Source organism: Haloferula sp. BvORR071, assembly GCF_000739615.1.
Lineage (GTDB): Bacteria > Verrucomicrobiota > Verrucomicrobiia > Verrucomicrobiales > Akkermansiaceae > Haloferula.
Genome location: NZ_BATP01000004.1, coordinates 113,266 through 170,936 on the forward strand (window position 1 = coordinate 113,266; position 57,671 = coordinate 170,936).

At 62.5% G+C, this 57,671-nt stretch carries 47 protein-coding genes and 1 tRNA gene (2 of these 48 only partly in view); 23 read left to right on the plus strand and 25 right to left on the minus strand.

Annotated elements, in window-relative coordinates; all coding sequences use genetic code 11:
* From BV071_RS03765 to nadC, 3 genes are all read right to left on the minus strand, one after another.
* Window positions 1-398, minus strand: partial view of a penicillin-binding transpeptidase domain-containing protein gene (locus BV071_RS03765; RefSeq protein WP_265594044.1) — the start only. 1,696 nt of this gene lie to the left of the window's left edge; only the first 398 of its 2,094 coding nucleotides appear in the window; its start codon is at window positions 396-398; its stop codon lies off the left edge, out of view.
* Window positions 399-473: 75 nt separating this feature from the next.
* Window positions 474-1,223, minus strand: coding sequence for a biotin--[acetyl-CoA-carboxylase] ligase (locus tag BV071_RS03770; RefSeq protein WP_052572847.1), 750 nt, complete (start codon window positions 1,221-1,223; stop codon window positions 474-476).
* Window positions 1,220-2,071, minus strand: a complete 852-nt coding sequence (nadC, locus tag BV071_RS03775) for a carboxylating nicotinate-nucleotide diphosphorylase (RefSeq protein WP_035602369.1) — start codon at window positions 2,069-2,071, stop codon at window positions 1,220-1,222. The genes BV071_RS03770 and nadC overlap by 4 nt, the downstream gene beginning before the upstream one ends.
* A gap of 89 nt (window positions 2,072-2,160) precedes the next feature.
* Here nadC and BV071_RS03780 point away from each other — a divergent pair, with 89 nt between their 5' ends.
* Complete coding sequence (locus tag BV071_RS03780; protein WP_035602372.1) at window positions 2,161-3,768, plus strand: sulfatase; 1,608 nt, start codon at window positions 2,161-2,163, stop codon at window positions 3,766-3,768.
* A 13-nt stretch (window positions 3,769-3,781) separates the two neighbouring features.
* Here BV071_RS03780 and BV071_RS03785 read toward each other — a convergent pair whose 3' ends face one another.
* Complete coding sequence (locus BV071_RS03785) at window positions 3,782-4,201, minus strand: secondary thiamine-phosphate synthase enzyme YjbQ (RefSeq protein ID WP_035602375.1); 420 nt, start codon at window positions 4,199-4,201, stop codon at window positions 3,782-3,784.
* Between the two features lie 194 nt (window positions 4,202-4,395).
* Here BV071_RS03785 and BV071_RS03790 point away from each other — a divergent pair, with 194 nt between their 5' ends.
* Complete coding sequence (locus BV071_RS03790) at window positions 4,396-7,581, plus strand: hypothetical protein (RefSeq protein WP_265594045.1); 3,186 nt, start codon at window positions 4,396-4,398, stop codon at window positions 7,579-7,581.
* Between the two features lie 65 nt (window positions 7,582-7,646).
* Here the strand turns inward: BV071_RS03790 and BV071_RS03795 are convergent, their stop codons facing one another.
* Entirely contained in the window at window positions 7,647-7,973 is a 327-nt protein-coding gene (locus tag BV071_RS03795) for a hypothetical protein (protein ID WP_035602381.1), read from the minus strand.
* Window positions 7,974-8,131: 158 nt separating this feature from the next.
* On the opposite strand from BV071_RS03795, the gene BV071_RS03800 reads away from it, so the two are divergent.
* The 4 genes from BV071_RS03800 (at window position 8,132) to BV071_RS03815 (ending at window position 11,481) form a co-directional block, all read left to right on the plus strand.
* Window positions 8,132-9,076 (plus strand): sugar phosphate isomerase/epimerase family protein, encoded by a 945-nt coding sequence (locus BV071_RS03800; protein ID WP_035602384.1) that lies wholly within the window; start codon window positions 8,132-8,134, stop codon window positions 9,074-9,076.
* A complete protein-coding gene (locus tag BV071_RS03805; protein WP_265594046.1) occupies window positions 9,069-9,323 on the plus strand; it encodes a DUF2905 domain-containing protein in 255 nt (84 codons plus the stop codon). The genes BV071_RS03800 and BV071_RS03805 overlap by 8 nt, the downstream gene beginning before the upstream one ends.
* Before the next feature lie 88 nt (window positions 9,324-9,411).
* The gene (locus BV071_RS03810) at window positions 9,412-10,581 is read left to right on the plus strand and encodes a DUF1080 domain-containing protein (RefSeq protein ID WP_035602387.1); all 1,170 of its coding nucleotides are present in this window, start codon (window positions 9,412-9,414) and stop codon (window positions 10,579-10,581) included.
* Window positions 10,582-10,599: 18 nt separating this feature from the next.
* Window positions 10,600-11,481, plus strand: coding sequence for a sugar phosphate isomerase/epimerase family protein (locus tag BV071_RS03815; RefSeq protein WP_035602390.1), 882 nt, complete (start codon window positions 10,600-10,602; stop codon window positions 11,479-11,481).
* 118 nt (window positions 11,482-11,599) lie between these two features.
* Here the strand turns inward: BV071_RS03815 and BV071_RS03820 are convergent, their stop codons facing one another.
* Window positions 11,600-13,732, minus strand: coding sequence for a glycoside hydrolase family 32 protein (locus BV071_RS03820; protein ID WP_052572849.1), 2,133 nt, complete (start codon window positions 13,730-13,732; stop codon window positions 11,600-11,602).
* Window positions 13,733-13,894: 162 nt separating this feature from the next.
* Here BV071_RS03820 and BV071_RS03825 point away from each other — a divergent pair, with 162 nt between their 5' ends.
* The 3 genes from BV071_RS03825 to BV071_RS03835 all read left to right on the plus strand — a co-directional run bounded on the left by BV071_RS03825 (window position 13,895) and on the right by BV071_RS03835 (window position 16,706).
* The gene (locus tag BV071_RS03825; RefSeq protein ID WP_035602393.1) at window positions 13,895-14,695 is read left to right on the plus strand and encodes a tRNA threonylcarbamoyladenosine dehydratase; all 801 of its coding nucleotides are present in this window, start codon (window positions 13,895-13,897) and stop codon (window positions 14,693-14,695) included.
* A 7-nt stretch (window positions 14,696-14,702) separates the two neighbouring features.
* Complete coding sequence (locus BV071_RS03830; protein WP_035602396.1) at window positions 14,703-15,401, plus strand: SDR family NAD(P)-dependent oxidoreductase; 699 nt, start codon at window positions 14,703-14,705, stop codon at window positions 15,399-15,401.
* Window positions 15,402-15,506: 105 nt separating this feature from the next.
* Entirely contained in the window at window positions 15,507-16,706 is a 1,200-nt protein-coding gene (locus tag BV071_RS03835; protein ID WP_035602399.1) for a DUF3616 domain-containing protein, read from the plus strand.
* A 73-nt stretch (window positions 16,707-16,779) separates the two neighbouring features.
* On the opposite strand, the gene BV071_RS03840 is transcribed toward BV071_RS03835, so the two are convergent.
* The 4 genes from BV071_RS03840 to BV071_RS03855 form a co-directional block, all read right to left on the minus strand.
* Window positions 16,780-16,856 (minus strand) — tRNA-Asp (locus tag BV071_RS03840).
* A gap of 88 nt (window positions 16,857-16,944) precedes the next feature.
* Entirely contained in the window at window positions 16,945-17,871 is a 927-nt protein-coding gene (gene fabD / locus BV071_RS03845; protein ID WP_035602401.1) for an ACP S-malonyltransferase, read from the minus strand.
* A 13-nt stretch (window positions 17,872-17,884) separates the two neighbouring features.
* A complete protein-coding gene (locus tag BV071_RS03850; RefSeq protein ID WP_265594047.1) occupies window positions 17,885-19,012 on the minus strand; it encodes a glycerate kinase in 1,128 nt (375 codons plus the stop codon).
* Between the two features lie 49 nt (window positions 19,013-19,061).
* Complete coding sequence (locus tag BV071_RS03855) at window positions 19,062-19,559, minus strand: hypothetical protein (RefSeq protein ID WP_035602407.1); 498 nt, start codon at window positions 19,557-19,559, stop codon at window positions 19,062-19,064.
* Between the two features lie 85 nt (window positions 19,560-19,644).
* Between BV071_RS03855 and BV071_RS03860 the strand changes: the two genes are divergently transcribed.
* On the plus strand, window positions 19,645-20,532 hold the full coding sequence (locus BV071_RS03860; protein ID WP_265594048.1) for a hypothetical protein: 888 nt from the start codon (window positions 19,645-19,647) through the stop codon (window positions 20,530-20,532).
* 67 nt (window positions 20,533-20,599) lie between these two features.
* Here the strand turns inward: BV071_RS03860 and BV071_RS03865 are convergent, their stop codons facing one another.
* From BV071_RS03865 to BV071_RS03875, 3 genes are all read right to left on the minus strand, one after another.
* The gene (locus BV071_RS03865) at window positions 20,600-21,952 is read right to left on the minus strand and encodes a basic secretory protein-like protein (protein WP_035602413.1); all 1,353 of its coding nucleotides are present in this window, start codon (window positions 21,950-21,952) and stop codon (window positions 20,600-20,602) included.
* 110 nt (window positions 21,953-22,062) lie between these two features.
* Window positions 22,063-22,662 (minus strand): DUF4291 domain-containing protein, encoded by a 600-nt coding sequence (locus BV071_RS03870; RefSeq protein ID WP_035602416.1) that lies wholly within the window; start codon window positions 22,660-22,662, stop codon window positions 22,063-22,065.
* Window positions 22,659-23,168, minus strand: a complete 510-nt coding sequence (locus tag BV071_RS03875; RefSeq protein WP_035602419.1) for a hypothetical protein — start codon at window positions 23,166-23,168, stop codon at window positions 22,659-22,661. The genes BV071_RS03870 and BV071_RS03875 overlap by 4 nt, the downstream gene beginning before the upstream one ends.
* 141 nt (window positions 23,169-23,309) lie before the next feature.
* Between BV071_RS03875 and BV071_RS03880 the strand changes: the two genes are divergently transcribed.
* The gene (locus BV071_RS03880; RefSeq protein ID WP_035602422.1) at window positions 23,310-24,194 is read left to right on the plus strand and encodes an RNA polymerase sigma factor; all 885 of its coding nucleotides are present in this window, start codon (window positions 23,310-23,312) and stop codon (window positions 24,192-24,194) included.
* 52 nt (window positions 24,195-24,246) lie between these two features.
* Window positions 24,247-25,533, plus strand: coding sequence for a hypothetical protein (locus BV071_RS03885; RefSeq protein ID WP_035602424.1), 1,287 nt, complete (start codon window positions 24,247-24,249; stop codon window positions 25,531-25,533).
* Window positions 25,534-25,546: 13 nt separating this feature from the next.
* Here the strand turns inward: BV071_RS03885 and BV071_RS03890 are convergent, their stop codons facing one another.
* The 4 genes from BV071_RS03890 to BV071_RS35145 form a co-directional block, all read right to left on the minus strand.
* A complete protein-coding gene (locus BV071_RS03890) occupies window positions 25,547-27,001 on the minus strand; it encodes a DUF1501 domain-containing protein (protein WP_035602427.1) in 1,455 nt (484 codons plus the stop codon).
* Window positions 27,002-27,007: 6 nt separating this feature from the next.
* Entirely contained in the window at window positions 27,008-29,968 is a 2,961-nt protein-coding gene (locus BV071_RS03895; RefSeq protein WP_052572851.1) for a PSD1 and planctomycete cytochrome C domain-containing protein, read from the minus strand.
* Window positions 29,965-30,783, minus strand: coding sequence for an IclR family transcriptional regulator (locus tag BV071_RS03900; protein WP_052572853.1), 819 nt, complete (start codon window positions 30,781-30,783; stop codon window positions 29,965-29,967). Before BV071_RS03900 ends, BV071_RS03895 begins: the two co-directional genes overlap by 4 nt.
* Window positions 30,784-31,018: 235 nt before the next feature.
* Window positions 31,019-32,008 carry an AEC family transporter gene (locus BV071_RS35145; protein ID WP_035602429.1) on the minus strand — a complete coding sequence of 330 codons (990 nt, stop codon included), beginning with the start codon at window positions 32,006-32,008 and terminating at the stop codon, window positions 31,019-31,021.
* A gap of 113 nt (window positions 32,009-32,121) precedes the next feature.
* Between BV071_RS35145 and BV071_RS03910 the strand changes: the two genes are divergently transcribed.
* The 6 genes from BV071_RS03910 (at window position 32,122) to BV071_RS03935 (ending at window position 40,509) form a co-directional block, all read left to right on the plus strand.
* Window positions 32,122-33,381 carry an alginate export family protein gene (locus BV071_RS03910; protein ID WP_265594049.1) on the plus strand — a complete coding sequence of 420 codons (1,260 nt, stop codon included), beginning with the start codon at window positions 32,122-32,124 and terminating at the stop codon, window positions 33,379-33,381.
* A 134-nt stretch (window positions 33,382-33,515) separates the two neighbouring features.
* On the plus strand, window positions 33,516-33,881 hold the full coding sequence (locus BV071_RS03915) for a hypothetical protein (protein WP_035602435.1): 366 nt from the start codon (window positions 33,516-33,518) through the stop codon (window positions 33,879-33,881).
* Window positions 33,882-33,949: 68 nt separating this feature from the next.
* On the plus strand, window positions 33,950-35,041 hold the full coding sequence (gene corA, locus BV071_RS03920) for a magnesium/cobalt transporter CorA (protein ID WP_052572855.1): 1,092 nt from the start codon (window positions 33,950-33,952) through the stop codon (window positions 35,039-35,041).
* A gap of 188 nt (window positions 35,042-35,229) precedes the next feature.
* Complete coding sequence (locus BV071_RS03925; protein WP_265594050.1) at window positions 35,230-38,838, plus strand: PQQ-dependent sugar dehydrogenase; 3,609 nt, start codon at window positions 35,230-35,232, stop codon at window positions 38,836-38,838.
* Window positions 38,839-38,944: 106 nt separating this feature from the next.
* Window positions 38,945-39,328, plus strand: coding sequence for a DoxX family protein (locus tag BV071_RS32450; RefSeq protein WP_265594051.1), 384 nt, complete (start codon window positions 38,945-38,947; stop codon window positions 39,326-39,328).
* A complete protein-coding gene (locus BV071_RS03935) occupies window positions 39,325-40,509 on the plus strand; it encodes a low temperature requirement protein A (protein WP_035602441.1) in 1,185 nt (394 codons plus the stop codon). The genes BV071_RS32450 and BV071_RS03935 overlap by 4 nt, the downstream gene beginning before the upstream one ends.
* 6 nt (window positions 40,510-40,515) lie before the next feature.
* On the opposite strand, the gene BV071_RS03940 is transcribed toward BV071_RS03935, so the two are convergent.
* From BV071_RS03940 to BV071_RS03950, 3 genes are all read right to left on the minus strand, one after another.
* Window positions 40,516-41,037, minus strand: a complete 522-nt coding sequence (locus BV071_RS03940; protein ID WP_035602444.1) for a GNAT family N-acetyltransferase — start codon at window positions 41,035-41,037, stop codon at window positions 40,516-40,518.
* A gap of 45 nt (window positions 41,038-41,082) precedes the next feature.
* Window positions 41,083-42,018, minus strand: a complete 936-nt coding sequence (locus BV071_RS32455) for a prolyl oligopeptidase family serine peptidase (RefSeq protein ID WP_052572859.1) — start codon at window positions 42,016-42,018, stop codon at window positions 41,083-41,085.
* A gap of 75 nt (window positions 42,019-42,093) precedes the next feature.
* Window positions 42,094-42,627, minus strand: coding sequence for a hypothetical protein (locus BV071_RS03950; protein ID WP_035602446.1), 534 nt, complete (start codon window positions 42,625-42,627; stop codon window positions 42,094-42,096).
* Window positions 42,628-42,765: 138 nt separating this feature from the next.
* Between BV071_RS03950 and BV071_RS32460 the strand changes: the two genes are divergently transcribed.
* A complete protein-coding gene (locus BV071_RS32460) occupies window positions 42,766-46,740 on the plus strand; it encodes a family 78 glycoside hydrolase catalytic domain (RefSeq protein ID WP_052572861.1) in 3,975 nt (1,324 codons plus the stop codon).
* A 121-nt stretch (window positions 46,741-46,861) separates the two neighbouring features.
* Here the strand turns inward: BV071_RS32460 and BV071_RS03960 are convergent, their stop codons facing one another.
* The 5 genes from BV071_RS03960 to BV071_RS03980 all read right to left on the minus strand — a co-directional run bounded on the left by BV071_RS03960 (window position 46,862) and on the right by BV071_RS03980 (window position 53,898).
* The gene (locus BV071_RS03960) at window positions 46,862-48,412 is read right to left on the minus strand and encodes a glycoside hydrolase family 75 protein (RefSeq protein ID WP_035602448.1); all 1,551 of its coding nucleotides are present in this window, start codon (window positions 48,410-48,412) and stop codon (window positions 46,862-46,864) included.
* Window positions 48,413-48,494: 82 nt separating this feature from the next.
* On the minus strand, window positions 48,495-48,968 hold the full coding sequence (locus BV071_RS03965) for a GAF domain-containing protein (protein ID WP_035602450.1): 474 nt from the start codon (window positions 48,966-48,968) through the stop codon (window positions 48,495-48,497).
* Window positions 48,969-49,015: 47 nt separating this feature from the next.
* Window positions 49,016-52,765 (minus strand): autotransporter-associated beta strand repeat-containing protein, encoded by a 3,750-nt coding sequence (locus BV071_RS03970; RefSeq protein ID WP_081885775.1) that lies wholly within the window; start codon window positions 52,763-52,765, stop codon window positions 49,016-49,018.
* A gap of 310 nt (window positions 52,766-53,075) precedes the next feature.
* On the minus strand, window positions 53,076-53,579 hold the full coding sequence (locus tag BV071_RS03975) for an SRPBCC domain-containing protein (RefSeq protein ID WP_035602453.1): 504 nt from the start codon (window positions 53,577-53,579) through the stop codon (window positions 53,076-53,078).
* Window positions 53,557-53,898 carry a metalloregulator ArsR/SmtB family transcription factor gene (locus tag BV071_RS03980; RefSeq protein ID WP_265594052.1) on the minus strand — a complete coding sequence of 114 codons (342 nt, stop codon included), beginning with the start codon at window positions 53,896-53,898 and terminating at the stop codon, window positions 53,557-53,559. The genes BV071_RS03975 and BV071_RS03980 overlap by 23 nt, the downstream gene beginning before the upstream one ends.
* Before the next feature lie 153 nt (window positions 53,899-54,051).
* Between BV071_RS03980 and dnaX the strand changes: the two genes are divergently transcribed.
* The 4 genes from dnaX to polX form a co-directional block, all read left to right on the plus strand.
* On the plus strand, window positions 54,052-55,638 hold the full coding sequence (dnaX, locus tag BV071_RS03985; RefSeq protein ID WP_035602459.1) for a DNA polymerase III subunit gamma/tau: 1,587 nt from the start codon (window positions 54,052-54,054) through the stop codon (window positions 55,636-55,638).
* 56 nt (window positions 55,639-55,694) lie between these two features.
* On the plus strand, window positions 55,695-55,997 hold the full coding sequence (locus BV071_RS03990; protein WP_035602461.1) for a YbaB/EbfC family nucleoid-associated protein: 303 nt from the start codon (window positions 55,695-55,697) through the stop codon (window positions 55,995-55,997).
* A gap of 33 nt (window positions 55,998-56,030) precedes the next feature.
* Window positions 56,031-57,041, plus strand: a complete 1,011-nt coding sequence (locus BV071_RS03995) for an endonuclease/exonuclease/phosphatase family protein (RefSeq protein ID WP_035602464.1) — start codon at window positions 56,031-56,033, stop codon at window positions 57,039-57,041.
* A gap of 73 nt (window positions 57,042-57,114) precedes the next feature.
* A protein-coding gene (gene polX / locus BV071_RS04000) for a DNA polymerase/3'-5' exonuclease PolX (protein ID WP_035602466.1) crosses the window boundary here: on the plus strand, window positions 57,115-57,671 show its 5' portion. Its footprint extends 1,177 nt past the window's final position; 557 of the gene's 1,734 nt are visible here — the first part of the coding sequence; it begins with the start codon at window positions 57,115-57,117; its stop codon lies off the right edge, out of view.

Below are 57,671 nucleotides of genomic sequence, written 5' to 3' on the forward strand. Positions count from 1 at the left end.
AGCAGCGGCAGCCAGCGGCGGTCGTTGTAGTGATTCCAGAGCTCGTCATCGGTGGGCTCCTTGATGTCTTTCACCAGCAGTTTCGCCTTTGCCAGACGCTGGCGCGCCCAATCGATCACAAAGGGCCGGTCGGCCTTTTCAAACTGCTCGAACTGTAGGCCCAGCTGCCACGCGATCCGGTTGCTCGCGATCACACTGCCGTTGCGGTCAAGGATCGCTCCCCGCGGTGCGGGAATCGACAGCGTGATGGTCCGCGCGTTCTTGCGGTTGGTGATCGCGGAATCACTCGCCAAGCCTCCGTGCGTCAATGGATTGTCCGGCAAGGCGGCAATCTGTTGGGCGGAAGCGGCGGAGGCCAGGATGGCCCCACAGAAAAGGTGGGCGACGGATCTTCTCACTGGGCCGGAATGGCTGAATCTAGGCCGCTTCCTGCCCAAGGGCAACGCCCAAAACGCGGTTGGCCGCATTTTATGCTAGTTTTCCAGCACCCGAACCTCGTCGGCCTGCACCAGCTTGCGTATCCCCTCCGGCGTTTCGAGCAGGAGTTCCCCGCCATCGCCGATCCCAGCGACCCGGCCGCTCAGCGCACCATCTGCCGCCAGCAGCCGCACCTCCTTGCCACTCAGGGCACAACGCACGCGGAAATGCCGCAGCAGTTCACCGAACCCCGCCCCAATCTTGCCCTGCCAGACTTGCAACCGCTCCAGCACTGTCGCCAGCACCGCCGGCAGCGGCGGAGCCTCGCCACATTCCAAGAGCAGGGAGGTCGCGCTATCGCCCAAGGCTGGGGGAAAGCCCCGCACCCCGACATTGATCCCGATTCCCACGGCCACGTGATCGTCTCCGGCCTCGACCAGAATCCCCGCGACCTTTTTGCCGCTGATCCAGACGTCGTTCGGCCACTTCACCTCCGCCAGCATCCCGAAGCGCTCCAGCCCCTCGGCCACCGCGAGGCCCGCGGCCAGGGAGAGCCGCGGCCACAGCGCCTTGGCCTCACCCGGTCGCGACAGGACCGTGAAGGCCAAGCCTTCGCCCGGGGGACAGACCCAAGCGGCCCCTCTACGCCCTCTGCCAGCCTCCTGTTTGCCCGCCACGATCACCAGGCCCGCCGCGGCACCGGCCCGCGCCGCCTCACGGGCGTCGTCATTGGTCGATCCCGTGCTATCGCGGTAATCCAGCCGGAAGCCATCCGGCAGCTCCACCCCCTGCCAAAGCTGACTCATTCGCGTTTGATGAAATCGAGTGCCAGATCCAGCGCCTTCACCGAGTGGGTGATGGCACCGACCGAAATGAAATCCACGCCGCTTTCCGCAATCCCGGCAACCGTCGCCAGGGTCACGCCGCCACTGGCCTCCAGCGTCGGTGTCCTGCGCTCGCCTCGCATTTCCACCGCCTTGGCCATGTCTATCGTGCTCATGTTGTCCAAAAGGATGTAGTCCACCCCTTCCATCGCCAGGAAGCTCTCCACCTGCTCCAGACGGTCGGCCTCAAGCTCCACCTCCACCTCCGGGTGTTCCGCCTTCAGGCTATGAATTGCAGCCTGCAACTCCGCCGGATCACCACTGCTCATCAGGTGATTATCCTTCACCATCACGCGGTCGTAGAGCCCCATGCGGTGATTGGTGCCGCCGCCATCGAGCACCGCCTGTTTGTCCAGCAGGCGCCAGCCCGGGATCGTCTTGCGGGTGTCCAGAATCTCTGCCGCAGTGCCCTTCACCGCATCGACATATTGGCGGGTGGCACTGGCCACGCCGCTCATCCGTTGCATGAAATTCAGCACCGTGCGTTCCGCCGTCAGGATCGAGCGCGCCGGACCCTCCACCTTGATCAGGTAGGCCCCTTCAGCGATCCGGTCACCGTCGGAAACCAGCAGGGCGGCATGGACTGCGGGATCAACCTTGCGGAAGACCTCCACTCCAATTTCTCCTCCTGACAACACCCCTGCTTCCCGTGCCACGATGAAGCCGGTGGCCTGCCGGTCCTCCGGCACGAAGTAGCGGGAGGTGAGGTCCCCTGCCCCGATGTCTTCTTTCAGCGCGGCTTCAATCAGGCGTTCGACGGTCTCGTCCACGGCCGGAGGCTAGGACGCGATCGGCAGAGCAAGCAAGCCCTCCGGAAATCAGCGTGACAGAAGCAGGCACGCCGGGGAGTTATGGCGCGATGAGACTGCTGCTGGCCGGCCTAGCCATCTTTTCCGCTTTTGCTACGCTTTCGCAGGCAGCCGAGAAGCCCAATATTCTCTTCATCTTCGCCGACGATTGGGGGCGCTACGCCAGCATCTATCACCGGAACAGCCAGCCGGGTTCGCCTCTGTCCGCCTTGAACGAATTCGCGAAAACGCCGGTTTTCGACGAGGTGGCGAGCAAGGGCGTGCTGTTCCGGAATGCCCACGTGAACGCCCCCTCCTGCACGCCTTGCCGGAGCTCGCTCCTTTCCGGCCAGTATTTCTGGCGGACAGGCCGGGGCGCGATCCTCTCCGGCGCGCAGTGGGATCCCAGCATTCCCTCCTATCCCTTGCTTCTACGCGACTCCGGCTACAGCATCGGGCAAACTTACAAGGTCTGGAGCCCGGGCACGCCGGTCGATGCACCCTTTGGCGGAAAACGCTACGCCTATGAGAGTGCTGGAGGCCGCTTCAACAACTTCTCCGTCCACGTCACGAAACTCGCGGCGCAAGGACGACCGGTGGAGGAGTCCAAGCAGGAAATCTACGCCGAAGTGAGGGCAAACTTCCACAGCTTCCTAACAGAGCGCGATCCTTCGAAGCCCTTCCACTATTGGTTCGGTCCGACCAACACTCACCGCAAATGGCAGCGGGGCAGCGGCAAGGCGCTCTGGGGGATCGATCCGGAGGCGATGAAGGGGAAGCTTCCACCCTTCCTCCCCGACGAGCCCGAGGTCCGGGAAGATCTCGCGGATTATCTCGGCGAGGTCGCCGCATTGGATGTTTCGATAGGGGTGATCCTGGACGAGCTCAAGAAGAGCGGCCAATACGACAACACCCTGATCGTCATCAGCGGCGATCACGGCGCGCCGGGCTTCCCGAATGGAAAATGCAATCTCTACACCTTCGGCACCGGGGTCAGTCTCGCGATTGCCGGTCCGGGTGTGAAAGGCGGACGTGTGGTCGATGATTTCGTGAACCTTGTCGATCTGGCTCCCACCTTCCTGGAAGCTGCAGAGGTCGCGATTCCCGCGGTGGTCACGGGCAAAAGCCTGTGGGGAATCTTGAAGTCGGAGAAGTCCGGCCAGGTCGATCCCACGCGTACATGGACGGTGACCGGGCGCGAGCGTCATGTGGACCGGGCGAGGAAGGACTTCCTACCCTACCCCCAGCGGGCAATCCACTCCGGAAACTACCTCTACATCATCAACTTCAAGCCGGATCGCGATCCACTTGGAGACTACTCGATCCTCAATGACAAGGAGCACCTACCAAGCAGCGATCAGGTCCGGGAGGAGACCTATGCCGTGCTCCCGGACGTGGATGCGAGCCCGACCAAGGCATGGATGGTCGCGAACCACGACACGGAATTCGGGAAGCCCTTTTTCGACGCGGCCTTCGGCAAGCGCCCGCGCGAAGAACTCTACGATCTGTCCAAGGACCCCTACGAAACGAAGAACGTCGCGCAGGATCCTGCCTACGCAGAACTCCGCTCGGAACTGGAAGCCAAGCTTCTCGCCGAACTGAAACGCACCGGTGATCCCCGCCTCGAAAATGACGGGGCCTACTTCGAGAATCCGCCACTCTCTGGTCCCGCCCGCTGAAGGATATCCTCCTTCACTCCCCCACCACGCTCACCACGATCTCCCGCTGGTGCGGGTCGCGGCGGTGCTCGAAGAGGAAAATTCCCTGCCAGGTTCCGAGGGTCATGCGCCCTCCCATCACCGGGATGACCTCGCTGGTGCGGGTGAGAGCCATGCGGATGTGGCTCGGCATATCGTCCGGCCCTTCGGCGGTATGGATGAAGTAGGGCGTATTCTCCGGCACAAGGTGATCGAAGAAAACCTCAAGGTCGCGGCGGGCGTCCGGATCGGCATTTTCCATGATCACCAGACTGGCCGAGGTGTGACGGACGAAGACGGTCACGGTGCCGGTCTTGATCCCACTGCGCTGGACGATGGCGGCCACTTCCGCGGTGATCTCGAAGGTGCCTTTTCCGCGGGTGCGGACCCGAAAGCTTTCAGCGTGAGCGGCCATGGCGGAGCTAAGCTTAGCGATCACCGGCCGGGCAAGCCCGTCACTCCGCCGGCACATATCTTCTAACCTGAGGAGGAAATGTTACAGTTCGTGGATTTGCGTAGTCTGGACTTGGCTAATATCAGGCTCCCTGCTAGGAAGCCCGCCTTCTCCCACACCCCATGTTCCCCAAGACCTCGTTCTTGGGCAGGCGCGTGACTAGCCCTGTCCAAGCCCTCACCCAAGTCATCCTCCTGCTCTGCCTTTTCGTGGCGGGCAGTCTTCAGGCCCAGAATATCGCCGGCAGCGTTTCCCCGAACTCGGGCGGCAGCGACTATTCCGTGGACATCCAGAACAACAGCGGCGGCAACTGGTATTTCTATTCGAATCCCTCCCCGGCAGCCGCACGCATGTCCAAGGTCGACAGCTCGGGCATCTCCGAGAGTCCGTGGGGCACCGCAGGACAATTCGCAGCGGATCCCGGCAGCCAAGTACAGAGCCGGCTTTACCCAGGCCAGTTCCTGCGCATTTACCCGAAGACTGTGCCGGTCAATTCGACCATCACGGTGGAGTTCGCCTACGGCCCTGCCGGCACGCACTATCAGTTCCAGATCCTCGTGACCAACGGGGTGCCGGTGACCTCGCTGAATATCCTCGATCCGAATCCCACCGGCTCGTCGTCGGTGCGCTGGCGCGCGACCTTCGGCAGCCCGGTGAGCGGTGTGACCGCTGCCAACTTCGCCTTCAACAATCCGGCCAACATCAGCGGCCTTTCGATCGCCAGTGTGACGGCAGATTCCGCACAGCCATCGAGCAACTGGACGATCACCGCAAATACCGGTACCGGCAACGGGATCCTCGGCCTGAAATGGGTGGGCCACGTTTCGGAAGTGCCCACGGTTCCCAACAGCTTCACCGGCCAAAGCTACGACTTCACCTTCGGCCCGGTGGTGAATACCCAGCCGGTGGGTGGCGGCATCAACCGCAATAGCACCAAGACCCTGACCGTAGGAGCGAGCATCCGCGGCGGAGGCACGCCGAGCTACCAATGGTATGCCGGTGCTACCTTCGCCACCGCGACCGCAATCAACGGCGCAACCTCCGCCAGCTACACGCCGCCTAACTTCGCGCAGCTCGGCAGCTTCTCTTATTTCTGCAAGGTCTACAACAGCACGACCTTCACCTGGAGTGATACCGCTACCATCGTGGTCGTGGATCCACCGGCGATCACGGTCCAGCCTGCGAATCTCTTCATCGCTTCCAATAATGTGGCCTCGCCCTCAGTCACCGCGACTGGCACTTCGCTCAACTACCAGTGGTATCGCGGCACTGCTCCGGATACTACCAATCCGGTGGGCATCGGCGGCGCCAGCTATACCAGCAACGCGCTGACGGCGAATACCGCCTACTGGGTGCGGATCAGCAACGCCGGTCCGACGGTGGTGAACAGCAATACCGCCACCGTGACGGTGGTCTCCAGTCTCACCGCCGGAGCCGCCAGCTACAGCAGCACGGTGGGCACCACGCTTGGAACTGCCTTCTCGGTCACCGCCCGCGATTCCGCCAATCAGGTGGTGCCCAACATTTCGATCGTCTTCACCGCCCCCGCTTCGGGAGCCAAGGGCTCCTTCCCAAGCAACGCCGCCACTGCGACGGTGACGACGAATGCCAGCGGTGTGGCCACTGCGCCGACCTTCACCGTCGGTACCGTGGCAGGAAACTATAACGTGGTGGCCAGCTTCGGCACTCTCACGAAGAACCTTCCGATGACCAACGTGCCGGGGGCTCCTACCTCGCTGGCAATGGCCCTGCAGCCGCCAGCCTCGGTCCCAGCCGGCCAAGCCTTCTCGCCTGCGCCGGCGCTGAGCGTGAAGGACACCTACGGCAACATCTGCACCAACAACTCCTCGCTCCAGGTGACGGCCAGTCGCTCCGGTGGCGCGGGCACGCTCAAAGGCACGCTCACCGCAACCGCCTCGGCGGGAGCCGTTGTGTTCAGCGACCTGAAGCATGAGACGGCGGGCACAATGACTGTTGGCTTCGTGGCAGGGGGTATGAACATGACTTCCTCCAATGTGGCGATCACTCCCGGCGCGGCCTCTACCGTGACGGCCAGTGCGGGCTCCAGTCAGACCGTGGCCCCGGGAGCCAGCTTCCCCGTCACGCTGGAAGCCACCGTGCGCGATGTCTTCGACAATCTGGTGCCTTCCACCAACGTGACCTTCACACCGCCCGCAAGCGGAGCCTCCGCCAAGCTGGGAGGCTCGGTGGTAGCGACGGACAGCTCGGGCAAGGCCACCGTGACCGCCCAGGCAAACGGAATCCCCGGTGCTTATAGCGTTACTGCCTCGGTCGCTGGCACGCCGGGCACCTCCTATGCGCTGAAGAACGAGGGTGCGTGGGATGCCTGGCGACTCGCGGGTCTCGGCAGCTATGCCAATAGCGGCAACTCCGGCGACTTCGCCAGCCCTCAGGGTGATGGTGTGAGCAACTTCCAGAAGTATGCTTTCAACCTCAATACTGGAGCGGCAGATGGTGGCCTGATTTCCTTCGGCGGGACCAAGGGCCTGCCTGCGATCATCCGGAATGGCAGCGGCCAATTGTTCTACCAGTTCGTCCGCCGCAAGGCCTCGACCAATCCTGGCTTCGCCTACTGGGTCGAAAGCAGCAGCGAGCTGCCGGTCTTCAGCAGTCAGGATCTCGCAACCGCAACCCTGGAGTCGATCGATGCCACCTGGGAGCGGGTCAGCCTGCCCCTGAACCCAAGCGTGACGGATAAAAACCGCTACCTGCGCACGGACTTGGCCTACTCTGCCGACTTCAACAACGGCCAAGGCGCGAGCACGCTCTTGGGCAACGCGGTGGCGATTGGTCAGGCGATCCGCCTGACGGATTCGGTCAATTCTCAGAGCGGAGCAGTCATCCTGGAGAATGTGACCAACCCCGCCACACCGAAGGGCTTCACCGCCCGCTTCAAGGTCAAGATGGGGCCGACGACCAACAATGCGGCGGACGGGATGTCCTTCGCGGTGGGCGATCTCGGCACCACCTCTTGGGGTGAGGCTGGCCCGCAGACGGCACAGAACCTTGCCGTGGGCTTCGACACCTACGAGAACAACGCGGGGCAGACCAGCGCCACCGGTATCCATCTCTTCGTGAATGGCACCCACCTCCAGTTCAACGCGACGAATCCCTACACCAACGGCAACTTCGTGGATGCCGAAGTGAGCTACGACCTCGCCTCAGGAGTGACCGTCAAGTTCAACGGGGCCACGATCTTCGACAAGGTGGCGGTGCCCACATTCACGCTGACGCAAGGCGCGAAGTATGGCTTCGGCGGCCGCACCGGCGGAGCGAACGAGGTGAACGTGGTGGACGAGGTATTCATCGCGCCACGCTGATCCGCAGCTTCGAGTGCGAATCCTTCCAGCCGCCGTTCCCTCGCGGGACGGCGGCTTTTTCGCGGCTATGGGGAACCACCACTGCGCTTCAAATTCGCCATCCGCAGCGGGATGGTGATAAGCCAGACCAGACAGGCAAAGGCGAGCAATAGCGTGAGCGGTGGAAGCCACTCGAAGAGGACTCGCTCCCAAAGGGCCTTGGGAGGCGGAGGCCATGAGCCCAGCGGTTTCGGGTTATAGATCAGGGAGAAGCAACCGAAGATGCAGGTGCCTGCCGAACTGATGACAAGCTCGGTCAAGAATCCACGAAGGCGCTGGTGATCCTCCGGCGCGATAGGAAGGGTCTCCGCCCGCTGAGGCATGTCCCACTCTTCCGGTTCCTGATCGTTCATCGGCTACCGCCTATCACAAGCGGACCGGTGCCAACAACTTCGATTCACTAAGTTTGCCGGCCACACGAAACCATCCGATCATTTTCTCATTCGATTCATGACCGTTCACGCAGGATTCCTTGCCTCCTGACGGCTTTCATGCTGAGTCAGGCGGAATCATGAAACGCCGTCACTTCCTCGCCACCGGTAGTCTCGCCGCTCTCCCCGTCCCGCTTGCGGCCCAGGATGAAGTGGATCTCGTCGTCCCCCCGGGGACCGGGCGGCCGAACCGAATCGGAGTCTCGTCCTACTCCTTCTGGGGCTTCCAGCGCGAGAACCTGCGCGACATCCCGACTTGCCTCGATCACGCCGCAAGGATGGGCTTCGATGGTTTCGAGGTGCTGCAGCGCCAGTTGGTGGACAAAGACCAGATCCCCGACAACGCCACGCTGCAGAAGATCAAGCGCCATGCGTTTCTGTTAGGCTTGGACCTGATGGGCTACTCGACCCACCAAGGCTTCCTCTCGCCGGACCAAGCGAAGCGTGACGCGCAGATCAAGCATACCATTGACTGCATCGAGCAGGCCTACGCGATGGGCATTCCCACCATGCGGGTAAATTCCGGGACTTGGGGCACATCGAAGGACTTCGACGACCTAATGGCCAAACGCGGGGTCGAGAAGCCGATCGAAGGCTACACCGAGGAGGACGCCTACGGCTGGGTGATCGAGTCCTACCGCAAGATCCTGCCGGTGGCGGAGAAGTGCGGGGTAGTGCTGGGACTGGAGAACCACTGGGGACTCGGTGTGACGCCGGAAGGCGTGAAGCGCGTGGTCGACACGATCAACTCGCCGTGGCTGAAGGTGACGCTGGATACCGGCAACTTCCTGGAAGATCCCTACGACCGACTCGCGAAGCTGGCCAAGGACACAGTGCTCTTGCAGACCAAGACTTACTTTGGCGGCGGTGTGTGGTATACGCTCGAACTCGACTACCCGCGGATCGCGAAGATCATGAAGAACGCCGGCTACACCGGCTACGTCTCGCTGGAATTCGAGGGCAAGGAGGATCCACTCACCGCAATCCCGAAGAGTCTCGACTTGCTGCGGAAGGCATTTGCGTGATCCTTTCCCCATCGCCATGGAGAATGCGGGCAAGCTCCTCGTCTTCGCCGGGATCGGCATCGCGATCCTCGGTGCCGTGCTGTGGTTTGCCGGTGGCAAGGGCTGGCTGTCATGGATCGGGCGGCTGCCGGGAGATATCCGGGTGGAGGGAGACAAGGGCGGGTTCTACTTTCCGGTGGTGACTTGCATCATCGCGAGCGTGGTGCTCAGTGGATTGCTGGCGCTAGTGAGAAAGTTTTTCGGATAAGGGTCCGACCCTCCCACGAGGCATCAAACCATTTTGATCTATTTTCGTGCAATTTCCTGCGGTTTACTCAGGTATTCTGACGACCCGCATGAAACAGTTCCTCCTCCTCGCGCTTCTTCCCTTTGCTCCCGCATCCGCCGCCGAGGAAGGATTCAAGGACCTGTTCAACGGCAAGGACCTCAGTGGTTGGGTGCCCAAGAATGTGGCGGCTGACACTTTCTCGGTGAAGGACGGGATGATCGTCACGACCGGCCTGCCGATCGGCTTCCTCAGCACGGAGCGGATGTATGAGAACTTCATCATGGAGCTGGATTGGCGGCATATGAAGGAGGCGGGCAATAGCGGCGTCTTCATCTGGGGTGAGGGTTTGCCAGCGCCAGGGGTGCCGTATGCGCGCGGGATCGAAGTGCAGATCCTCGACCTCGGCTATGCGAAGAACAAAGGAGCCAACGAGTGGTTCACGACCCATGGCGATATCTTCGCGATCTGGGGTGCGAAGATGACTCCCACCGGCAAGGTCTCGGCTAACGGCGCGCGCTCGTTCCCTATGAAGGAGACAACCCTGCCCTCACCGCAGTGGAACCACTACCGAATTGAGTGCAACAATGGTGAGATCAAGCTCTCGGTGAACGGCGAGCTGACGACCACTGGCAAGGACTGCAATCCGAAGAAGGGCTTCCTCTGCCTGGAGAGCGAGGGCAGCGAGGCGCACTTCAAGAACATCCGCATCAAGGAGCTGCCTTCCACCGGCGCGAGCGAGGCACAGACGGCACGTGGCTACGAAGGCTTCAAGCAGCTCTTCAACGGCAAGGACATGGGCGGCTGGAGCACGGATAAGCCGCAGGCGTGGAGTAGCGATGGAGTGGGCTACACCGCGGCCGCCGGCGAAGAATTCCGCGGCAGCAAGCTTGTCTCCGACGGCGAGTATGGCGATTGCGTGCTCTGCGTGGATTGGCGCAGCCCCGACAAGAAGGCGGGCGGCAAGGCTGCCGTCTCGGTGAGGGGCCTTTCGATTCCCATCGGCGGCGAGGCGGGATCCGGAGCCGCACAGCCAAGTGAAAAAGCCGATCTCAAGCCGGGCGAGTGGAACCGCTTCTTCATTACGGTGCAGGGAAAGTCGGCCACGGTGGAACTGAACGAGAAGATCGTTGCCAAGGACATTCCTCTAACAGACTTGCCTGCGAAGGGGAAGATCGCCTTCGAGCACGCTGGCGATGGCGTTGAATTCACAAATGTCTTCCTGAAGCCCCTGAACTGATTTCTCCCTTTCCAACCCATGCACCGCCGCCATTTCCTCGCCACGCTTGCCGCAGCCTCGGCCCCCCTCTCCCTCCGCGCCCAATCGGCTGAAGCCGTTCTGCCGATCAAGCTCGCGCTGAAATGCGGCATGGCCAGCTTCGGTGCGAACTTGGAAGAGAAATTCCGCGGCCTCAAGGAGATCGGCTACGACGGCGTGGAACTCGACTCTCCCGGGGGCCAGAACAAGGCGGAGGCGCTCGCCGCATCAAAGGCGACCGGCCTGCCGATCCACGGGGTGGTGGACTCGATTCACTGGAAAACCCGCCTTTCCGATCCGGACGTCGCGGTGCGCGAGCAGGCCCTGCTGGGACTGCTCACCGCAATCCGCGAGAGCCATTCGGTGGGAGGTTCGGCGGTGCTGCTGGTGCCGGGCGTAGTCGACGGCAAAACGAATCACGACGAAGCCTGGGCTCGCTCGATTGAGGGCATTCGCAAAGCCCTGCCACTGGCAGCCGAGCTTGGGATCCGCATCCTGATCGAGAACGTCTGGAACCGGATGTTCTACAAGGAGGACGGTGGCAATGCGCAATCCGCGGAGCTGCTCGCGAAGTACATCGACGAGATCAACTCGCCCTGGGTCGGCTCCTACTTCGACATCGGCAATCACCAGCGCTTCGGCAAGCCGGCGGACTGGATCCGCACGCTCGGCAAGCGGATCGTAAAGCTCGATTGCAAAGATTGGAGTGTGAAGGGTGGCTTCGGGAAGATCGGCGAAGGCGAGATCGATTGGCCCGATGTCCGCAAGGCGCTCCGCGAGATCGGCTACACCGGCTGGGCCACCGCCGAGGTGGAAGGCGGGGATCAGGCCAAGTGCGGCGAGATCCTCGGACAGATGCGGAAGTATTTGTTAGGAGCGTGAGTAGCGGAACGGTTGCGCCGTTCCCGCAGGGCGAGTCTTCCCTGAAATCGGCACGGTCTTCTCGAAAGAAGATCCTCCCAGCCGGAATGACGCAGCCATCCCGCTACAGAAATGCTCCCTACTTCCAGACCGACTTCAAGGTGTGGACCTTGAGCGAGTCGAACTTCACCTGTCCACCATTCGCGACCAGGCGCAGCGGCTTGGCGCCCGGGGTCTGGCGCAGATACTTGCTGGTGAAGGTGCCGTTCACGAAAACTTCCATCGAGACGGTGTCCACGAAGATCCGAACCTTGAGCTTGCCATCCACCGCAGCCTGCGGGCCCTCGGTGCCGCTGAAGGTCTTGTCGGAGGGTTTCCAAAGTGCGGCGTGCTCATCGAAGATGCGGAAGCCGAGTTCTGAGGCATTGGAGTTAGCATCGATCACGGCCTCCACTTCGAACTGACCGCCCTTGAAATCATTGAGTGGATCAGTCTGACCGGATTCGAAGACCAAGTCCTTCCACTCCTTGGTGTCGGCGCGCAGGGCCTCCACTTCCTTCACCGGTTCCGCCCAGAGACGGAGTCCGTCGCCTTGGCGGCGCAGGGTGAAGTCCATCGGGATTGTCATCTGCAGATTGAAGGGCGCGCCATTCAGGCCCGGGCCGCCATCACGCATCCAGCCGATGTGGACGCGGCGGTGCTCCGGGGCATTGTCATAGGTCTGCCCGGCATAGGCCGCGCCGAAGTAGTGGTGGTGCGGCCCGCTCTCCGCCTTGAACTGCCGGCCATCGAAGCTGCCCAGCATGTATTTCCCCTGGGCACCCCATGCGATCCAGCGGGTCTCCTTCGGGCTGCCGCCCACTGGCAGCTCGTAGAGATCCGGGCACTCGCCATCGGTCGGGATCTTGTAGTCCCCGGTCTTCTCCCACTTCACCATATCCGGCGAGGAATAGATGCCGTAGTCACTACGGTCATAGTAGAGCGGCATGATCCAGTGCTTGGTCGGAGCGTGCCAGAAGACCTTGGGGTCACGGTTCTCCGCCTCCACGTGAGGCAGCACTGGGTTACCGGCGAACTTGGTCAGAGTCTTGCCACCGTCTTCGCTGTAGGCGACCGACTGCACGACTTTGTGATCCGGCGCGTAGCTGTGGTTGCCGTTCGCGGTGTAAGTGAATACCAGAGCATCTCCCTTCACCGGCAGGCCGGTGCTACCCTTCGGCGCGAAGATCCCGGAACCGGAATACATGTAGCCCTCCGCATCCGGGAAGAGCCCGCTGGGCTGCTCCTTCCAGTGGAACAAATCCGTGCTGGTGGCATGCCCCCAGGTCATGTTGTCCCAATTGTGGTTGTAGGGATTGTGCTGGTAGAAGAGGTGCCAGGTGCCGTCCTTCCACACGAGGCCGTTCGGATCATTGAGCCAGCCACGGCGGCTGGTGAAGTGATACTGCGGGCGTAGTGCCTCCCGGTAGGTCTCCTCTTCGCCGGGGTAGGTGTCACTGATCTTCACCTTGCTCCAGGCATCCGCGAGGCCACCGGGAACGCTACCCGTCACGGTGATTTTTCGGCCCTGGTAGTTCGCCAGGTCGGTGAAGACCCAGAAGTCCGGATTGTTCGTCAGACAGATGTCGGAATAGAGCAGCGGCTGCTCCGCTCCATCCAAGTAAGTGAAGAAGCGGCGCTTCTGGGAGGCATCACGCGTGACCGGCCAGATGAGGTAGCGGCCATTCACCGCGAACTCCTGTTTGATTTCGATCACCTTTGGCGCATCGCTCTGCACGATCTGGTCGAGATTGATGTGCCCCCAAGTTCCCTTGCGTTTGTCGGTCACGCGCAGGGTCGCAGACTTGCCGATCAGCTCGCTGGTGTCCCAGCCCTGCCACTCGAGCCGCTCCGCGCCGCCCGGGCGGTCGTAGAGGCCGCTGGCGGTGCGGACCACCTTGCCATCGACCAGCAGGTCCATGCAGGTCTCGCCGGGGAACTTGCCGCCGCCGATCAAGAAGTTGAGATACTTGCGCTCGATCTTGAAGGCCGGCGACTCCAGTGAGCCAGTGCTGTCATCGCCACCGTGATAGCCATTCAGGAGGCCTTGGCCGACGAAGCCACTCACTGGCATCTGGCCGTCCAAGGTTCCCTTGGCAGGCGCCTTACCGAATGCCTCACCGCTGGCTTTCCAGGCACCGAAGGAATCACCCTCGAAATCCATGACGACCAGATCGGAGGCGGCGGATGCGGCGGCAGGGATCAGCAGGAGTGGAAGCAGACGTGAGAGCATGGGTTGGGATGGGATGGAGTTTCGGTATTGGAACGCGGAACTCCGCTCCGCGCCTATCGCCCACCATTACATCCTGTGAAGTATCTGTCATGACAGGAAAGCCATCCTGCCAAGTTTCCTGCCGGACTTGCGGTAAAGGGCGGCCCGTTTCACCATCGCCGCGTGACCGATCCCTACCTCGACCGCTTTTCGGGCATCGCCCGGCTCTACGGCACGGCTGCGCTGGAGAAATTCCGCGGCGCGCATGTGGCGGTGGTTGGGGTCGGCGGGGTCGGTTGCTGGGCGGCGGAATGCCTCGCCCGCTCCGGGATCGGCAAGGTCACCATGATCGATGCGGACGATCTCTGCGTGACGAATACCAACCGCCAGATCCATGCGCACGACGGCACCTACGGCAAGCCGAAGGTCGGCGTGATGGCCGCGCGACTGCGCTCGATCCAGCCCGAGATCGTGGTAACCGAGCGCCAGGAATTCCTCTCCGACCGCAATGTGGACGACTTTCTCGATGGCGGCTTCGATGCGGTGATCGACGCCATCGATGCAGTGCGCGCGAAGTGCGTGCTGCTCGCCCGCTGCCGTGAACGCAAGGTGCCGGTGATCGCTTGCGGTGGTGCCGGCGGCCGGCGCGATCCCGCCGCGATCCGGGTAACCGATCTGGCGAGAACCCGAGACGACGCCTTACTGATGGCGGTCCGCAAGCGCCTGCGCGACGAGCATGGATTTCCGAAAGCACGCCCTGGCGAAAAGGTGAAGAAGTTCAGAATCGAGGCCGTGTATTCGGAAGAGCCACCGCTCTACCCGACCTGCGAGGGCACGGTGAGTCACGAGCGACCGGAAGACATGCCCGGCGGTCTGAGATGCGATGCGGGATACGGCACCGCCACCCACGTGACCGCAGTCTTCGGGATGATCGCGGCGGGACGCGCCCTCGCTATCCTGAGCGGAACAGGCGAAACCTCCTGAGACTGCCGTGAGCAAAAGCGCGATCATCATCGGAGCCTCCTCGGGGATCGGCTTGGAACTCGCGAAGCTGCTTTCAGAGCGAGGCTACCTCCTCGGCATCGCAGCGCGGCGTGTGGATCTGTTAGAGACGCATGCAAGCGGAGATCCGCGAGTGAAGCTCGTGCGGCAGATGGATCTGACTGAGCCCAAGTCAGCCGGGGTCCTCGAGGAAATGATCGGCAGTCTGGAAAGTGTCGATTTGGTGGTGATCAGTTCCGGAACGGGACATCTCAATCCCGACCTCGCGTGGAAACCCGAAGCGGAGACTATCGAGACAAATGTCACCGGCTTCGCCCGCCTCGCCGTGACCGCGATGCGCGCCTTCGAAAAGCAAGGCCACGGCCACCTGGTTGGAATTTCTTCGGTGGCCGCTTTGCGAGGTGCCGCGGAGGCACCGGCCTATGGCGCATCAAAGGCCTTCATGTCGCGCTACCTGCAGGGATTGCATTTCCGCGCGAAACGCTCGGGCCTGCCAATCCGAGTGACCGACGTACGTCCGGGCTTCGTCGATACCGCGATGATGAAGGCGGACAAACCCTTCTGGGTGGCGACTCCAGCCAAGGCCGCGGCGCAGATCGTGGAAGCCATCGAGAGCGGCCGACGAATCGTTTACGTCAGCCGCCGCTGGGCGCTGATCGACTGGCTGTTGAGGTATTTGCCGGAGTGAGGCTCGCTACCGCACGAGTCTAGCTTGCAGATGGCGGGACCATCCTGATATCTTGTTTGGGATGGTGGTGAGATATGCATCCACCCATCATGCCAATCCCCTCCCATGAACCTTGTCTTGAAAGCAGAAGACGCGCAAATCGCCCAATCTCTGTCTGCCCTCGTGAAGGTCGGCGACGACCTCTGGATCGGCGGCGATGAAGGCGTGAATGTATTCCGCATGGTGAAATCACCGGATGGCGCGGATTTCGTCCATGGCTCCGAGGTGAATCTCGTCGAGACCTTCCAACTCCCCCACCTCAAGGCCAAGGATGCAGCCTCTGAAGTCGACTTGGAAGGAATGGACTGGGACGAGAAGAATAGCTATCTCTGGCTGATCGCCTCCCACAGCCGGAAGCGGAAACAGGCGAAGCCCACCCAGAGCAAGGAGGACAACCTCAGGGACCTCGGCAAGCTGTCCTACGACCCCCATCGTTTTCTGCTCGGGCGACTGGCATTGAAAGTCGACAATGGAGTCTCCTCGGCGCTGGCCCCGGGAAGCTACAGCGGTGGGCATTTTCCCGCCCGGCTCGATTGCAAGGCGGTGGGCAAGGACCAGGAGGAAGAAGACCAAGCCACGAGTGCCGATGGGATCTCCCATAGTGAGCTATCGAAGGCCTTGTGGAATGATCCGCTGCTCGGCCCCTTCATGCAGGCGAAGACTCCAGGCAAGGACAATGGCCTGGACATCGAGGGCTTGGCTTGGGAGGGCCAAGGAGAGCGCTTGCTGGTCGGCCTGCGCGGACCGGTGCTACGCGGCATGGCCGTACTTCTGGAGATGCAATTCGATGAGACCTTCACCGGCAACGCGACGGTGGGGATGCTACGCATGAAGCCAGCGAAGGATGGCTCACTCTACCGCAGGCATTTCCTCGATCTCGGCGGCTTGTCGATTCGTGACCTCTGTTTCCATGGCGACGACCTGCTGATCCTTGCAGGCCCGAACATCCCGGCACCATGGCCCGCGACGATCTACCGATGGAAAGGCGCGAGAGCCGCACTCAACAAAGGCGAGGAAGACTTTCACTGGCGGATGCCGAAGAAGACGGAGGATCAGAAAGAAATGGAAGCTGTGAAGATCTCGCCGGAAATCGAGCCTTACCTGGCGGGAACGCTTCCCCAAGCCATCGACGAAGGAAATCCGGAGGGCCTCACCATCTGGAAGGACCGCTTGCTGCTCCTGCGGGATTCGCCAAGCGGAAGCCACCTTCCCGGTGAATCCACTGTCTTGGTGGATGAGGTGGCGCTCACCCAAGCCATCGTCTGAGCAAGCTGGGCGGCCCTTCATTCTGACCACAAAAAAGCCACCCTTCCGGGTGGCGAGCCACTGGGGTTACCAGTGGCGGAGCGGACGGGACTCGAACCCGCGACCTCCGCCGTGACAGGGCGGCATTCTAACCAACTGAACTACCGCTCCACTGGTAACTTCAGGCGCCTTGCGGCGTGCGCGGAAGCTATGGGGACCTCCCGATCCGCGCAACATCTATTTTCACTTTTTCTTTCGATTATTCGAAGCTCTCCGAGACGGCCTCCAAGGAGGCGAGATCTTCGACGGAATGGACGGTCACGTCCTTGTCGATCTTCGCCACGAGGCCAGCCAGAACCTTGCCTGGGCCAAGCTCGATGAAGGTGCGATGGCCCTTTTCCACCAGCAGCTTGATCGATTCCGTCCAGCGCACGGAGCCAGTGACCTGCTTCTCCAGCATGGTCCGGATCTCCGCAGGCTCTGCCACCACGGAAGCACCGAAATTGCAGACTACGGGAATCCCCGGAGACTGCATCGCCACGCCGGTCAACTCCGCTGCCAGCTTGTCTTGCGCGGATTGCATCAGGCGGCTGTGGTAGGCACCGGCGACGTTCAGCTTGATGGCACGGCGGATGCCGTGGTCGCGGGCCTTTTCCACTGCGGCATCAATGCCTGCGACCGTGCCGGAAAGAACAATCTGACCGGGCGCATTGTAATTCGCCACGTCCACGTCGCATTCCTTCGCCAGCGCACGCACCGCATCCTCTTCGCCGCCGATCAGCGCGGCCATCGCACCTTGGGTGGCTTGGCAGGCTTCTTCCATGAAGAGACCGCGGCGGGCGACAAGCTTGAGGCCATCCTCGAAAGAGAAAGTCCCCGCAGCGGAGTGGGCTGTGAATTCTCCGAGGGAAAGTCCGGCGGCGGCCACCGGGTTCAGTCCCCCTACCCGCTCCTTCAAGAGCGCTAGGGCCACCAATCCATGGAGATACAGGGCGGGCTGGCAGCGTGAGGTGCGGGTCAGTTCATCGTCCGGCCCCTCAAACATCGTTTGGGAAAGGGAAAAACCGAGCACTTCATCGGCCTTGCGGAAGAGGGCCCGCGCCGTCTCCGATGCCTCGTGAAAATCCTTGCCCATGCCCACTTTCTGGGCGCCCTGTCCGGAGAATAGAAGAACGACGTCGCTCATTGCGACGCCTGTCCTAGCGGGCAACAAGCCCGCGGAGCAAGCCCTCATGACCGGACACCAGGCGGGTCAGCAATTCCGGCGCGCGGGCGATCGATTCCGCCAAGGGCAGACCGAGGGATTCCAAGGACAAAGCCGCATCGAAAAGCGCCCCGGCACTCTCTTCCACCCGGCCAGCGACGGCGAGCACAGGCACCCCGGCCGCCTTGGCCATCGCGGCGACTCCGGCAGGGCCCTTGCCGCCCAGAGTCTGGAAATCCAGCGAGCCCTCGCCAGTGATCACCAGATCGGCCGCGGAAATTCGTTCCTTGATGCCAAGAGCATCGGCAACCAAATCGAAGCCCGAAACCAACTTCGCATTCGCGAAGCGCATCAGGCCGAAGCCCAAGCCACCCGCGGCTCCGGCTCCAGGAGTATTTGCCTGAACTTGCCCTGCGGTGATGACGACAAGGCGCTCCAAGGTGGCATCGAGAAAGGCCACGTCTTCCGGCGTAGCGCCCTTCTGAGGACCGAAGACCGCAGAACAGCCGCGCGGCCCCGTCAGCGGGTTATCCACATCGCAGGCCACGATGATTTCCGGCAGGGCAATGCGCTGTGTATCGTCGAGGTAGTGGACGTGGGCCAGGCAGCCCGGAGATCCCTCCATCGGGTAACCGCGTTCATCCAGAAAGCGGACACCCAGCGCAGTCGCCATTCCCGCGCCACCGTCATTCGTCGCACTACCGCCGATGCCAACGAGCAGGCGGATCGCTCCCGAAACCTCAATGGCATGACGCATGAGCTGGCCGGTGCCAAAGGTGCTAGCCCAGCGGGGCTTGCGCTCGTCCGCCGCGATCCGCCACAGACCGCTGGCCGCAGACATCTCGAGAATCGCCACCGGTCCTTCCGGACTACGATAAACACCGTAGCTCGCTTCCACTGGGCGGCCGAGGGCATCGCTCGCCGGAGCAGTGACCAGCTCGCCACCGGTCGCTGCGAGCATGGCATCGATGAAGCCCTCCCCGCCATCGGCAATCGGGCAGAACTCCGCAGTCCAATCCTCGGGCAAGCCCGAGCGAATGGCCTCACAGGCCTCGACCGCACTCAGGGAACCTTTGAACTTATCGCACGCCAGCAGGACCTTCACAGGGCGAGTGTGGAGCAAGGCGGCCTACGGGAAACCTGAAATGCGCGTCACCCTGCACATGCAGATCTCAATTCCGCACACCAAGGCGGCGCACCAGATCCGCGCGACGGGCCGCGTAGCGGTCGCGCACGGAAATGAATGCATTCACCCGCTCCAGCTCCGCCGACCAGAAATGACGGGTGATCCAAATCCCAATGGGAACCGCTATCAGGAAGGACCACGGCGAGGCCATGGCACCCAGCGCCAAACACGCGAGAAGCGTCACGAATCCTCCAAGCACCAGGTAGCCGAAGGCCGTCCCCGCGCTGGGCGAGTGATACGCACCCCTCTGATCCCGCGACGAGACGGAGAGCTTGTACTTCTCCCACGCCGAATCCAGCTCACGCAGATCCTCGCGCAGCTTGAGATTCTCCAACTGACCCGCGAGTCCCGGGTCAGGAGTTTCCGCGATCTGCGCCTGCCGGGCACAGTAGCCGCAGCGCACCAGCCGAGAGCCCTTCCCGATGGAAAGGGGCGCACCACAACCTTGGCAGCAAAGGCTCTGGAGAGTGGTGGTTGCGTTCACGATGGAATTCCTAACATGAGCCGGTCGGGAGTGCGATTGGAAAGGAGGCTTGGGTTTTCCCCGCCAGGAGGTTTAGACTTTGTCCGTGAACCGTCGCCATTGGCTCCTTCTCGCTGGCTCGGCCCTAAGCGGATGCCGGGATGAGCACAAGCCCGCACCCGCCCCTACCCAGACGAGTGAAGCGGATCCGCTGAAAGCCGGCCCCTTCTCCGTGACCCTTCCGCCGGAGTGGAAAGCTACCGCCATCATCGAGAAGGTTCCGCTCCGGCCACTCTACACCGAGGATGAGTGGCAGGCTTTTCAAAAGGACCAGAGCCTTGTCCTGAAGCCGAGTTGGGGATGTCGGCCGGAACACTGGGCCATCCGCCTTCCCGCCGCCCTGCCCAAGGGAATCGACTTCAACACCAAGGATCCGGGCGACGATCCCACCGCACCGCAGATCCTGATCCATCGCTTGGATCAATGGGATGACGCCTTCACCAACGGCAAGCCCCAGGAAGGTAAACTTGCTTTCACGTCAGGGCACCTGCGCGAAAGAATGGATGGCATCCTCAACGGACAAGCCCCCCGCCCCTGCCCCGCTTTCATGGACGCTTCCTTGTCCTACCGCTGCCTGCCACAGCGGATCGATTTCAACGGCGGGCACGGGGTGAGGATGATCGCGGAGTGGGAAATCGAGACGGACCTGATGACCAAGGGCGACCTGCACTACTTGTTCCTCGGCATGTCCGACGACAACAGCTGCCAGATCATCGCCACCTTCCCCATCGATCTGCCCGGCCTGCCGGAGCGGGGTGAGAAAGCAGAGCACCTCGGACGCAGCCTCGCCCGCTACGAAGAATTGGAAAAAGGCTACGATGCCTACGTCACCGATGCCGAAGCTTGGCTCAAGCAGCACCAAGCAGAGATCACTCCAAAGCTTGATACGCTGGACGCCATGCTCCGCAGCCTGGTGGCGAAGAGCTGGGCTTGAGCCAAAAGAAAAACGCGGACCCCGCAAGGGATCCGCGTTCGTGAAAACTCATCAAGCCGTCAGTGGCTCACTCGATCCCGAGGCGCGTCTTGTTCCCCGCCTTCCAAGCCTCGTTGAGTTCGTCCGCGGTCTTGCCGGTCCACTCCTTCCAGAGATCGGCGCTATAGCCGTTGTGGGTAGCGAGGTTGAGCTTCCGCATCAGGTCCTTCTCGTGGTTCTTGATCACGAAGTCGTAGAAGTTCGCGGTCACACGATAGCTGGAATCATAGTTCGCGCTGCCGAAGTTGCGCTTGGTAATCTCCGCGCCCTTGGCCTGCGGCTCGTAGAGGAACCAGCGGATGTAGTCGGCCACGCCCTCGGTCACCCAAGTCGGCGGACGCTCGCCGCGAGTGGAGCCACCGGGGCTGCCGAATTGCACCACGTGGACGATCTCATGAATCGCGCAGCCCACCGCCTCGCCACCCTGCTGGTCGCGCATGAAATTGGCATTCAGCGTCACATTGTTGCCGCTGGCATAGGCGGGCACGCCCTGCGCATAGCCGGGTAGCGTGGTCGCCTGCTTCATGGTGAAGTAGATCGTATCCGGCGGAGTGTAGCCCTCCACCGGCAGCATCGCGATGATCTTGGGATACCACTCCTCCATCACGGGCATCAGGTTAATTTTCGCCCAGTCCGCGAGATCGGGAGACTCGGAGGAATCGAGGATATACTTAAACTTCCCGTCCTTCGAAGTGAGGGTCTCGATCTTGCGCTCGTAGCGCTGCAGCGCGGGGCCCTTGGCATCCACGATATCGATCTCGCTGAGGAAGGTGTTCCCCCAGCCGTTTGGGTCATCGTTCGCCTGGATGTCGAAGAGCAGGCGATTGAAGGTGCCGAGCGAGGCGCCGTTCTCACCCGTGATGGAGACGCCATGCTGGCCCGCGCCCTTTTCGTGCGTGTCCACATTCGCGATCAGCTTCCAGCCAACGCTGGCGGGATCGACGCCAGCCGCCGGTTCGGCATTGAAGCCCGGCGCGCTGCCATCGCTGCCGTAGAGCTTGTAAATCTGCGGGGCGCGCTCGCCGGAATGCCACGAATAAGTCGCTACTTCCTTCAGATCGATCGGCCCCTTGAGATCCGCGCTGATCCGGCCGCCCTTCTCGCCGATGCCGAAGAAGAAGTTGTGCTCCGGATCGTCATCATTGCCTGCGGCCTTGCCGTCCTGCAGCACCGGCAGGACACCGCAGTTCTCGTCAGCCTTGCCGGAGACGATCTTGAAGAAGGCCTTCGCTCCCGCGTCATTCATCGCAGGCGGGGCGACCTCGCCAGGCTTGAAGACATTTGCTTCCGTGCTGTGGCCGACCGTGACCTTGACGGCAGGATCGGCGGCAAAAGAAGTCGAAACGAGCGGAAGCAGCGGGAGAAGGAAACGGGGATTCATGATGGGATGCGTTCGAGGTCCGGGCATAGCGACACGCGAGCCGGATTTTGTCGGGAAGTTACGTCTTTCCCCCCCGCTCCGGTGTAGGGGGCGGCGGAATTTTCCCGGCACTACTTGCCGCCAATCATCAGGGGGCGGCCGATGGTGGCAGGAAGGTCGTAAATCCGCTCGGCGGGGAGGTGGCGCTTGGCCTCATCCGCCTTACCCGCCCGCAGCAAGGCATGGATCTTCGCGACACGCGGAGATTCATCCACGATCCTTAGTATCCATTCCTCCGCAAACTCCCGGATCACATGACGGCTCAGGCCGACCTGAATGCTGAAGTAGCTCTGGGCCGCGCCGCGCAGGCTCCGCTCCGGGTCCCACTGCACGTGCACCGTGGCGGCCTGGAAGCGGCGGTCCCAGTCCTCCCGGCTCTTGAAAACGCCGGGCTCGTAGGAAGTGAGCACCCCTTGCGATAGCGCGGACTCCCAGCCCTTGCGGCGGATCACCACTGCCAAGGTCCGCTCCTGCCCGCTCTTCCCGCCCCAGTTGCTGCGGTGCATGAGCCAGAGGAAGGAGGGCTTGATCCACGTCATGCGGCCGAAGGAGAAGGGCTCGACGAAGCGCTGGGCCTTCACTGCCGCATCTGCGATGGCACTACCATAGGCCTGATAAACCGTGATGCTATCGCGGTCGAAGGTCGCGCGAATCTCGTGGCTCGCGCTCAAGGAAATGCCTCCTCCCTGTCGCCGAGCCTCTTCACGAGTTCCTTGCGTTTGGCGTGGTAGCTCTTGAGCTCGGCATTGAAGGCGCGCTCACGCTTCATGCCCGCCGTGATGAAGAACCATGCGGCAATCGTACCGATGACCGGAATCACGACCAGCACCCACCATATCGAGTACTTGAGCAGCGTGAACGCTCCGAACAGGGCGGCCATGATTCCCACCATGAAACCCTCCACCCGGACCGTCGCGCCCGGCGGCTGGATCTCGCCGGAAGGCAAGGTCACCGAAACGCTGCGCAGGTATTTTTGCCATTCGGCGTCCAGACGGCGCAGCTCTTCGCGCGTTTCAAGCTCACCGCAACGGGCACTGAGCTCGGCGGTTTGGGATTCGGGGATGACGACTTCCTGGCGGGAGCCGCAATAGGTGCAATCGACGAAGCGCTCGCCCTCCCTCACCGGCACGCTCGCTCCGCAGCCTTGGCAGCGCAGCTTGTGGAGAGTGCCTATCACGCCCTTGGCCTATCAAAATCAGAGGGTCACCGCGATTGGAAAGAAGCCGGCGGCGTGTAGCACCTTGCTCCCCGGCGAAGACCAAATCCGCCGATGTCACAAATTGCCGATGGCGACGGCTAAGGATAGAAAGGCCCCTGAGTGAGCTTGATCCCCTTCCGCCAAACCTCGAACCCCGACCGCCAGGATGCGGATCTCCACCGCTACGCCGCCAGTGGCGATGCGGAGGCCTTCCGCCGCTTGGTCGAGCGCCACCTGTCGACCGTGCAGGAAGCAGCGGCGCGCGTCTTGGGCACCGGTTCTCCATGGTTGGACGACGTGGCGCAGGACGTCTTCCTGCTGCTGGCCCGCAAGGCCCGGCAGCTTCCACAAGACACAGTGGTCTGCGCCTGGCTGCACCGGCACGCGGTGCGCCGCGCGATCGATCTAATCCGCTCCGAAGACCGCCGCCGGAAACGTGAAGCCGCCGTGGATCTCATGCCCGAGCCAGAGGACCCGGAGTCCGTCTGGAATACGATCTCGCCGCGCCTCGATCAGGAGTTACTGCGCCTGCCTCGCCAGGATCAAGAGGTGCTCACCCTGCGCTTCATGGAGCGCTGCAGCTCGGACGAAGCCGCGCGCCGACTGGGCCTGAGCAGCGCGGCGGTCCGCAAGCGGCTGGAGCGCGCGCTCGCGAAACTGCGCGAACGTCTCGCCGCTCCCTTGCCCGGCACCGCCACCCTCAGCGTCACCGCGCTGGCCGCCTACCTCAGCGTGCCCACCGCGAAGGCCGCGCCCGCCGCCAAGGTCGCGGCGATCACCGGCCACTGTCTCGCCGCTCCGGCAGCCCCAGCCATTTCCTTCACCACCTTTTCGCTTATGACCAAGTCGCAGATCTACACCACCAGCGCCATCGTCGCCATCGGTGCCGGTGCCTATTTCGCGGGCCGCACCAATGGCATTGCCAGTGCCCAGGCGGACGCCGCCGCCGTGGGCTCATCGACCGCGCTGGTGACGGAGCAACGCCAAGGCTCCGCGCGGCAGTAGCGGCCGCAGAACCAGCAGCAACGACAGCTTCCCCAGCACCAAGGAAGGCCGCATGGCGATGCTGCGCATGATCCTCGGCAACGGCGATGCCGTCTATCGCAGCCAGGCAATCGAGCGCTTCATGGCCAGGCTCGAAGCTGACGAGTTTCCGGAGATGGTTGAGTTCCTTTTCCAGCAGCGACCCAAAACCACTGCCGAGGGACAGGCTCTTGCCTCCGCCCAGCAGATGATGCTTTCGGCATGGACCAAGCGCGATCCTATGGGAGCCGCCCAAGCCGTAATGGATCCCAAGCGCCTCCCTTACAGCGAAGTCATGGACCGGGACTCCCAGCTCCAAACCATCGCAAGCGTCTGGGGCGCGCAGGATCCGGACGCTGCCATCGCTTGGGCCAAGGCCCGCGAGGGTTATCCCGCCACCGAAGATCTGCCGGATCCCTTCATGGTCGGCCTGATCAGAAGCGTCGCTAGCCATGATCTAACAAAGGCCACCGCGCTGCTGGCGGAGATGCCCTTCGGCATGAACCGGCGCACGGCACTGACCAGCATGCTCCCGCAGCTCATCACCAAGGGCAAAGACGCCGCCGCGGAATGGATCGACGGCCTGCAGGACGAGAAGCTGAAGAAGGGCGCGAACAACATGGTCGCGGAGGAACTGGCCGAGACCAGTCCGCAAGCCGCGGCGGAGTGGATTCTCAGCCGCATGGGTGGAGACACCGAGTTTAGCAGCATCGATGCGGTGATGGAACGATGGATGAGGCAGCAGAAAGAAGAGGCCCTCGTCTTCTTCGAAAAGATGCCCGCCGGCAAGGTCCGCAACGATGCCCTCCAAACCATCACGCGCCGCTTGTCAGGAGACCCGAGCGAAGAGCATGCCGACTGGATCGTCGGGCATCTGGGACAGGAGCCCATGTCCACCAATGCCGCCACATGGATTTTCAAGTACTGGATCCAAAAGGACCAGAGTGCCGCCATCACCCACTTTGAAGCGATGCGCGAAGACAACGCGCGTATAGCCTCCTCCAGCATCTTGGGGCACCTTGCGCAGCAAGATGTCCGCACAGCGGCGAACTTCTACAAGTCGCACCTCGACCGGATGTCCCACATGAGCGGCGTCGCCGTGTTCTCGCGTCTGGAGTCGGCGGATGCAACCGCCTTCCTGGAGGACATCGAGCGCGCCGTCGGTGGCCCGCAGGGTCACAGCTACGACACTGCGCTCGAGGCTTGGGCCAAGGCCAAGCCGGAAGACGCCAAGGCTTACTGCGCGGAACGCGGCCTGACCGTGCCGAATTACACGAGGCCGATCTATATGAAGGCCTCGGCCGCCGCCGAGCGGGAGTGAGCGCAGCCCTGCCTCAGGCGATGATCTCGCGAATCGGATCCGCCCCTTCCACGCCGACGAGCTTCTGATCCAGCCCGCCGTAGAAGTAGCTCAGGTGATTCGGGTCGAGGCCCATCTGCTGGAGCACGGTGGCGTGGAGGTTCTTCACCTGCACGCGGTCCTTCACCGCCTCGCCGCCGAGTTCATCGGTCTCGCCGAAAGTGGTGCCGCCCTTGATGCCGCCGCCGGCCATCCAAGTCGTGAAGCCGTAGGCATTGTGGTCGCGGCCGGTGCCTTCCGCGTATTCGGCGGTCGGCTGGCGGCCGAACTCACCGCCCCAGATCACCAGGGTTTCGTCTAACAAGCCACGCTGCTTCAGGTCCTTGAGCAGGCCCGCGATCGGCTTGTCGGTATTGCCGGCGTGGAAGGTATGGTTCTTCACTAGGTCGCCGTGGGCATCCCAGTTGTCGTCGTTGTGGGCGCCGCCGGAATAGATCTGGATGAAGCGGGTGCCGCGTTCGACGAGGCGGCGAGCGAGGATGCACTTGCGCGCGAAGTCATCGGTGCGCGTGCCATCCATGCCGTAGAGCTTCTTCACGTGCTCCGGCTCATTGTCCACGTCGATGGCCTCCGGAGCGGTGGCCTGCATGCGGTAGGCCAGCTCGTAGGAAGCGATGCGCGCGGCGAGGTCGGAGTTATGCTCACGGCCCTTGAGGTGCTGCTGGTTGATGTCGCCCATGAAATCGAGCAGCGAGCGCTGCTGCACGCGATCCATGCCGGGGCGGTTCTGGAGATTGAGGATCGGGTTGCCCTGCGAGCGGAAGACCACGCCCTGATAGCTGGCGGGCATGTAGCCGCTGCTCCAGTTCTTGGCGCCGGAGATGGGGCCGCCGGTCTTGTCGAGCATCACCACGTAGCCGGGCAGGTTCTCGTTCAGAGAGCCGAGGCCGTAGTTGACCCAGGAACCCATCGAGGGCTTGCCGGAGAGCAGCGAGCCGCTGTTCATCATCAACATCGCCGAGCCGTGAATCGGCGACTCTGCGGTCATGGAGTGGATGAAGGCGATGTCATCCACGCACTCGCCGATGTTCGGGAAGAGCTCGGAGACGAACTTGCCGCTCTGGCCGTATTGCTTGAACTGCCACTTCGGGCCGACCACGCGACCCTCGTTCTTCTTGCCGCCGCGGCCGAAGGTCTTGATCGGGATCGTCTTGCCATCCAGCGGGTACATCTTCGGCTTGTAGTCGAAGGTGTCGATGTGGCTCGGCCCGCCATACATGAAGAGGAAGATCACCGACTTCGCCTTGGCCGGCAGCAGCGGCTGCTTCGGCGCCAGCGGATTGTCGTAGCCCAGCTCCGAGGCAAAGGCCCCGTCGCGGGACATCATCCCGGCAAGCGCGAGCGAGGTGAAGCCACCACCAAGCTGGTGGAGGAACTCGCGGCGGTGGATACGGCCGCAGAAGTTGCCCGTGGGCGGACGAAGAATCATGGCAAGCTAGTCGAGATAGAAAAATTCGTTGAAGCTGAAGACAGCGATACAGAAGCGCTGGAGCGCGACGTCGGGCGCGAGCTGGCTCTCACTCTTCAGCTTGTTGATGAAGCCGAGCGACAATGCCACTTCGGATTCATCGGGATCGCGGGACAGTACCAGTTCGAAGGCGCGCTGAATCTGTCCCTGGAGGTCTCCGGGGCGCTCCTGCTCGAGGCGAGCTGCGAGGTTCTTGGCCTTCTCGTGCACGAACTCGCTGTTCATCATCGCCAGTGCCTGGGTGGGCACGGTGGTGGAGAAGCGCACCGGGCAGGAATTGTCCGTGTCCGCGAGGTCGAAGTCCGTGAACATCGGCGGCTGCAGCGAGCGCTTGATCTTCACATACACGCTGCGGCGGTTCGCTTGATCCGGCGGGCTCGTGCCCCACTTGCCACCCTTGGTGGAAGAAGTTGCGAGCACTTCCTCGGGCATCGGGATGTAGACGCTGGGGCCCGCCATCTCGAGATTGAGCTCACCGGTGCTGGCAAGCATCGAGTCGCGCAGTTCCTCCGCGCTCAGGCGGCGCGGGTTGAAGCGCCAGAAGAGATCATTCGCGGGATCCGCAGCGGCGGCCTTAGGCTCGGAGGCGATCGACATGCGATAGGCCTTCGAGTTGAGGATCAGGCGATGCATTTCCTTCACACTCCAGCCCTTCGCGACGAACTCGGAAGCAAGCCAGTCGAGCAACTCCGGATGAGTCGCCGGAGTGCCTAGGTAGCCGAAGTCATTCGGCGTCGGGCACAGGCCGCGGCCGAAGTGGTGTTGCCAGATGCGATTGACCATCACGCGCGCGGTGCGCGGGTTGTCGTCGCGGGTAATCCAGTTCGCCAGGGCCAAGCGGCGATTGCTGGTCTTCGCGTCCTTTGCCGGCGGCGTGATCACGGCGGGCTCGCCGCCCCAGATCGCCGGGAAGCCGGGTGTCACTTCATCGCCTTCAGCATGCGCGCTGCCGCGCAGCAGCACATGGGTCACCGGCGGATTCGGCCCGCCTTCCGTGACGACCATCGCTTCAACGCCGGGCGACCTCTTGAGAGAAGCAATCTCCTCCAAGCGCTTCTGGTCGCGAAGGTAGGTCCCCCGGTCCTTGCGGCTGGCCGCGCGGTAATCCTGATTCAGGACGATGTCCGATGGCGTGATCGCATCCACCTCCAGACCGAGGTCGAAGTACTGGCCGCCCGCCCGCTGGTGGACGTGCACCGCCAGGACATTGCGGCCCGTCTGGAGTGCTTCCATGAAGGCCTTCGGGGCTTCGATCCGCTCGTATTCCGTGGTGTAATCTTCCTGCTGAAGCACCGGCCGACCATTCAGATAAATCTCGATGTCCTCATCGTGATAGAGGTGCATCAGGACCGCCTTCGGGATGGTTTCCAGACCGAAGCTGGTTTGCAGCCAGATGTCTTGGCCGGTCCACACCGTGCGGGCCTGTACCCCGGGTGCCGCGGTGCCGAAGCCGGCTACCCCTTGCTGCCAGTTCGCGCGCTCGGCCCGGAAGCCGACCGCGGACCAATCTTCGGTCGGCTCCTTCAGCGTGTAGTACCAGTTGGTCGGACGCATCCGGGCGTCGGTGATCAGCCAGCGATCCATTCCAGACAGCCTGCTGACCTTCTCGGCAATCTCTGGACGCGTCCGGCTGACATTGGCCAAGGCGTCGCTTTCCGCACCCGCCATCCATTCGCGGATGCTTTTTTCCTCCACGGCCAGATCCGCGAGCACCTTGTCGCGATCATGAACCATGTCCGGAGCCTCGATGAACTCGGTCTGTTTGCCGCCACGGCCCATCGGCTCCATGTTGCGGAAGAAGGAGACGAACTTGTAGTAATCCTTCTGCGGGATCGGATCGCCCTTGTGGTCGTGACAGCGGGCGCAACCCGCAGTCATCCCCAGGAAGCCTTCCGTCACCACACGGACATTGTCATCCAGCACATCGAAGAAGTGCTGCTTGCGGTCGGCCGGCTCGTCGTCCCACGGCATCAGCCGCAGCATGCCGGTGGCAATCTGCGAGTCCGCGGTCTTGTCCGGAAGTTCGTCGCCGGCGATCTGCTCTGCGACGAAGCGGTTGTAGGGCTTGTCGTTGTTAAAACTACGGATCACGTAGTCGCGGTAGCGCCAGACGTAGGGCTTGTCGTTGTCTCGCTCGAAGCCGTTCGACTCCGCGTAGCGAACCACATCCAGCCAGTGGCGCGCCCATTTCTCGCCATAGGTCGGCGAGGCCAACAGGCGCTCCACCTGCTTGCTCCAGGCATCGGGCGATTGGTCGGCTTCAAAGGCCTTGATCTCGTCCAAGGTCGGAGCAAGTCCGGTGAGGTCGTACGACAGCCGCCGTAGCAGAGCCGCCCGCGAGGCTTCACCCACGGGTTGCAGCCCCTTCTCATCGATCTTGGCGCGCAGGAAGGCATCGATGGGATTGGCATTCCATTCGGCCTCCGCCACCTGCGGCACCGGCGGGCGCTCCATCGGTTTGTAGGACCAGTGGGACTTGGTCTTCTCGTTGACCTCGGTAACGCCAGCCAGCGGATCGTGGATCTCCACCAGCTTGTCCGCATCCTCCGGCGTCCACGGCGCGCCCATGCCGATCCACTTGGTGATCTTGGCGATCTCATCTTCCCCCAGCTTGCCCTTTGGCGGCATCTGGAGGTCCTCGTTCGAGTAGGAGACGACTTCTAACAACAGGCTCTTGGCCGGATCGGACTCATTGAAGGCGGCACCGTGCGCGCCGCCCTTCATCAGCCCCTTGCGGCTGATGAGCTGCAGGTTGCTCTTGATCTTGGGGTGGCCCTTCTCATCGAGGCCGCCGTGACACTTGAAGCAATTCTGCTCCAAGATCGGCTTCACCTCGTTGCGGAAGAACTCCACGCCCTCGCTTTCAGCGGCAGCAGAAATTGCCGCCGTTCCCGCGAGACCAAGTCCAATGAGTCCGAGAAACCTCATGCAATCTGGGATAGAACGGCACCAAAGCGGCTGGAAATTTCATCCGCATGGGCTTTGACCACCGCGCCGAAGGCGTCGAGTTGGCCGTCCTGAATCCGCGAGGAGGGGGCGGTGATCCACAGGGCTGCGATCACGGCACCAGTGGCACCGCGGATAGCCGCTCCAATGCAGGTCTGTCCTTCCATTTCCTCCGCGAGATCGAAACCGTAGCCGCGGGCTCCGACTTCCTTCAGGTGCTCCAGGAATGCGTCGTGGGAGGTAATGGTATTCGCAGTGAAGCGAGGCATCTTCAGGCGCTTCACGCGCTCGATGCGCTCCTTCTCCGGCAGACCGGCCAGCATCGCCTTGCCGGGCGCGGCGGTGTGCAGGCAGAAGCGGGTGCCGGGATCGACGGCGAATTTGAAATGGTGCGTGCCAAGCGCTTGGTCGAGCACCACGCCTTCGTCGTCGGCCAAAGTGCCGAGCAGGGCCGTCTCGCCTGTCGCGTCGCGCAGGCGGCGCATCACATCGATCGACTTCTCGAAGAGGTTCGCGTCGGTCACGGACATCGCGCCGAGGATGAGAAGGCGCGGAGTGAGGCGGTAGCGCTTGGTATTCTCCACCTTCTCGAGGAAGCCGCGGTTCTCCAAAGTCACCGCGATGCGGAATGCACTATTCTTGGGGATTTTCAGCTCCACCCCCAGGTCGCTCACGTTGATGCCCTCCGGCCGAGAGCTCAGGAGCTCCAGCATCACCAAGGCACGGTCGAGGTTCGGCACGATGTAGCGTGCCCTAGGATTGTCGGAGGTGTTTTCCCAGTCGGATTCGTTTGTCATATGAAACGGCGTGCGCCTCCCGATACAAGGGAATCTGCGGCCGCCTTTCAAGTTTCTAACTCCGTTTCCTCCGGCATAGTCGCGGTCCAAAAACTGAGAAATCGCCCGGAAAATGAGGATTCCGGAATTCGCTAATGCCGAATGAATTGTTTCTTGGCCCCGCGAAAGGGAGCCCGGGCTGAAATAGAATTTTTTGTATCCTATTTTGCCAGCTCGCCGGGTGTTCCGCGACGACTTACAGCCCCAACCACTGCCGCCCCCAGACGATCACGAAGGGTAGCGTGAAGAGGCTGACCACGGTGGTGGCGATCACGATTTGGACCGCCACGCCCGGCCGCCCGCCGTAGACCTTGGCCAGCATGATCGGGGTCATGGCGGAGGGCATGGCCGCTTGGACGATCAGCACCTGCTTGAGAGACTCGGGCGCGGGAAGGAACTTGGCCGCCGCCAGCAGCATCATCGGTAGCACGGCGAGGCGCACCACGCAGCCACCAGCGACTACGCGGAAGGAGGGGCGCTCCGCTCCCACCATGTCCCACATCACCGCCCCGGTGATCAGGATGGCGACCGGGAAGGTCCCGGCACCCAGCCAGCTCATGGACTTCCGGACCATCGCGCCGAACCACATCAGCCCCTCCGGGCCGGGACCGCTTTCCGGGAGCGGGGTCAGGAACTTGTCCACACCGGTTGCGACGAGCAATAGGCCCAGGATGACCGAGACGACCGGCCCGTTCACCAGCCGTTTCCACTGCACCGTTTTCTCCCCGGACAAGATCATCACTCCGACCGACCAGATCGCGAGTTCCACCCCGAGATTGTGGACGAAGAGCATTGCCACCGCTCCCGCAGGCCAGATCTGGGAGACCACGGGGATCGCGGTGTAGCCGAAATTCTGGACCCCCGCGGTCAGGGTGAAGGTCCGCTGGCCCGTGCCCTTGTGGAAGCGCAAGAGTCCCGCCGCCAGCCAAGCCCCGGCGAAACCGAGAACCGTCAGGCCGAAGCCCATCCCGATCCCCCAGCCCACCGAGCTGACGTGCCGGACGCTCTCGCTGCCCAGAATCTTGTCGAGGATCAGGCAGGGGTAGAGAACGCTGAAGACGAGATGGAAGACCGGCTGGTCCTGGTCCTGTTTGAGAATCCCGATCCTGCGCAGGGCGGCACCGGCCAGAATCAACAAATACACCGGCAGAACCGCCGCTAAAACCGCCTTCGATGCTTCGTCCACGCGCGCGCAGCATTTCCCCCCAACCCGCTCCCAACAAGCCGGATCAGTGGATGCTTTCACCTATATCGGAAAAGGTCACAATGACCCGCGGCTTCCCAAACCCGGAATGTTCCATGACGAAATCCGCGCCACTCCTCATTTGCCTGTCCCTGATCGCCGGAGCAGAGGCACAGGAAGACTGGCAATTCTCCATCAAGGGACAGGCCCGGACGATGTATGAGAGCTACCACGGGCTGGACTTCGGCTTCGACCCGATCAAGGACGATGACTGGATCCATCAGCGGGTGCAGATCATGACCACGGCGGACTATGGCGAGTCCCTGCGCTTCGCCGCCGAGTTCACCTGGGGAAAAATGGCGGGCAAGGAATCCCCGCTCGCGCCGCCGGACGAGGACGATCCCGACCTGCTCCAGTGCTTCATCCAGGGTCGGCTGCCCCTCGATGAGAGCACCCTGGAGGCCCGGGTCGGCAGACAGACGCTCTACTACGGCTCCGGGCGCTTGTTGGCCGCCCGTGAGGGCGCTAACCAACGGCTCTCCCACGATGCCGTGTTGCTGTCGTGGCAGCGTGGCGAGAACTCGCGAGTAGATGCCTTTATTGCCTCGCCGGTGCGGGTCGAGCCCGATGCCTTCGACAATAGCTCGGATCCGGGCGAGCTGCTCTTGTGGAGTGTCTACGCTGTCACGCCGCTGCCGTGGGGTCGGGACAATTTCGCCGACATTTACTACATCGGTCTGCGGGATGAGGACTCGATCTTCGCTCCCGGCGGCCACGAAACGCGGCACACGCTCGGTGCACGCTTTTGGCGGACAGAGGGTCCTTGGCTGCACAATACCGAGTTGATCGCCCAGTTCGGTGACGCCGGTGGCCGGGATATTCTCGCGGGCGCGGCAAGCCTTGGCGTCGGCAGGGAACTCTCCACCTTGCCATGGAAGCCCGTGCCGCAGCTCCGCGCCGATGTCATCTCAGGCGGCGACAAGGGCGGGACGATTCACTCCTTCCACCCCCTCTTCCAGGCGAACAACTACTTCAACGAAGGCGGCTTCCTCTCGCCCTCCAACCTCTACAATCTGAATCCCCTGCTGGGCCTGCATCCCTGCGAGCAGGTGGAGATCAGCCTGGGCGTGAACTTCCAGTGGCTTTTCAGCACCCACGACTCGATCTACGGTCCGCCGCTGCAACGCCTCGCAACTCCCCGGCCGGACGGCAACCGCTACCTCGGCACGGCCTTCAATGCCTCCGTAGCTTGGAACCCACGCAAGGACCTCGAATACTTCCTCGGCTACACCCATCACGAAGCCGGCGCCGCGATCGAGGATATTTGCGGCAGTAGCGTGGACTACGTGCAGGCCAGCTTCCGCTTGAGCTTTTGAAGGAGAGAGCCTGAGCGGAGCCCCAGGAAGCCATGACGCAGCGAATGACACCCGCCCCCGCCATTCCAATTAAGTTAACACACATTAACTTTCACGCTTGATAAATTAAAATTTTCCGGCATTTAGTCGACCGGATGTACTATTCCATCAGCAGGGCAACGTGGGCGGATCTTTCGCTCTTCGGTGCCCTGTCACTCGTGGTGGTAGGACTGGTGGTGGCGGGCTTGATCCGGACCGCAATCGTGCAGTGGCGCTCAAGGCGGGCTCTGCGGCGTCACTTTAAAAAAGAAGGCAAGAAGGTTGCCCGGATCGAAAAGTTCCGCGGGCTTCTCGACCTCGGTCCTGACCACCGTCGGGGACGGAGTGTGGGCTACGACGTTTACCTCAGACCCGGCGGCAGGCGGGTGCCCAAGGAACAACAGCCGCGGGTCTTCTGCGTGGTGAAGCGGAGCCTTTTGCTGGGGATGGTTTCGGGAGTCGAGCCATGGAGTGATCTCTGACGGGATTGAAGGCTGCCGTTCAAGAGGAGTCCCCTTGCAGCGTGGTCCGACTCCGATAGGCTCCCGGCATGTTCAAAACGCGGCATGCGGTGCCGGGCTCAGCTCCCGGCACCCTGACTCTCCCGGCGCCCGCTTCCCCCGCGCCGAAGCCCAAGATCTGCTTGGTGGAATACGACGCGGGGAACCTCGTGGAGCGGGAGATCGTCAACCCCGCCGAACTCATCGAACAACTGAACAGCTCCAAGGTGAGCTGGATCAACATCGATGGGATCACCGACTTGGAGTGCCTGGAGGCTCTGGGCAAGCATTTCAATCTCCACCCGCTCGCGCTGGAGGATGTCCTTCACACCGGGCAGCGCCCGAAGGTAGAGCCCTATTCCGACTACCTGTTCATTGTCGCGCACATGGTCTATCAGGACAAGAAGGGCCGGATCTGTGGGGAGCAGGTCAGCTTCTTCCTCGGCGAGAACTACTTGATCACCGTTCAGGAGGAAGCGGACTACGACGTCTTCAACCCCGTGCGGGAGCGGCTGCGAGCCGGGCGCGGGATCATCCGCACGGCCCAGGCCGACTATCTGGCCTATGCGCTTCTGGACTCGATTATCGACCACTACTTCCCGGTTCTGGATGAAATCAGCAACGCCATCGAGGACCTCGAGGACGAACTCCTCGAACGTCCGGACCGCTCGATGGTGATGAAGCTGCACGAGCATCGCCGCAGCCTGACGCAACTACGGCGCTACGTCTGGCCACTGCGCGATGTGGTGAACGGTTTGCTCCACGACCACACGGGCCTGATCAAGGAGCCGACCAAGATCTTCCTGCGGGATTGCTACGACCACACGGTACAGCTCATGGATTTCGTGGAGAGCTACAAGGAAATCACCACCGGCCTGATGGAACTGTATCATTCCAGCGTCGGCCTGCGGACCAACGAAGTGATGCGCGTGCTCACCGTGATCACCGCGATTTTCATTCCCCTGACCTTCATCGCCGGGGTCTACGGGATGAACTTCGCGCCGGATCCACCGGAGCACCGCGGCCTGCCCCTGAACATGCCGGAGCTCTACGAGCCGCACGGATATATCATCGTCATGGTCGCCATGCTGCTGATTGCGGTGGCACAATTGTTTTTCTTCCGATGGAAGAAGTGGCTCTAGGGCCGAAAAAAGAGCTATTCCCCGGGCATCTTTGAAAGAAATACCAATATCCCAACAGTTAGACCATTCAACTTGCCTGATCTGAAAGAAAGAGGAAATATTGGCCTGTGTTTCGATTGATCCCCCTTGTCGCCCGAGGGACCAAGCACCGGACCGCAAGCGTCCCCGCCGCCTTTCTCGCGTTGGCGGTGGCGTACGCCCCTCTCCCCCTTTCCGCTGCCACTGGTGCCCTGACAAATCCGCATCCGGTCCCGCTGCCCTCCGGCGTGAGCGTGGAAGTGAAGTCGTGGCTGACGATTCCGGCCAGCAGCACTTCGACCCCGAAGGCCCGCATCAACCACCTGAAGCCCTGCCCGGGTGAGTCGCGCCTGTTCTGCAATGACCTGCGAGGCAAGCTCTGGGCGATTTCCAGCACCAGCGCGACCTCCGCCAGCGAGTTCCTCGACCTCTCGGTCCACTTCCCCGGATTCATCAATACGCCCGGGCTCGGGACCGGTTTCGCATCCTTCACCTTTCATCCGGAGTTCCGCCAAGTCGGCGCACCGGGCTACGGCAAGTTCTACACCGCGCACAGTGAGAACGCGGGTAGCACGGCCCCCGATTTCGTGGGGCCGGGAGCCACCGATTTGTCGCAGATCGGCATCGTCACCGAGTGGACGATGAGCAACCCGGCGGCGACTGCGATCACGACCTCGCCTGCCAATTTCACCAAGCGTGAGATCCTGCGCTTCGGCTTCCCCTACGATTTCCATGACCTGCAGGAAATCGAGTTCGACCCGACGGCAACGCCGGGCAGTGAGAATTACGGCTGCCTCTTCGTCTGCATGGGCGATGGCGGTTCGATCGTGCTCGATCAACCGGGGAACATCGGCCGGATTGATTCACCGCTGGGTTGCATCCATCGCATCACCCCGGTGATCCCCAGTGGCCAAAGTGCCGCGAACTTCACGCTCTCGAAGAACGGAAAATACTACATTCCCTCCGGTCCTGCGAATGCGAACCCCTACGTGACTGCCACCGACCCGACGCCCGGCGATGGCTTCCCGGTGGTGCGCGAGATCTACGCCTACGGCTTTCGGAATCCACACCGCATCTCTTGGGATCGCGGTGGCAGTCACAAGATGTTCTGCGGAAACATCGGCGAGAGCACGATCGAGGAGATCGAGGTGGTGACCAAGGGAACCAACCACGGCTGGCCCCAGCGTGAGGGAGCTTACCTCTTCGACTACACGGACAAGACCCACGTCTATCCCCTGCCCGCTTCGTCCTCCAGTGCCTACGTCTATCCCGTCAGCCAGTATGATCACAATGACGGACGGGCTGCCGTCGCCGGAGGCTTTGTTTACCGCGGCACCGGGATTCCAGAGCTTCAGGGGAACTACATCTGCGGGGACATCGTCAGCGGCGGTCTTTTCATGATGCCGGAGTCCGCGATGAATCTCGCGCCCACCACCAACACTGCGGATACCCCGGCACCGCCCAAGCTGTTAGGCGTGGAGACCAATGGGGTGGCGACCAGCTTCCGTTCGATGCTGGGAGCCAGCCGCGCGGACCTGCGGCTTGGCCAGGATCAGAATGGCGAGCTCTACCTGCTCTCGAAGCAGAACGGAACGATCTACCGCGTGAAGGCGGACACCAGCATCGGCAATCCACCGCCCTACGGTGATGGCGACGACTGGACAATCCTCGGCAACTTCGAAAACGGGATACTTCCCGCGATGAACCAATCGGTGGCGGGAAGCTCGGTGCAGGTGGTGAACGATCCCACGGAAGGCGCGGTGAACCGCGTGATGCGCCTCCGCTCGGCTGGCAGCACCACGCTGAATACCAGCATCGCCATCCCGCCGATCCCGGACGGCAGCCGCGGCACGGTCTTCTTCCGCTTCTGCCTGATCGACCAGAACCACGAGCATCGCTGGGGCCTGAGCGAAGCCACCAACCCGAGCAGCGCCACGAACCTGAAGGTGCAGCTGCGCTCGATTAACACCAATCCGGGGAGGATCGAGGTAAGCGATGCCAACACCTTTGGCTCGGCCTTCGATGCGCAGGCCAAGACTTGGTACTCGGTATGGCTACAGGTGAACAATGCCAGCGGCACGGCCAACGACAGCTTCGACGTGTATGTGAAGGGCGGTAGCTACGGCGTGCCCACGCTGGTGAAAACCGGCGTGAAGTTTACCGCTGGAATCTCCGCTGCGCTCAAGACCTTCTACTGGCGCTTGGCCGCAGGCACCGAGATTTACTTCGACGATCTGTATGTGGACTCCGGCCACATCAATCTCTCCGATCCCGTGGCGCAGGACTGGCGTCTGATCGACCACTTCGAAGGAGTCGCACCGCTCGATTCCTGGGAGATCCCGGGAGCCGCGGCGCAGTCAGTGGGCATCGTCACCGAGCCCTCCGGCAATCGGTATCTGCGCCGGACCGCATCATCATCCGCCGCGGCGAATGCGAATGCGATTATCGCCAAGCCGCTGCCATTCACCACGCAGGTGAGCCAGACACTCACCTTGTTCTTCCGGATGAGGCTGGAAGGAACGAACCTGAAACATAGCTTCGGTGCCAGCGCCACGGACCCGGCCGATCCCGCGCTCTACACGGAGAACGACTTCGCCCCGCAGTGGCGGATCTCGCCCGGCGGCATGATCTCCATGTATGATGGTCCGGCGGGCACTGAATCCTTCCTGCCGGCTACGACCAACGGCACGCCCTGCCCCGCCTTGCAAAGCGACGTCTGGTACAATGTCTGGCTGGTGGCTTCGAACCGGGGCGTGGCCTCGGGCGGACAGACCTGGCAGGCCTACATTCAGGGCGGCGTCCACAGCACCCAAGTTCAGCTCGGCGGCACCATGCACTTCCGGCGCCAGGCGGAGTCCCCGATCACGCATTTCCTCAACATCGCCGCGACTGGCAGCGGCACCGGCAACCAAGCCATCGATATCGACGACCTCCATGCGTATCAGGGAATGAATCTCGGCGATCCCTTGGCACCGGACTGGGCCCCCACCTCGCTGGAGCGGAATGGCTCGCAGGTCACTCTTTCCTACGCCACCCGGGACAACCGCGCCTTCCAGCTCTTCGAGTCGTCCGACCTGAAGGGATGGCAGCCCTTGGGAGCGGCCGTCGAGGGCGACAGCTCGTGGCAGCAGATGACCCTGCCGATCGACCGGGTGCAGCGCTTTTTCCAGGCGGCGGAGCTGTCACGCCGGGGTTTTCATGCCGCCTCCTGGAGCAGCGACTTCAGCGGCGAGGCGCTTCCCGCCGGACTGGTTCTATCCGCGTCCAGCACTTGGGCGCATAGCGATGGCCTGCTCACCTTGAGTGCGGCTGGCAGCCAGGTTTCCGGGATGGTCGCGCGACCCTGCGGCTACGCCTTGATCCCGGGGGACTGGCGCAATGTGACCTTCAATCTGGAAGGCCACACCCTGCGCTCCCCCAGCACCACCCAGCGGGATATCGTGATGATTTTCGGCTATGTCGATGAGACCCACTTCTACTACGCCCACATCGCCGGGACCTCGAATAGCACTACGCAGAACGTCATCGTGAAGGTGGATGGCACGACCGCCACGCCAATCCAATCCCCCGCCAGTCCACCGGTGAAGCTGACCTCAAATTGGCAGACCTACCGGGTGACCCACTCCGCCACCGGAGCGATCGCGGTCTATGCCGACAACATGAGCACACCCTTCATGACCGCCAACGACACGACTTTCCCGGTTGGGAGGCTTGGATTCGGTAGCTATGACGACACGGCGGAGTTCCGGATGGCAGCAGTCAGCGGGGAACAGCCCTGAGGCCCCCGGGCTCCCACGAACACTACCCGTTCAAACAGCGGTTAGACATCTTGCTTGGCATCGACCGTGAAGATAGCTTTAGTGTCACTCTCTCCCCTCTTCCGAGATGAATCCAAGAGCGACTTATGTGGTAGCACGCGTGCTGATCGCCAGTGCCTTCGTGAGCTTTGGCCTCGAACGCGTGCTCAGCGCCACGCACATCTTTCCCAACGGTCTCAACCTGACTCCCTTGTGGACTCTCTTCTCCGCCTTCCAGATGCTGCTCGGCCTGGCTCTGATGTTCGGCTGGCAAACGGGGCGCGTCGCCATGCTGATGGCGATCATGACCGGCGTGGACGCCTTCGCCCTCCACCCCTTTTGGAACTATGTCGGACCCGAACAGCACGGGGAACTGATCAGTTTCTTCAAAAGCCTCTCGGCCATCGGCGGCCTGCTGCTGGTTTCTTGGATCGACGCCCATGAGTCGCAGGGCGTGAATGTGGATCCATGAGCGACTCGCCCGCCCTACTCCGCGCCCGGCAGGGCCACGATTCCGCGAAAGTGGCCTTCGTGGAGCTGTTCTTTGACTTGGTCTTCGTCTTCGCGGTCACCCAGCTCTCGCACGCCCTGATCGGGCACTTCTCGCCGCTAGGAGCGCTCCAGACCGCAATGCTGCTGCTCGCGGTCTGGTGGGTCTGGATCTTCACCACCTGGGTCACCAACTGGCTGGATCCGGAGAAGCTGCCGGTCCGGCTGGCTCTACTGGTGCTGATGACCCTGGGTCTGGTGCTGTCCGCCGCGATTCCTGCTGCTTTCACCAGCCGTGGCATCGCCTTCGCCAGGGCCTATGTGACCATGCAAGTCGGACGCAGCCTCTTCTTCCTGTGGGCCGTGCGGGGCGATCCCAATCTGACCCGCAACTTCCAGCGGATCCTATGCTGGTTCAGCTCTTCTGCCATCCTGTGGCTGGCCGGGGCCTTTGCGGAACCGACGACGCGCATGATTTGCTGGGGAGGCGCGCTCGTGATCGAATACATTTCACCCTCGCTCGGCTTCCCGGTGCCGGGACTGGGAAGGTCCGCCTCGACCGAGTGGAAGGTCTCCGGCCACCACATCGCGGAGCGCTGCGGTCTCTTCATCATCATCGCTCTGGGCGAGTCGATCCTGGTCGCGGGCGCTACCTTCAGCGAGCTGGTCTGGAACGCCGCGGTGATCAGTGCATTCGTCGCCTCCCTGGCCGGCAGTATCGCCATGTGGTGGCTTTATTTCGATTCCGCCTCGGACTTCGGCACCCATCGCATCGCCAAGTCGGAGAACCCTGGCCAGCTCGCCCGGCTGGCCTATACCTACCTGCATCTCATTCCGGTCGCCGGGATCATCCTCAGCGCGGTGGCGGATGAATTCGTGCTCGCCCACCCCTCCGGCCACAGTGAGCTGCCTACGATCATCGCCGTGCTTGGCGGCAATATGCTCTATCTTTTCGGGAGCGTGCTCTTCAAGCGAGCCATTGCCGGCCACACTTCGCGGGCACACCTGTTGGCCATTGTCCTGTTAGCTGCGCTGTTCCCCCTCGCCCACGCGCTGGAACCGTGGCTCCTGATGGCAATCGGCAGCCTGGTGCTCTGCGTCCTGGCGTGGTGGGAGCGGCGCTCGAATTGCCTGCAGATCGAAGAAGCTCCGGCCCTACACTAACAGCACTCAAAGCTCCTTCAGAAAGCGCGCCTCCCGGATCGGGAAGCCCAGGCGCTGGTTCTCCTGGATCGTGCCATCGGGATCGAAGCCCGCCTTGGTATAGAAGCCCAAAGCGCGCTCGTTGCTAGTCAGCACCCACAAGGTCACCGCTACAAACCCGTGCTTCGCGGCATGATCCAAGGCGGCACTAACCAAGCTCGAGCCCACGCCCTTCCGCCACTCCCGCGGCTCCACATACAGCGAAGAAATCTCCGCGATCTCCCGCGGTGCGGCCGGATCGCGCGAAGGCAGCAGCGAGCAAAAGCCGACAATTCGCGAGCCGCGCATGGCAACCAGCACCAATTCCTCCGGCGCGCCGAGAATCCCCTTCCACGACAGCGCCCGCTTCACCGGGTCCATGCTGTCCAGATAGTCATCGGGAATCAGCCCACGGTAGGCCGCCTGCCAAGTGCGGACATGGATCTGCGCGATCCGGCTGGCATCGCGCTCAGACGCCTTGCGGATCAGGTGGCATACGACTTGAGCCATGACCTCACTTTCGCCTGCCCGCAGGGGCTTTGCAACATTTCTGCTTCAACGGTGCTGTTTGAATAGCCACTCGTGCATTTCCAGGTCGGCATAGACCCGGCCGGCAATGCCGTGGTCACCGTCGGCATATTCGGTGTATTTTACCTCGGCGCGGGCCTTCTTGAGGGCCTCCACCATCTTGCGGCTTTGGTCCGGATTCACGGTTGGATCCTTGGCCCCGTGGAACACCCAGACCGGCACGTTCTTGTAGGATTCCGCCTTGTTGGGGTCGCCACCGCCGGAGACCGGCACCCCGGCCGCGAAGAGCCGCGGCTCCTGCGCCAGGAGATGGAAGGTGCCGTAGCCACCCATCGAATAGCCGGTCAGATAAATCCGCTTCTTGTCGATCGACAGGTTCTTGGTCAGGTCGCCGATGATTTCGACCACCGCCTCACTGTTCTTGCCGTCCCACGAAGCGCCCTTGGGGCATTGGGGCGCGATGATCACGCACTCGCGCTTGCGGTAGTTATCCTCCTGCGAGAAGGTCCGCGCTTCGCCCGGCTGCTCTGGCGTCATGACATCCCCATCGCGGCCATGCAGGTAGATCACCAGCGGGTAGCCGGCCTCATCCGCCCCGCGCAGCTTCCGCGCGCCGAAAATCCGATACGACAGTCCGTGGCCCTCGGTCCGCTGCCACTCGCCGGTGAGCAACTTCGCGAAAGGACTGCTCTTGTCGGACTTGGTGGCCGCCTCGGTCTCGGTCTCCAATTGTTTAGCCACCCAGTCGCGATCGGCCTGGGAGAGTGTGTCCAAGGCGATGGTGAAATTCTTGCGATCGTCCGTCCGGCAAATCGTGACCTTGCCATCCTTGGAACTCACGTATTCCGCTTGGATCGTTTTGCTGCCATCGGCGGTCTTCCACTCTCGGGCCTCGCCAGCGAGCCCGATGCCGGTGGAAAGGAGCAACACGCAGCCCAGATAGATCCGGAGGAGGGTTTTCATTGCCCGCCAGCGTCACACCGCGGCAAGGCCCAAGGCAACCCCGCATCGCGGCACGCCTGTCACCGGGCGGGCGGATCAGTCGCGTCGCTCCCTCTCGATCTGCCGGATCAAGGAATTCCGCCGCTGCTCGAAGTCGCGGCCTTCAGACTCGTAGGAACTAGCTTTCGAGGCACCATTCACCATCGAAAAGATGGCGAAGCCGATGAAGAGTAGCCCGAACAAGGGAAAGGGCATGGGAGCTCCGATCCTGGCGGCGAAGCTCATCCAGACGATGCCACCCACAATGGCGAAAATGCCGCCGGCAACACTTCCCCCGGTGCTTGGCATGTGGCGGTGACCGTGCTGACCGCGCACCATGAAGCTATCCTTGCGGCTGGCCCACTCGCGGTCGAGTCGTTCCAAGTCGTTTTGCAATTCGATCACCCGCAGGTTCCCCGCCATCCGCTCGGTGTTCTTCTCCAGCTTCTCCAGGATGCGGGTATGGGTCACGCTGGTGTCGTGCACCACCTCCAGCCGGGCGTGGCAATAGTTGCAGGTCACGTAGCGGACGCTTTCGTCCACTTCGAGGTCGGCCCCGCAGCCTTGGCAACACACTTTGGTGATCTTCATGGGAGGCCCTCATAATGATGATTCCGCCGCCTCGCTGCACGTGGAAAATCGGAGACGGAGTGGAACGCCGCCGCGGGTTGGCACGAATTGGGAACCGCTTGCCATCGCCCGCGGTTGCTGGGGAGCTAGCTTTCGGGCGTGAAGGCATCCTGGCTCCTGTTCATCCCCCTGCTTCTCGCTCAGGCGCTCGTGGCGCGCGGCGATCTCAAAGTAGAGAAGCCCCGGTGCGAATACCTGATTAATCCGCTCGGCATCGACGAGGTTCATCCCCGGCTGTCGTGGATCGTCAGTTCGCCGGAGCGCGGCGAGAAGCAGACAGCCTGGCAGGTGCTGGTCGCCTCCAGTCCCGAGGCACTCGCCTCCGGTCAGGGCGACCTCTGGGACAGCGGCAAGGTGGCCGGCGATGCCACCAGCCAGATCGAATATGCGGGAACTGCGCTGACCTCGCGCAAGGAGTGCTACTGGAAGGTCCGCTCATGGAACAAGGACGACCAGCCCACTGCATGGAGCCCGCCGGCCATGTGGAGCATGGGCCTGCTACAAGCCTCCGACTGGAGCGCCAAGTGGATCGACGGAGCAGCCTTCGCCACGCCTGATAGCGGCCCCGCTCCGGTCATCACAGGTGCATTCTATGAAGCGACGGACAACACCGGGACGCCGGTGAATGCGACCAGCATGCTTTCCGGTATGGCTTCGCAAGGAAGCTTCACACTCGGCGTGACCAACGAGACCTTCGGCGGCGACCCTTCCTACAATCACGTGAAGCGCCTGCGCGTGCAGTACCAGCGCGGCTCGCTCACCGGCACCAGGAACTTCGCGGAAGACACCATGGTGAACTTCCCAGCCGACTTGCCCGCCTTTCCCACGATCACCGCGGGGCGCTATGAGTCGGTCAGCAATCCTTCGCTCTTCCGCGATGTCACCGCCTCCCTGCAAAGCAGCGCCCTAGGTGGCAGCTTCTCGAAGACAGTGGACAACACCAGCTTCGGCCCGGATCCCGCAGTGAACCAAGTGAAGCGGCTGAAGGTCAGCTACGACTTCGGCGGCAGCAGCGGCACGCGCCTGGTCGCGGAGAACAACACCTTCAACTATCCCGCCGACCTGCCGAAGCCGCTAGCGGTGACGCTGACATCCGCGAGCTATGCCGCCCTCGACGGCAGCGGCTCGGCAAACGTTTTGAGCAATTTGACCGCCAAGGCCGCGAGCGGGCCCTTCAGCCTGGTGGTGAACAACACCAACCTCGGCGGTGATCCGGCACCTAACAAGGTGAAGCGGCTGCGGATCGGCTACACCCTGGATGGCCGCTCGCTGGTGAAGTACTTCGACGAGAAGGTCACCCTGCAGTACCCCGCCGACTTCGCCACCCCGAGCACGGTGCCCTACTTGCGGAAATCCTTCACGGTCGCGAAGCCAGTAAAAAAGGCCGTGGCCTACGCCACCGCGCTGGGGATCTACGAACTTTCGCTGAACGGCCAGCGCGTCGGTGATCACATCCTCGCACCCGACTGGACCGACTACTCGCAACGCCTGCGCTATCAGGCCTATGATGTGACTTCCCAGCTGACCACCGGCGAGAATGTGCTCGGTGCTCAGCTTTCGCCGGGCTGGTATTCCGGCCACATCGGCAATGGCAACTTCAAGTTCTGGGGTGTCAGCCCGGCCTTGCTGACCCAATTGGAAGTCACCTTCACCGATGGCAGCACCCAGACCATCACCACCGATGGCTCTTGGAAGATGGCTCCAAGTCCGACTCTCCTGACCGACTTCATGATGGGTGAAGACTATGACGCCCGCTTGGAGACCGCGAGCTGGAGCAGCCCCGGTCTCGACGACAGCGCATGGGGCAAGGTGCTGATGCGGATCGAGCCCCAGCGTATCATGAGCGGCCAGACGATGGAGCCGGTGCGCAAGTTCACTGAGATCACCCCCAAGGCCCAGACCCAGCCGCAGGCCGGCAAGTGGACCTATGACCTCGGACAAAACATGGTGGGAGTGATCCGCCTGAAAGTCACCCAGCCCGCTGGAACCAAGATCACCATCCGCCATGCGGAGATGCTGAATCCGGACGGCAGCATCTACACCACCAACCTGCGCGGTGCGCCCTCGATCGACAGCTACACCTGCAAGGGCGGGGGCGAGGAAACCTGGACGCCGCGCTTCACCTTCCACGGGTTCCGTTATGTCGAGCTCAGCGGCCTGAGCAGCCAGCCGCCACTCGATGCGGTGACAGGTATCGTCTTCGCCTCCGCCACTGAGCAGACCGGCGATTTCACCTGCTCCGACCCACAGATCAACCAGCTCCAATCAAACATCCAGTGGGGCCAACGCGGCAACCACCTCAGCGTTCCCACCGATTGCCCGCAGCGTGACGAGCGCTTGGGCTGGATGGGCGATGCCCAAGTCTTCGTGAAGACCGCCACCTGCAATGCCGACATCGCCGCCTTCTACACCAAGTGGCTGGGCGATGTGGTCGACAGCCAGCTCGTGGACGGACGCTTTCCGGATGTAGCGCCGAATGCCGCCCCCAGCTCCGGCACGCCGGCATGGAGCGATGCCGGCGTGATCTGCCCCTGGACCATCTATCAGGCCTATGGCGACGAGCGCCTGCTGGCGAAGTGCTATCCTTCCATGAAGGCCTGGGTGGAGTATTGCCGAGCAAACAGCACCAACTCGATCCGCGACCGTGGCCGCGGCGCCGACTATGGCGATTGGCTCTCGATCAACGCGGACACCAGCAAGGAACTGATCGGCACCGCCTACTACGCCTACTCGACCCGCTTGCTCTCGAAGGCGGCCGCGGTACTCGGCAATACCGCGGATGCCAGCGCCTATGAAGCTCTCTTCCAGACCATCAAGACCGCCTTCAACGCCAAGTACGTGAATCAAAGCACCGGCGTCTTCAATGGCACTGGGACTAATACCCAGTGTGCCTACCTGATGGCCCTGAAGTTCGACCTCCTGCCGGAGGGCCTACGCGACGAGGTACTGCAGCTTCTGGAGAACGATGTCATCGCCAAGGGCAACCATCTCTCCACAGGCTTCGTGGGTGTAAGCTACCTGCTCCCGGTGCTCAGCGCTGGCGGCAAGAGCAGCACTGCGTATAACCTGCTTCACCAAGACAGCTTTCCATCCTGGCTGTTCTCGGTGAAGAACGGCGCCACCACGATCTGGGAGCGCTGGGACGGCTGGACGCCGGAGAAGGGCTTCCAGGATCCCGGTATGAACTCCTTCAACCACTACTCGCTCGGCTCCTGCGGCGAGTGGCTCTACGGCAGCGTAGCAGGGATCGACCAGGACCCCACTGCGGCGGGCTATAAGAAGATCGTCATCCATCCGCGGCCCGGCGGCACTCTCAACCACGCCAGCGGCAAGCTGGAGTCGATCCACGGTGAGATCCGCAGCAGTTGGAGCCGCCATGCCGGTGGCTTTGTCCTGCGCGCCACGATTCCCACCAACACGACCGCGGACGTCCACATCCCCGCCACGGATGCCGGAAGTGTGATGGAATCCGGGAGCCCTGCGGCCAGCGCCCAAGGCGTGAGCTTCCTGCGCATGGAGGATGGCGCGGCGGTCTTTGCCCTGCAGTCCGGGCGCTATCTCTTCAGCACGGGAAGCGAAGCTCCGGGCACGGATCACGCGGCGCATGATGCCGGTGCGCCGCTCAAGCTGAGCATTGCCACCCTGCTGGCGAATGACGGCGCCGGGGTCGAGTTCCTCGCAGCGGACGCATCCAGCGTGAAGGGCGCTAGCATCACGGTGGCCGATGGCTGGATCCACTACACTCCGCAAGCAGGCAATGCCGGAGAGGATTACTTCACCTACACTGTCCGCGATGCGACGGGCGGCATCCTGAGCTTCACCGTGAAGATCGGCGTGATACCCGTAGATGCACCGGTGCAGGAAGCGGAGTCGATCACGACCCAGCCGGATGGCTCACAGCGCGTGGTCTTCTCCGGAGTGGCTGGACGAATCTACCGCATCGAATCGACCGAGAGCATGAGCAATGCCTGGATCGAACGCGCAAGCATACAGGCTGAGTCCAATGGCGGCTTCGAGTTCATCGACACCCTGCCACTCCCCGACAAGCGATTCTACCGCGCTGTGTTTCCATAAAGGAATACCCTTTCCCGGGAGAGCGGAGCCACCCATCCCGCAGAAGCAGGCTTCACGACCCGACTCCTCTCGCGTTCGAAATAGCCAGCACCAGCACCCTCCTGCCAGACGGGACGGATATCTACTGCCCACTCTGCGGAGCCGGTGCCTCGGTGTTCCCGGGAGCCGGCGTGGGCGCAGGGGCCGGCGCTGGATTCGGGGCCGGTGTTGGCACCGGCGCTGGCGTCTGCTCCGGTGCCGCAGGCGGTGTCGGCTCTGGCAGCAAGTTCTGCCAACGGTGAAGCTCCACGCCCTCGCCCAGGCCACCGCACTCCTTCAGCAATTCATCACAGCGGTTGCGCCACTTCTCGTAGTCCGGTGGCCCCTTGGTCTCGTCCCGGGAGCCGGGAAAAACGAAATAGGTCACCACTAGATTCGACTCCGGCCGGCTGTTGGAATTGGCCCGCGGGTTGACCTCCTTAGCGATCCGCAGCGAGGCCTCGCCCACCTTGAAGGTTGGCCCGCCATCACCGACGATCGCGGGCAGGAGCTTCTCGCCGTGGATCACCACCGCATAGTCCCCCACCTTCGGCGCGAAGGCATCCGAGGAACTGAACAGATTGGTGGGAATCACGATGAAAGGATCATATTCCGCGATCAGGAAGCTGCGGGACTTCATGTCCTCGATGCCCTTCTTGAGGAACTTGATCCGGTCCCGCAGCCACACCTTCCGGTCCGCCGTGGTCTTACTGTCAGCCAGCTCCTTGTTGGCGCCCTCGATGCGCTTCTCCCAACCGGCGACCAGCGGATTCGGGGTCTGCGTTTTCTTCGACCAGCCGTAGCTGGTGAAAGGCTGGTAGAAAGTGGAGTTCACGATCTCGTCCGGCATCGTCGCAAGGCGGTCACCATCCGAACCGTCCGAGACTACATCCATCTCCGCCTGCAGCAGGAAGACCTTCCGACCGCTCTGCGGATAGGTGAGGTTCAGGATGGTCTCGCAGTCGTAGTAGTTGTGCTTGGTCAGCAGCTCGTTGAGATTGGTGGCGTCATCCTTGAGCCGCTCGGTCTTGTTATCGTAGAGGGCGAAGAACCAGCGCGAGACTTCCGGTTTCTCCAGCATCGACGGCAAGCCGGGCAAGAGCGTGGCCAGCTTCGGATTGACGGTTTGCAATTGCTCCAGGGACTTGGACGGCTCCGGCAGACGGATCTTGAGTGTGTATTCCGCGACATAGGACTCCTTGTCCTTGCGCTCCTTGGAAGCCAGCGCGCCCTTCTCCACCTGCACCTCTGACTTGAAGGTGATCCCCGAGCGCAGAGCCCGCACATCGCCGCCGCTCTGCGCGGTGTGGTCGGAAAGCGGCAGCTCCTTGTCCTCCGTGGTCTGCCGCTTCGCGAGATCGTCGAGCTGCTTCTTCAACGCATCCCGCTCCTTCTGGAAACCGCCTTCCATCTGCTCGATCTTCTCCCGCTGCTGCGCTTCAAGCTGCCGCATGATATCCTCCGCATCACTCTTCGCGGCCGGCGTCTGCTTGACCTCGGCGATCTCCTTGCGGAACAAGCGCTGGCCCGCGGGGGTGAATAGGAAAGACACCCCGCCCACCGCCAGCACCAGCGAACTCACCCCCATCCACGGGAAGCCTCCTTTCGATCGCCGGCGCAGGCCTTCGATGTGATGCGGATCCTGGGAACTCATGGCCGGAAACTAGCAGCAGCTTGCCGGGACTTCCAAGGGAGAAGGCGCAACTTACAACCGAAGTCGCACGGGCCACGGCTCCTCAGCGAGTTGCAGCAAAATCCGCGAAGATTGCTTCCAATTCCTCGCGATCCACCGCGTCAAAAGCGTCCTTCTCGGTCGAATCGACATCGAAGACCGCGATTATGGTCCCACGGGCATCCCGGACCGGCACCACGACCTCGCTCTCCGAGCGGCTGTCGCAGGCAATGTGCCCGGGAAACTCGTGCACATCGGGTACCACCTGGGTTTCCCCCGTGGCCCACGCCGCACCGCAAACGCCCCTGCCCCACGTGATCCGCGCGCAGCCGAGAGACCCCTGATAGGGCCCGATCACCAGCCCGCCACCGACCACCCGGTAGAAACCGGTCCAGAAGTAGTGCGGCATCGCCTCATGGAGGATGCAGGCCGCCGCGGCCATCCGGGCAATGCCATCCGGCTCGTCGGCCCACAGGGCATGCAGCTTTGCGGCGGCATCGTGATAGAGGGCGCGCTTCTGGTCAGGGCTCGGAATCACGCGGGAAGCCCTAAGGGCGGTCCCGCGCTCCCGCAATGCGATTCGCCTCAGAGGCCGTCGATCCTCAGGCGGGCGAACAGGTTGGGCTTGCCCGTCCGGGAAATGGTGGCGGTCACCCGGTCAATCCCCGGCCCGTAGAAGTTGGAATCCACGGTGATACCGGACACCACGTTCGTCCATGCCCCGGCATCAAGGGTGGTGGAAGTCTGGACCACCGGATTGAACGAGGCCGCCGCGCCTGTACGACGGAAGGAGAACACGTAGTTCGCCCCGGAGACCGTTCCGAGTGGCAGGTCCGCGCCGCCGCTCGGAACGGTGGGATCCAAGCCGAGCACGAACTCGATCCCGTTCGAGATTCCGTCCTTGTCCGGATCGGCGTCGGGCAGACCGGTGCTGGCGGGGTTCAAGTCGTAGCCCGCCAGCCAAGCCTGCCAGGCATTGTTCACGGTGATGGCGATGTTGCTCGTGGAAATGCCGTCGTTGTAGGCGTAGTTGATGGTGCAGCCCGGCGGCACGGAAGCGAAGGTGCCGGTCAAGACCCCTCCATAACTGGCGATGACGTGCGGCGTGGCGGCCACCGGACCGAGCGGAATGGGCAGCACGGAGGCACCGGTGATATTCAGATTACCGGAGACGATCAACTGGTCACTCTTCAATGCCGAGGCATCATTCATGCGCACCAGCAACTTGCCGTTGCTGAGATTGGTACTGCCATTGACGTGCATGATCCCGGGGCTAGTGCCACTTCCACCGCCGGGGGAAACCCTGGCTCCGGCCACGTTCGCATTCAGGGTGGGCCCGACGGTCCCGATGCCGCCCAAGGTACCAGTGGCGCCAACGCTGAAGTTACCGGTCTGCGTGCCATTGATGTAGAGCTTCCCGGAAGTAATCGACGTATTCCCCGCATAGGTGTGGTTCTGGGTGAAGGTCTGGGCAGCAGTGCCGCTCTTGGTCACACTGCCAGAACCGGAGATCAACCCGTCATAGGTGGCATTGGCACCGCTGAGCAGAGTCAGCGTGCCAGAACCCAGCGTGACCGGCCCCGTGCCGGACAGACTTCCGGCGCGATCGGAAAAACTGTTGAGGTCATACTTGCCGGAAGCCTTGATCATCACATCCACGAGGCTCCCGACGTTGAATGCCGTCAAGTCTCTGACGATGGCCGAGCCCGCCGCATCCACATCATTACCGATCACCAAGGGCCCGATGACGGCGACGGTAAGCGTGTTCGCCAGTTCCAGCACGCCGCGATCCACGGTGGTGGTGCCGCTGTAGGTATTTGTGGTGCTGGCAACCCGCATCGTGCCGTTTCCGTTCTTCGTGAAGCCGGCATTAACGGCCGGAATGCTGTTGCTGATCACGCCACTGATCACCAGCTCCGGTTGGCTGCTTCCGGCATTCACCGTGACGGCCGGTGTGCCGACCAGCGCCAAGGGACTGGAAATCGCGGCGGCTCCGATCGCATTGGAGGTGGCCGTCATGTTTCCGGCCAAGGTCAGCGTGCCAGCGCCGGCAACCGAACCGCCGGTCATGTTAAGCTGGGTGGCAACGCTCAGGGCCCCGCTTGTCGCCACGCTGCCACTGGTTACAGCAAGCGTCCCGGCGGCCGCGGCGTTGCCGTTGAGGTTCAGCAGGCCGTCGGACCTGACATCCACCGTGCCTGCTGCAGAGAGTTGATTCGCGCCGTCCAAGCGGGCGGACGCTGTTCCCGCGGCACCGACGTTGTCGCCCACATACAGAACTACGGGATACGCCGTACCTGCGGCCAGGTTCAGGCCCAGAATCCCGTTCTCCACGACCATTGTATTAAGGGTGGAAGTCAGCTTGCCGGTCAGCAGGAGGGTGCCGGTGCCACTTTTCCGGAAGTTGCCGGTCCCGCTGAGGTTGCCCGCGAATGTGCTGCTGCTGTTAGAATTTCCCGCGGTAAAATTGGAGGGATTCCCGAGCGGGGTAGGCAGCAGGATCGTGCCCTCCCCGCTCAGCGAGTCCACGGTGTCGCTGAAGCCATTCATGTCGATGACCCCCGACTTGTTGACGGTCATCGAAATCGAGTTCAGCAGGTCGTTCTGGATCAGCTCGCGCAGGACCGCGGTGCCGGCGGGGTCCACGTTGTTGCCGATGACCACCGGTCCCTGGATCGTCCGCCCGGAGGATTGCTTGAGCTGCAGGACGCCCTTCTCCACTGTGGTCGTGCCGGTGTAGGTGTTGCTGTTGAGACCAGTCAGGTTCATCACCCCGTTGCCCAGTTTGGTGATCCCGAAGCCCGACGCCGCGGGACTTTCGCTCACCACCCCGTTCATCACGAAATGTGGCGCGTTGCCACCCGGGTTCACCGTGATGTTGCGCGTCCCGGTGAGCACGACATTCCCTTCAATCGTGGCCGTGCTGTCCGCCGTGGACATGGCGGTCACATCCCCGGCGAGATTCAGGACGCCCGAACCGGTGCTGCTGATGCTGCCGCCCGTCATGTTGATCCCCTGCGGCGCGTAAAGGGATCCAGTGCCAATCCCCACGCCACCCCGGTCAATGGTTAGGGACCCGACCGTTTCGCCGAAGTTGTTCACGTCAAGGATCCCGTCGGCCTTCACGGTCACCGCGGCAGTGCTTAGAATCTCATTACCCTGGCCCAAGCGCACGATGGTACTCCCCGGCGCGCCGCTACCGCTGCCGATCACCAGGGTTCCCGGAATCACCGCGGCGGCGTTGCCATTCAAGGTCACCACGCCTTGGTTCACCGTGGTCCCTCCGGTGTAGGTGTTGGAAGTGGCCGTGGACATCAGCAGATTGCCGGGACCGCTCTTGGTCAGGCTGCCGCCACCGCCGATCACATTGCTCAGGGTCAGGTCCGTCGCCTGCAGCCCGTCGTTCACCGTGAAAATCCGCGCGCCGATCAGCGTGATCCTGGAAGCAATCGTCGCCGTCCCAGTCGAAGAGGAATTCGCCGTCACGTCGCCCTGCAATTGCATGATCCCGGTGGTACCCGTGATCGTCCCCCCGTTCATCACCAGCGGGCCGCCGATGATCAGGTTCGCGCCGCCATGACTCACGTTGCCACCATTCACCGTCAGCCCGCCGATCGTCTCGACCAGGCTGTTCGTGTTGAAGGTCCCGTCGTTGTAGACCGTCACTGTGCACGTATCCTTGATCTGCGCTGACTGAGCCAGCGAGAGGGTCGCCCCCGTGCCGGTGCCTATCCCCACGGTGATATTGCCCAACACCGCCGTCTCGTTGCCGCCGGAATTCAGGGACAGGACGCCCTCCGAGACGGCGGTCGGGCCGGTGTTGGTATTGGCGACCGCCGAGATCGTCATGGTGCCCGCTCCCCGCTTGCGCACGCCTGTGGTGCCACCGGTGGTGGCGGCCATGTTCAGCGTTCCCGCATCCACCCGCACCCAGCATTCCGAGAAGTTCACGTAGTTCAGCAGCAGGGAACTGCTGAAGGTGTTGCTGCCGGTCACGCTCCAGATGTTCTCGGTCTGGACCGAACTCGAAACCGACAAGGTCATCCCTGCGGTGCCGCTGATAGTGTTGCCCCCGCCGCTGAAGTGAATCTGGTCTACCACCAACCCCGCGATGTTGAACACCGAACTGCTGCTGGATGCGAAGGCCACGATCGTACCACCGGCTTCACCGCTGGTGGGCACCCCGCCGGTCCAATTGGAGGCAACACTCCACAACCCGCCCGCGGGCCCGACCCATGTATGGGTCGCGGCCTTGGCGGAGGACTGAAGGAATGCGGCGAGACCAAGACTCACCGGCAGAAGCGTGCTGAGGCACGCAAAGGAGGAGTTTTTCATAGGAGGAGGAAGGACTTCCGGAAACTGCAAGAGAGACAGAAGCAACAAAACCAACCTCTAACGAATTCCTCTAACATTGAACATGCACCAAAAGGTGAACATGTCCCTTCCCGGCCCGGTCTTTCCACCCGCCGCCCGCTAAGGCCTAATGTCACGCCAGCCACAGGCTGTCAGAGCGGCTTCCGGGCAAGGGCTGAACAATCGCGCATCCCCGCAATGCGATTGGATATGCGCCCCGCATCTTGGATCGTCACCAAAAGGCGGACAAGCCGCTTCCGAGCCCTCACTTCTAACGCCATCCTCCCACGCCTCATGCGGAACCAGCGGCGAGCCGCGCCGCCAACTGATCTAACATGCTAAGCCAACTCGGATAGGCGCCGGTGCGCTTGGCCAGTTCTTCGGAGACGGTCTGATGAAGCGTGAGCAGGGTTCCGCCATCCCTCTCCTCCAGGGTCAGGGTCACCACCGTTTCCTCCGGCCACTCGGCTACATGTCCCGCGGACTCCGAGGAGACCCGATTCCCGTCTGGATCGGCCATGGCCATCTTGTAAACGATCCGCTCCGGCTCCACGATTTCCAGATAGGTGCCGATGCACCAGCACTCGCCGAAAGCGGGCACGCGGATGCAGGACAGGAACTCTCCACCCTCTCGGAAGTCGAAGCGCTTGAACTCGATCTCGCAGCCTTCCGGCGCGTGCCAATGCTTGAGGTACTCCACATCGCTCCACGCCTGCCACACCAGCCGGCGCGGTGCCTTGAAGCTGCGGGTGATCAGGACTTCGCGGGCTTCTTCAGCCCGGTTCGCTTCGGTCATGCTGTTCATGTTCGGATTGTAGTTGGTTCAAATAGTCATCCAGTCGGTCAAAGCTCTCCTCCCAGTGGCGGCGGTAGCTCTCGATCCAAGCCTGCGCCTGCTTCATCGGTTCTGCATTCAGGTGGAGCGAGTGGACCCGCCCGAAGCGCTCGCGGCCGATCAGACCGGCCTTCTCCAGCACCCCCAGATGCTTGGAGACCGCAGGCAGGGACATTTCATGCGGTTTCGCCAAGTCCGTGACGCAGAGGTCCCCCCGCGTGAGCTGCTCCAGCATCCGCCGCCGTGTCGGATCCGCCAGCGCCGCGAAAGTGCGGTCCAAGTGCTCGGACTCATATTTAACCATTTGGTTAAATGGAGCCGCCAATGGCACCCTGCGCAAGGAAAAACGTCCCCGGCTTCCGGAAACCCGGCATTCGTCATTCCCCCAAAACCCGGTGCTGACAAACGCCCAATCCCCCCTACCCTCCCGCGCGTGAGCTATCAGGTCTTCGCCCGGAAATACCGCCCGAAAACCTTCGACGACGTGCTCGGCCAGGATCACGTCGTACGGACTTTGCAGAACGCCATCGCCCAGAAGCGCTTGGCGCACGCCTACTTGTTCGTCGGGCCGCGCGGCACCGGGAAGACCACCACGGCACGTATTCTCGCGAAAGCGCTGAACTGCACGAACGGGCCCAAGGCCGACTTCGATCCGGACGAGGATGTCTGCGTGGAGATCGCCGAAGGCCGCTCGCTCGACGTGCTGGAGATCGACGGTGCCTCCAACAACTCGGTGGACGACGTTCGCAACATCCGCGAGTCCGTCCGCTTCGCCCCGGCCCGCGGGCAATTCAAGATCTACTACATCGACGAAGTTCACATGCTCTCCACGGCAGCCTTCAATGCGCTGCTGAAGACGCTCGAAGAGCCGCCGGAGCACGTGAAGTTCATCTTCGCCACCACCGAGGCGCACAAGGTCCTGCCGACCATCCTGTCGCGCTGCCAACGCTTCGACCTGCGGCCGATTCCGACCGAGATCATCGCGAAGCACCTGCTGCACATCGCGCAGAATGAAGGCGTGAATCTCCATGAGAGCGCTGCTTGGGCGATCGGCAAGGGCGCGGACGGCGGGATGCGTGACGCCCAGTCGATGCTCGATCAACTCGTGGCCTTCTGCGGCGAAACGATCACCGAGGCGAACGTGCTCGATGTCTTCGGCTTCACCTCGCGCGAGACCGTGGCTGCCGTTCTCGGCGGCCTGCTGACCCGCGATACTCCGACCACGCTGGCAACCGTGCAGCGGGAGGCTGAGGCCGGTCGCGAGCTGTCCCAACTGCTGGGTGAATTGATCAGCGGCCTGCGCGCCCTGCTGGTCGCCAAATTGGATTCCAGCGCTGGCGGCGACGGCATCCCGGCTGAAACCTGGGCCGCCCTGCGCGCCGCGGCCGAGAATTATCCGCCGGAGCGCCTGCTTTCGGTCATCGACGTCTTTGCCGAGACCGAAGCCCGCATGAAGTGGGCCTCCAACAAGCGCCTCCATCTTGAGATTGGCTTGATCAAGGCGATCCAATCGCTGGGCGAAGTCCGCCTCTCCGATGTGATCAAGGTCCTCGCCGGGGCTTCGGAGCATCTTACCGCGCCGGTGACCTATGCGCCCGTAGCGGCCATTCCAGCACCGGATCCTGCACCCGCGCCAGTCGCGGCGGCACCGGCTGCCGTGCCGGTACCTGTGGCGGAAGCCGTTCCCACGCCGGCAGCTGAACCCGAGCCTCCCGTCGCGGAATTCAAGCCCGAGCCGGAATCCTCTCCAGAACCAGTGGCCGCCGTCACTCCGCCGCCGTCAAACCCGGCCCCGTCGGCTGGAGGTGGTCTCTTCTCTTCGATCGATGCGATGATCGAAAGCGCGCCGGATGCACCCGATGAGCCGGTCGTAGAAGCAGCTGTCGAGCCGCCTTGGAAGCCCGAGTCCGCAACCCCGGCAGAGCCCCCTGCGCCCAAGGCCGATCCGATGGAAGAATTTTACAAGGACCCTCTCATCCAAACTGCTTTGGAAATGTTCGAGGCCACGCTGAAGCGCTGAAGCACCAATCTGGCTCAAGTCTTGTGTCTTGAGTCTTCAAGTCTTGAATCTCTCTTATGGATATCCAAAAACTGATGAAACAGGCGCAGAAGATGCAGGCCGGGATGGCCGCTGCGCAGGAAGAGCTTGCGAAGAAAACCGTCGAAGCCAGCGTCGGCGGCGGCAAGGTGACCGTGGTCGCCACCTGCGCCGGTGATGTGCAGTCGATCAAGATCGACAAGTCGGTGGTGGACCCGGAAGACGTCGAATTCCTCCAGGACCTGGTGCTGAAGGGCGTCCAGGAAGCAATCAACAAGGGCAAGGAGGTCTCCGCCGCGGAGATGCAGAAACTCACCGGCGGGATGGGCTTGCCCTTTTAACCAATCCACCACCACCGTCCCCCCCAGGGCACGATGAAGTCCTCCCGCTTCCGCCGACGCGCCGGATGGAGTCTCGTCGGCTTGTCGCTCCTGCTGCACATCCTCACGGTTTACGCGTTTTCGCGCCAACCGGAGTTTCTCGCAGCTTACACGGTCATGCCGATCTGGGTCTGGGGCGGCATCGGGCTGCTGCTTTCAATCGTCGCCTTCTGGTTCCTGCGGGCGCCGCTCTCGCTGATCCTGACGGGGATCTGGGCGATCACCGTGCTGCTTGGCGCGGATGAGGCGCGGGTCATCGCCAATCTCGGCAAATCTGCTCCTGAGCCAGGGCAAGCCGGCGTGGCCGATGGCAAGTTCCTGGTCCGCGTCCTGACCCTCAACTGCAAGCATTTCAACTACGCGCCCAACAGCGATCCCTCGCTCGACATCCAGCGCTGGGACCCGGACATCGTCTTGCTGCAGGAAGTCGAGCCGATCCAAGTGAAGCGCGTTGCCGACCGTCTCTACCAAGGCCACGGCGACTACCGGACTTTCATGTCCAATGGGATCGTGACCCGCTGGCGGATCAGCCGGGAGGTGCGCAACCAGCTCTACCGCGACCAGCAGGTCACGGTGATGAAGCAGCCGGAGGGTGCCGCGATCGAGGTGGTGAACGTTCACCTTGAGAAGGCCTCCACCGACCTTCGACTGTGGAATCCCGATTGCTGGTACAATCACCGCGTCAACCGCAAGGTCCGCGCGGTCGAACTCTGGCACACGCTGCAAGTCCTCGCAGACACCGCATCCGGCCGCCCCGCGATCGTGGGCGGGGATTTCAATGCGCCGCCTTCGGACCCGATCCAAAGCCTGATGAAGGGCAACTTCGATGACGCCTTCGTTCAAGCCGGGACCGGCTGGGGAGATACCTACCAGCGGCGCATCCCGATCCTCCGCATCGACCAGATCCACTCCACCCGGCAACTGCGCCCGATCCGCTGCTCCGCAGTGACCACCCGGCACAGCGATCACCGAATGGTAGTGGCGGACTTCCTGATGGTGCCCTAAGCAGAGTAGTCCGCACACGCCGTGTGCCGACTACTTTGGTTGCGTCCCCGTCGGGCCCTTCTTAGGCTGCGGCATGCCCGTCACCCGCGAACGCATGGCCGAGGTTTTGGAGGAGATCGCTCTTCTTCTGGAAATCCAGGGAGAGAACCCCTTCAAGGTCCGCGCCTATCGTCAGGGAGCCGAAGTCGTCGAATCCTACGATGGCGATATCGTGGCCCTCGCGACGGAAAACAAGCTGGATGGCATCAAGGGCCTCGGCGAGGCGCTGCGCGACAAGCTGCACGAACTCGCCAGCACGGGTGAATTGGGCTTCCACAAGAAGCTGCGCGAGAACTATCCGGATACCTTCTTCGAGCTCTTCGAACTCGAAGGCTTGGGCCCGAAAAAGATCGCCGCCCTGCACAAGCAACTCGGGGTCGATTCCATTGCCGCGCTCAAGGCCGCCTGCGAGGCGGGCGCGGTGGCTGCACTCAGTGGCTTCGGCGCGAAGACGCAGACGAAGATCCTCGAAGCCGTGACCCGCTCGGAGCAGGCCGCGGAGGCCTTCCGCCTGGATGTGGCCACGATCGCGGCGGAGGAAATCCTCGCCGCTCTGCGCGAGCATCCGGCCGTGCTTCAGGCATCTGTCGC

Excerpts from the sequence above, each read along its gene's own strand:
- BV071_RS03780 (WP_035602372.1), top strand. The coding sequence starts at position 2,161 with ATGAGACTGCTGCTGGCCGGCCTAGCCATCTTTTCCGCTTTTGCTACG.
- BV071_RS03910 (WP_265594049.1), top strand. The coding sequence starts at position 32,122 with ATGACGAAATCCGCGCCACTCCTCATTTGCCTGTCCCTGATCGCCGGA.
- BV071_RS03900 (WP_052572853.1), bottom strand. The coding sequence starts at position 30,783 with ATGACAAACGAATCCGACTGGGAAAACACCTCCGACAATCCTAGGGCA.
- BV071_RS03940 (WP_035602444.1), bottom strand. The coding sequence starts at position 41,037 with ATGGCTCAAGTCGTATGCCACCTGATCCGCAAGGCGTCTGAGCGCGAT.
- BV071_RS03995 (WP_035602464.1), top strand. The coding sequence starts at position 56,031 with ATGAAGTCCTCCCGCTTCCGCCGACGCGCCGGATGGAGTCTCGTCGGC.
- BV071_RS03885 (WP_035602424.1), top strand. The coding sequence starts at position 24,247 with ATGGCGATGCTGCGCATGATCCTCGGCAACGGCGATGCCGTCTATCGC.
- BV071_RS03795 (WP_035602381.1), bottom strand. The coding sequence starts at position 7,973 with ATGAACGATCAGGAACCGGAAGAGTGGGACATGCCTCAGCGGGCGGAG.
- BV071_RS03800 (WP_035602384.1), top strand. The coding sequence starts at position 8,132 with ATGAAACGCCGTCACTTCCTCGCCACCGGTAGTCTCGCCGCTCTCCCC.
- BV071_RS03935 (WP_035602441.1), top strand. The coding sequence starts at position 39,325 with ATGAGCGACTCGCCCGCCCTACTCCGCGCCCGGCAGGGCCACGATTCC.
- BV071_RS03835 (WP_035602399.1), top strand. The coding sequence starts at position 15,507 with ATGAACCTTGTCTTGAAAGCAGAAGACGCGCAAATCGCCCAATCTCTG.
- BV071_RS03865 (WP_035602413.1), bottom strand. The coding sequence starts at position 21,952 with ATGAATCCCCGTTTCCTTCTCCCGCTGCTTCCGCTCGTTTCGACTTCT.
- BV071_RS03895 (WP_052572851.1), bottom strand. The coding sequence starts at position 29,968 with ATGAGGTTTCTCGGACTCATTGGACTTGGTCTCGCGGGAACGGCGGCA.
- BV071_RS03950 (WP_035602446.1), bottom strand. The coding sequence starts at position 42,627 with ATGAAGATCACCAAAGTGTGTTGCCAAGGCTGCGGGGCCGACCTCGAA.
- BV071_RS03820 (WP_052572849.1), bottom strand. The coding sequence starts at position 13,732 with ATGCTCTCACGTCTGCTTCCACTCCTGCTGATCCCTGCCGCCGCATCC.
- BV071_RS03990 (WP_035602461.1), top strand. The coding sequence starts at position 55,695 with ATGGATATCCAAAAACTGATGAAACAGGCGCAGAAGATGCAGGCCGGG.
- BV071_RS03975 (WP_035602453.1), bottom strand. The coding sequence starts at position 53,579 with ATGACCGAAGCGAACCGGGCTGAAGAAGCCCGCGAAGTCCTGATCACC.
- corA (WP_052572855.1), top strand. The coding sequence starts at position 33,950 with ATGTTCAAAACGCGGCATGCGGTGCCGGGCTCAGCTCCCGGCACCCTG.
- BV071_RS03815 (WP_035602390.1), top strand. The coding sequence starts at position 10,600 with ATGCACCGCCGCCATTTCCTCGCCACGCTTGCCGCAGCCTCGGCCCCC.
- BV071_RS03810 (WP_035602387.1), top strand. The coding sequence starts at position 9,412 with ATGAAACAGTTCCTCCTCCTCGCGCTTCTTCCCTTTGCTCCCGCATCC.
- BV071_RS03915 (WP_035602435.1), top strand. The coding sequence starts at position 33,516 with ATGTACTATTCCATCAGCAGGGCAACGTGGGCGGATCTTTCGCTCTTC.
- fabD (WP_035602401.1), bottom strand. The coding sequence starts at position 17,871 with ATGAGCGACGTCGTTCTTCTATTCTCCGGACAGGGCGCCCAGAAAGTG.
- BV071_RS03785 (WP_035602375.1), bottom strand. The coding sequence starts at position 4,201 with ATGGCCGCTCACGCTGAAAGCTTTCGGGTCCGCACCCGCGGAAAAGGC.
- BV071_RS03960 (WP_035602448.1), bottom strand. The coding sequence starts at position 48,412 with ATGAGTTCCCAGGATCCGCATCACATCGAAGGCCTGCGCCGGCGATCG.
- BV071_RS03970 (WP_081885775.1), bottom strand. The coding sequence starts at position 52,765 with ATGAAAAACTCCTCCTTTGCGTGCCTCAGCACGCTTCTGCCGGTGAGT.
- BV071_RS03770 (WP_052572847.1), bottom strand. The coding sequence starts at position 1,223 with ATGAGTCAGCTTTGGCAGGGGGTGGAGCTGCCGGATGGCTTCCGGCTG.
- BV071_RS03890 (WP_035602427.1), bottom strand. The coding sequence starts at position 27,001 with ATGATTCTTCGTCCGCCCACGGGCAACTTCTGCGGCCGTATCCACCGC.
- BV071_RS32455 (WP_052572859.1), bottom strand. The coding sequence starts at position 42,018 with ATGAAAACCCTCCTCCGGATCTATCTGGGCTGCGTGTTGCTCCTTTCC.
- BV071_RS32450 (WP_265594051.1), top strand. The coding sequence starts at position 38,945 with ATGAATCCAAGAGCGACTTATGTGGTAGCACGCGTGCTGATCGCCAGT.